A 57,671-nucleotide genomic window follows, 5' to 3' on the forward strand; every position below is an offset into this window, starting at 1 on the left:
TTCAAGACACGAACAGACCTGATTGCATTCAGGACGGACAGAGATTTCATTAAGCTCACCATTACTGCTAGTGATGTTCACGGCGCAGAAAGCCAGCCCCTGGATCGGGGAAGTCGACAAGATAAATCTGGCGTACGCCGTGAACCGGCCATGGGTGACCGAGCCGAGTGTCATCCTTACGATGAAACTTTCCGGCACTCAGTCCTGAGCTGTGGAAAGTATTTGCCAGCGCGAACAGCCGCTGGCGATAGCAACAGACAATCTAAAAAATTGCCCTGCCAGGCGGGTGTGATACAGCGGTACACCGCTGCTTACTTACACCCGGGATGCCAATACCTGATGGCGAAATACCGCTGGAGCTCGCGTGGTGAGCAGCTTCAAGTGTTGAGAAAGCTGTCAGTTTTCCAGCGTCGATCTTTACTATTCAATGTCCATGCCAAACACTGCAATTTAGCCTGAGGCACTGCCTTATCAACGGTCGAAAAATACTTGGGCTGAAGAATCGAGCCCATAAAAAACGGGGACTTAAACGTCCCCGCTCTGTGTTCCCGGATCGGTTACTGGCTAACTACCGTCAGCGCGTTTGGATAACCAACGGCGGAACCGTTGAGAAGCGTCGGGGTGTCCAGGAAGACGCTCATGTTGCTACCCACCATCTGTACTGATTTGATCTTGTAGACCTGACCATTGGCCAAGCGTACCGAGGCACCGGTCTTGAAGGCTGACGTGTTGGCTGCCGTTGCCGGAAGCGAAATCGCAGCCGCCTTGCGCATGACACCGTTCAGCCAATCAGTATTGGTGAAATTGTTCATCGTACTGGTCGCAACAACGGCCGGAGCGGTTGGCGCAGGCGTCGGTGCAGTCGGGGCTGGCGTCGGCGCAGGGGTAGTCGCCCCCGTACCTGCCGCGTCCGCCACGGTCAGCTTGTTCGGGTAACCCACAACGGCGCCATCCAATGCCGAGCTGTTTACCCAGACGCTCATGTTGCTACCCACTACCTGAACGGACGAGATTTTGGTTACGAGGCCATTCGCCAGACGTACCGAAGTACCTACCTTGAATGCTGCCGTGTTGCCTGATGTCGCCGCTACGGAGAAGCCTGCTGCCTTTCTGTATACACCGTTGAGCCAGTCTGCATTGGTGAAGTTGTTGATAGCGCTCGAATAGCCTGTGCTGGTTGAAGGCACGGTGGGTGTCGGAGCCGGAGTAGGCGTCGTCGCAACCGGTGCCGTGAACGGGCCAATCGCTGTACAGGTAGTGTTATCGATGTACTTCTTCAGGGTCGGCCACTGAGGACGATCCTGCCCATTGATCGGCTCGACCGACAGGAAGTAGCTGCCCCAGCCTGGACCTGCAGCCCAGTACGTAGCAGGAATACAGTTCTGCTTCAAATAAGCCAGCATGTTGTCCATGAGCAGATTCCAGCGCGGATTGTTATCCGGTACACCGAACTCGCCGATCATGCCCCTCTTGCCATTTTTCTTCAGCCACTCCACAAACGGCTTCACACGCTCGACGCCGTAGTTGGCGTCCAGCTTGTTCACGTCAATGGCGGTGTAGTTACCACCGGCATCCTCGTCAAAATACGAATGCGCCTGGAAGATCAGGTTGTTGGACGGATCCTTCAGGTTCAGCAGGGAATCGTTCCACCATGGCCAACGGGTCGCTTCGGACCAGCCGTTACCTTCGATCATGATCGGCTTGACCTTGTCCACCGAACGAACGCCATTGATGCCGTACTGAGCCATGATGGGCCACTGGGTCATCGAATCATGCGGCTCGTTCATGATGTCATAGGCATACAGGGACGGCTGGCCGCTCCAGCGCTGGGCGATCAGGGTCATGATCTGCTGGTAGTGGTTGTAGCTCACGTTACCCGTACCAATGATGGTGCCGCGATACATGGTGTAGTTATGCAGGTCCAGGATGATCTTCATACCGTATTTGTTGGCATAGCCGAACGTACGGTCGATCAGCGCGGTATAGGTAGGGTCCAGTGCGCCACCCAGGGTCGGCTGCAGGCGCTCCCAGATGATGGGAAAGCGGATCAGCTTGATACCCTTGGCGTTCCACTGCTGGAAATAGGATTCAACCGGGAAGATGTAGTTGGTACCGTCGATACCCGGCAATACCTGGGCAGCAAAGCCTGCACCTGACAGGTTTAAACCTACCAGATCAACCTGTTCTGCATGAACAGCAGGGCTGACCAAGACTACGGCAGCAGCCAACGGAAGAACTTTCTTAAAAAAACGGGTGGAACTGATTTTATTTAAAACAAAAGAAGCAGAAGTTTTCATCTATTCACCAAACTGCTAGTGTTTTTTAGCACGAGCGTTTCCATAGCCCATTATTGAAGGGCTGACGCAACAGTCGCGTTTCACGTTGAGTTGTATCTAGGCCGAGCCAATAAGTGGCACGGGATTAACTTCATCCTTACGAATGAACTTCCCTGCACTCAACCCTGAGCTATGGAAAGTATTTGCCGGTCAAAACCAGCAGCAACAATAAACAGCGTATTAAACCGTTATTGTCGGGCATTGCACTCTTATGAACTTTCTACAAAATGTGAAAAGTTCAGTCGGCAATGAAATGCCAATACTAGGAATGGCGATGAAAACATTCTTCTTTAAACTAATTAACCGTGCCTTATTAATAACTCTTAAACTTAATAAGGCTTCAAAAGTTGAATGTTCCCGGTGACCCTAACGCGGCGTCACGTCAGTACTTATTCAAGGGGCGTGCCAATTACCAAGAAACAGGCCAGCCAAAGCGATGACCGTTCGTCGCCCGTTTAATTGAGCGCCTCAAGGAAGGGGTTTAGCGAGGAGATGAGAGAAAAGAAGATAACTGGTTACTAAGGCCATTGAGCCGCAACCCATGATGGCATTATGGTTATTCCTGACGCCATTACTGCGTCATCATTCTGGCGTTCTGTTCCTATGTGTCAGAATGCTGACTTCTTGCCAGCATGAGGCGAAAAGCTCTTTCAAGAAGACTTTGAGCGTATAAGCTCTCAAGCATGGGACACGCCAATAAGCGGCGCTATATCGTTTCAGCTGTATCGACAGCTACCGTAGACGGCAGAGATATACTCTGCCGTCATTATGCTGTCACTCGCTTCGATGAATGTTGAACCCGTTCCAGGCTTGGCAGGTCGCCATAAGCTCGATCCGATTGATATTGACATGCTTGGGCTGGTTCAAAGCCCAATGGATCGACTCGGCGATATCATCCGGTGTCAGTGGGTCAGTTCCGGCATATACGGCGTCGGCCTTGCTCTTGTCGCCACCAAAGCGCACCACGGAGAACTCAGTCTCGGAAAGCCCCGGCTCGATGTTGGTCACACGGACGCCTGTGCCCTGCAGATCGCAGCGCAGGTTCAAGGTAAACTGTTTGACGAACGCCTTGGTAGCGCCATAGACATGGCTACCCGGGTACGGCCAGTTACCGGCAACCGAGCCCAGATTGACGATGCCAGCGCCCGCACCGTAAGCAATCAGTCTGGGTAATAACAAGCGCGTGCAATACAGGACACCCTTGATATTGGTATCGACCATGGTGTCCCAATCATCCAGATCGCACTGCTGAGCAGGTGTAGTACCTAAGGCCAGCCCCGCATTGTTGACCAGACCACGCAGGGTCGAAAACTCTTCGGGCAACCCGTTGACTGCCGCCTCGACAGCTGCACGATCCCGAACGTCCAGCACAATCGGATGCACCTTGGTGTGCGCGGAAAGCTCTTCTGCTAACGCGCTCAGGCGATCCTCGCGACGGCCAGTAATGATCAGGGACCACCCATCCTTGGCAAAGCGGCGCGCAGTAGCCGCGCCAAAGCCGGATGTTGCGCCGGTAATGAACAAAGTCGAAGTCATCGATGCAGCTCCTTGAGGTCGAAAGGAAATACCCGGAGAGTAACGCACTCTTTGTCGCTTGAGGCGGTACAGTTATAGCGAAACAGCTCTAAAATCAGCTATTGGCATCCTGGTTGTTTTTTGATCAACCTTTCAAGAGCCAGACAGTATAAGGGCTGTGTACAACCATTCAGATGTTATTCACAGGCTTGCTCGCGTTAACCGTGCATAACGTTGAACCCAGCGATTTCTGCATGAAAAGCCTGGCGTAGCGACCCTAGGAGCGTGGATAAACGGACGTACTCCAGCGTTGATCATTTTTTGAGCATGCCTCTAGAGAGTCGGTGGTACATGGCGTCTGGCCAAGTACCCCAAGGTTATACACAACCTTGCTCGCCGAAAACGTGTATAAAACCAGCATCCTGCATTTAAAAATAACTGCTCATTTTTTAACCAATTCTCGCCAGGCCTTGCCACATGCGGCTTGCGTGGAGTCTTCCAAGTGTTATCAACAGGCTTGCTCATATTATTAGTGGGTATGTTGATAACTATCTGAGGTTGGTTACTACTACCCTCTGTACGATTGATCAAAAAGTAACCATTTATCTGTAAGCCTTATATTTTAAGGGCAGCAGACAGGTATCCTAGGGTTATCCACAAGGTGCTCCACGTGTAACGTGGGTAAGTCAGGACCTTGGCCCAATAGAGCAGACTTTAACTGCTAAAACATGGCGCTAAAGGGTGTTGTTCACAGGTCACATGTTATGCAGTAGGTACTGCGCAGCTAGCAGATCTTCTACCGCATAGCCTACGGATTTGAACAAGGTAATTTCCTGGTCATCGCTGCGTACGCCATCCCCTTGCAGAACGTGCCTCAATTCTGTGTTGAGATCGCTTTCCTGGATCACGCCATCACCAAGCGCGAACAGTAAATCGCCTGCCTCCTCCAAAGCACCCTCGCGGGTATCCACTACGATGCGTGCCCGCGCAACGGCTGCTGAATCGGTCTCACGCATAGAGGGAAGAAAGGCACCGACCAGGTCCAGGTGGCAGCCGGGGTTGAGCCACTCGCCCAACACCAGCGGCTCTCGAGAGGTGGTAACACACGTAACCACATCGGCATGCCCTACGCTCTGCGCCAGGTTATCGCTTGCTGAAACCGGATAGCCCTCCCCCTGCAGGCGCTCAGCAAGGGCTTTGGCCTTGCTGTAATCACGCCCCCAGATTTCGATCCGGCTGTAATCACGCACAGCCGTATGGGCACGCACCATGTGGGCAGCTAGCGTTCCCGTACCTACGATGGTCAGGCTCAACGCATCCCGCCGGGCCAGATAGTCAGCCGCCAACGCTGATGTGCAGGCGGTACGCCGAGCCGTCAGTTCCGAGGCTTCCATCAAGGCCAGGGGCTGGCCTGTCACATCATCAAACAAGGCAAACACCGCCGCAACCGAAGGCAGATCGCGTTGACTGTTTTCCGGAAACACAGTCACCAGCTTGACGCCAATGCCCTGCCCTTTCTGCCAGACCGGCATGTTCAACAGCGATGCCTGTCCCTCGGGTAGCGCGTAAGCCTGCCGGTTGGGTGCAGTGCCAGGGTGAGCCAAGCCACTGCGAAGCGCATCGATCAGCCCGGCATAATCCAGAACAGCGGCCACCTCGGCATTGGTGAAAAAGCGGATGGATGACATGGGAACTCCCCTGTTGGAAACACATACTCGACGGCACGCGGCAACGGCCTGCGTCAGTACCATGGAGCCTGACGCAGGCTGAACGGCGGCTTAATGGCCGCCCAGGTAGGCTTCGCGCACCTGAGGATCAGCCAGCAGTTCCTGGCCGCTGCCCGTCATGCGGATCTCTCCCGTCACCATGACATAGGCCCGGTTCGATAACCGGAGCGCATGGTTGGCATTCTGCTCGACCAGAAAGATCGTCATGCCGGCCTGCGCAAGCTCACGCAGGATCTGGAAGATCTGCTTCACCACGATAGGCGCAAGCCCCAGGCTCGGCTCATCGAGCAGCAGCAGCTTGGGTCGGCTCATGAGCGCCCGGGCGATAGCCAGCATCTGCTGTTCGCCTCCAGACATGGTCATGGCTCGCTGGTTACGCCGCTCCTTGAGGCGCGGAAACAGCTCGAACATACGCTGCATGTCCTCGTCCACATGCTTGGTACCGATGGGGATGGTGCCCATCAGCAGGTTCTCTTCCACACTCATGTCAGGAAAGACGTGTCGCCCTTCCGGTGATTGCGCGATACCGTTGGAAGCAACGAAATGGGCGCTTTTCTGGGTAATTTCCTCGCCTCGGTAGATGATCTGTCCGTTACGCGCCCGCGGCTGTCCAAAGATGGACATGAGTAAGGTGGATTTTCCCGCCCCGTTGGCACCGATCAGGCTGACCGTCTCGCCCTCATTGATGTGCAGCGAAACGCCCTTGAGCGCCTGGATCGGCCCATAAAATACGTCGACGTTTTTGAATTCCAGCAAGGGTGTAGTCATGCCACCTCCTCCTCATCCGCGCCAAGGTAGGCGGCAATGACCTTCGGATTGTTCTTGATCTCGTCCGGCAGGCCCTGGGCGATCACGTTACCGTGGTCCAGCACGACGATATGATCGGAGATGCTCATGACCATGCCCATGTCGTGCTCGATCAGCAGTACGGTGATGTTGTGCTCGTCACGCAGGTGCCTGATGATGGCTGACAGTGACTCGGTTTCTGCGGGGTTGAGGCCGGCAGCGGGCTCGTCCAGGCAGATCAGCTCCGGCCGGGTGCACATGGCACGCGCAATCTCCAGACGGCGCTGCTGACCGTAGGACATTTCCCCAGCAAGGCGGTTGGCGCACTCGGTCAGCCCCACCACCTCCAGCCAGTAAAGGGCTACATCGAGTGCCTTTTCCTCTGCCCGACGAAAACCTGGCGTATTGAAGACGCCCGCCAGCAGGTTGCGGTTGATCCACATGTGCTGGGCTACCAGCAGATTCTCGACCACGGACATTTCCTTGAACAGGCGAATATTCTGGAACGTCCGCGCAAGGCCGGCACGGTTCACCAGGTGCGTCCCGCCAAACATCTTGTACCAGAGACGACTGCCGAACTGGGCAGGGTTGACGAAATCGGTGGGCTGAAACGGCTCCCCCATGATTCTGCCCACGTCCGTTTCGCGCCCGTCAGCGTTGCTTAACACGATACGGCCATCGGTGGCCTTGTAGAATCCGGTCAGGCAGTTGAAGACTGTAGTTTTGCCCGCCCCGTTGGGGCCGATCAGAGCAGTGATGGAATGGCGGCGAATGCTGAAGGCCACATCGGAAAGCGCCTTGATCCCGCCGAAACGCATGCCCAATCCGTCAACGGTAAGAATGTTGTCGCTCATGGCGCTACTCCCTTGCGAATCGCGAATCCACTGCGGCTGATGCGGATCAACCCGCGAGGACGCCACATCATCATCACGACCATCAACACACCAAACACGAGCATGCGGATGTCGCCGAACTCACGCAGCACCTCGAACAGCAGCGTCATGACAAAGGCCGAAATGACCACCCCGACGGTCGAGCCCAGGCCGCCGAGCACCACGATGGCCAGCACCAGAACGGACTCGAAAAAGTTGAACGAGGCCGGGTTGATAAAGCCTTGGTAGGTAGCGAAAAACACCCCGGCAATCCCGGCGGTGGACGCACCGATCATGAAGGCGGAAAGCTTGACCAGAACATGGTTAAGGCCCATGGCGCGGCAGGCGATCTCATCCTCGCGCAGCGCTTCCCAGGCACGACCAATAGGCATGCGCGTGAGACGATGCTTGATATAGAGTACCAGTAGCACGATGAGAAACAGTACGCTGTAGATGAAGATCATCGTGGCGTTGGGGTTGTAGGAGATTCCCAGCAGCTCATGGAGAGGCACGCCGCCCTCCTTGGCCCGCCGACCGAACTCAATACCAAAGAACGTAGGGGACGGTGCTGAAATTCCATTAGGGCCGTTGGTGAACTCCAGCCAGTTGTTGAGCACCAGACGAATGATTTCACCAAAGCCCAGGGTCACGATGGCGAGGTAGTCGCCGTGCATCCTGAGCACCGGAAAGCCAAGAATCGCCCCGGCCACCGCAGCCATGACTGCAGCAAGAGGAATCATCGTCCAGAAGCCCAACCCCAGGTATTGGTAACCCAGCGCCAGCCCATAGGCACCGATGGCATAAAAGCCGACATAGCCCAGGTCCAGAAGACCGGCGAGCCCGACCACGATGTTCAGCCCCAGGCCAAGCAGCACGTAGATCATGCACAGGATGACCACGGTCAGCCAGTACTTGGTGGCCAGGAAGGGAAAGATCAGCGCGACCAGAATCACGATAGGCAGGATGTACCGCAGATTCGACTTGTGTCCGGGCGGCAGCACATGCACGCCTCCGTCGTTGCGCTTGAACGACTCGATCCAGGTACGTCCCCTGGACGTCTGGCCGAACAGGCTGAGCAGAAAACGCCCCGCCATCACCACCGCCACCATGATGCCGACGCGCTGAGGCTCCAGATTGAATCCATAACCGTCGAGCACAATACCTACGATGGGCCCGAACAGGATGAGCGAGACCAGCCCGACCATGAAGGTATCACGCAGGATGACCTTGAAATCGAAGGAAGAAGTCTGGGTCATAGCATCACACCTTCGCCACGTGCGGCTTTCCAAGCAGCCCCTGGGGCCTGAAGATCAGGATCAGCACCAGCAGTGAGAAGCTGAAGACATCCTTGTAATCGCTGTTCACAAGACCCGCGAATTGCGCCTCCGACACGCCCAGAATGATGCCGCCCAGCATGGCGCCCGGCAGCGAGCCGATGCCGCCTAACACCGCCGCAGTAAACGCCTTGATACCAATGATGAAGCCGGCATAGAAGTCGAACGTGCCGTAGTTCATGGTAATCAGTACACCGGCCAACGCCGCCATCGCAGCACCGATGATGAACACGTACGAGATCACCCGGTCGGTGTTGATGCCCAGAATCTGCGCCATCTTGCGATCCTGCTGGGTCGCGCGACACATGCGGCCCAATGTGGTCTTCTGGATCACATAGGTCAAAAGGCCCATGCCCACAATGGACGCAACGATGATGAAGATCTTGGTATAGGTGATGATGACGAAGCCTTCACCGATATGCAGGCGCAGCGCCCCATCGAGCAGTGTTGGTACCCCTTGTTGGCGGGCGCCCTGTGCCAACTGCACATAGTTCTGCAGGATCAGCGACATGCCGATGGCCGAGATCAGCGGCGCAAGGCGGGTAGAGTTACGCAGCGGTTTGTAGGCGATTCGTTCGATTGCCCAACCATAAAGGCTGGTCACCACTACACAGAAGATAAGCGTGCCCAGGATCAGCACAGGAAAGGAGTGCAGGCCGAAAAAGCTCAACAGGGCAATACCGATGGCTGCCAGATAGGCAGACACCATGTACACATCGCCGTGAGCGAAGTTGATCATGCCAATGATGCCGTACACCATCGTGTAACCGATGGCGATCAGCCCGTATACCGAGCCCAGGGTCAGGCCGTTGATGAGTTGTTGCAGGAAGATACCGTCCACGATGTCATTCTCGCGCAAGCGGTTGAGTAAAGACGCGCCAGGACATCACCTCCGGCTTGGTCAGCCGGAGGTGAAAGACGCATGAACGCAGAAAGGGAATCAGGGCAACTGGTTGTATTTGCCTTTGTCGTCCCACTCGTACATTACGTAGTCGGAGACTTTGAGGTCGCCCTTGCCATCCCAGGACTTTTCACCCAGAACGGTAGGAACGGTATGGCTCTTGAGCCATTCGGAGGCGGCTTCGCCATCCGTGCTGCCGGCGCCCTTGAAGGCAGCCGCCACGGCTTGCAAAGAGGCATAGGAATACAGCGTGTAGCCTTCCGGCTCATAACCCGAGGCGCGCAGCTTATCGACTACGCTTTTACCGGCCGGGCTTTTCAGCGGATCGGCACCAAAGGTCATCAACACCCCCTTGGTATATTGCGGGCCACCGGCGGTCGTTACCATGTCAGCCGAGACGATACCATCACCTGAAACAAACTTGGCGTTTACGCCCTGCTCTCGCATCTGGCGGACCAGCGGGCCAGCTTCGGGGTGCAGACCGCCAAAGTAGACGACCTCGGCCCCAGAGGAGCGAATCTTGGTTACCAGGGAGTTGAAGTCCTTCTCACCGCGCGTCAGGCCTTCATAAAGCACTTCCTTCACGCCGCGCTTGGCCAGCTGAGCTTTCATGGCATCTGCCAGGCCCTGGCCATAAGCATCCTTGTCATGGATAACGGCCACTTTTTTTGCCTTTAGCGTATCCACAATGTAGTTGGCTGCCACGACTCCCTGCTGGTCATCACGGCCACACATACGGAATACGCCTGCCAGACCGCGCTCGGTGATCTGTGGATTGGTTGATCCAGGCGTGATGGAGATTATTCCTGCCTCATCGTAAATCTCTGACGCTGGCAGCGTATTGGAGGAGCAGAAGTGGCCGATCACCGCCTTGACTCCCTCGGAATCGACCAAACGGTTAGCCACCGCTACCGCTTGTTTGGGCTCACAGGCATCGTCGCCCTGTACCAGTTTGATCTTTTCACCATTGATACCACCCGTGGCGTTAATGTCCTCAGCCGCCAGTGTTGCACCTTTCCAGAACTGCTCTCCGTAAGCGGCGTTAGCGCCAGTAAAGGGACCTGCAACACCGATGATGATATCGGCCTGAGCCAAAGCGGAAAACGAAAGAGCTGAGCCAATTGCGAGAGCCAGAATGCCTTTTCTGTAAATCGTCGACATGGGAGGTTTGCTCCAGAGGGTTAGGTTGGCCCTCTCCAGACAGCAATCCACATGCCAGCGCTCTGATATCGTTAAAAATCTTCAAAATCATAGGTTTTGTAAAAAATCAGAGAATTTTGCAAGAAATCGGCGAAATGCTCCGCCAGCCTGCGACTAAAGCAGCGCTTGCCTATGTGTAAGGTCACTCACGAAACATCGTTCAGGACAGCGAAACGGCCTAGATGCACTGTCCTGATCTTGTCATCCTCACCTCTTGCACCAATAAGTAACACTACGAGTTACACCACAATTCGCAAACACTGCCCCGCGTGGTAAAGACTAAAACCTGCTTCGTAGAGCGGGCTTCGCCATTGCCCTACCGGGTTGTGATCCCAGGGGACAAAGGGCATCGGTAGCACTTCGCTGTCACCGCTGCACAAGTAATGGGCAAAGGCCTTGCCTACAACGGTACCGGTCGTTACACCGCGCCCGTTATAACCGGTCATGGCGAGCAAACCGGGTGCCGGTTCGAACAGGCGCATCAGATGATCAGGCGTAAACGCGATGCATCCTGTCCAGGTGCATTCCCACTCGACCTTGCCAAGCGCAGGGAAATAATGCTGCTGAATGCGATCAGCCCAGGCCTCGATGAACCAGCCCGGACGGCTCGCCATATTGCCCAGGCTGCCTAGCAGCAAGCGTCCCGCTGCATCGCGCCGGATACTGCTGAGCACCGTGCGGGTATCCCAGGAGCCCTGCGCGCCGGGCAGGATAAAATCGGCTTCAGGCCCCAGCGGCCTGGAGGCGACCTGATAGTAATACCCCGGAAAGAATTGATTGCGCAGGGTAGTCCACTCGCCTTCGGTATAGGCGTTGGAAGCGATAAGCACCTGCTCGGCCAGCACGGCCCCCTGCCTCGTCACGACGCACCACTGTGAGCCCTGACGCTCAAGGCGAGTAACCGGTGACTGCTGATGGAGCTGAACGCCCTGCGCTAATGCCGCGCGGGCCAGCCCAAGGCTGTAGCCCATCGGGTTGATCGTGCCGGCACGGCGATCCAGCAGCGCGCCGGAGACATGGGCGGTGCCACAGGCCTCGATGCAGGCAGTACCGGTCAGCAATTCAACCGGTGCGCCTCGCCGTTGCCACTGCTCGGCGCGGCGTTGCAGGTCAGCAAGGCCCTTGCCGTTATGCGCCATGTGCAGTGTGCCCTGGTGCTGCGCCTGGCAATCGATGCCGTGGCGCTCGATCAGGGAGAAGACCTCATAGGGTGCGTTCCCCATGACCTTGAGCAGCTTTTCCCCTACCGTGGGCCCAAGCGTAGCGACCGCCTCGTCCGGTGGAATCCACATACCGGCATTCACCAGCCCGACGTTACGGCCGGAACCGCCATGCCCCACTTCATAGGCTTCCACCACCACCACACGCCTGCCCTGCTCCGCCAGATGCAGGGCCGCCGAAAGCCCGGTAATGCCTGCACCGATGATGCAGACATCAGCCCTGGATTCGCCTTTCAAGGGTGGTGCATTAAGGGTATTAGGTGACAGGGTTTCCCACAGACATTGCTGGCGGAGCGGCATAGGTATTCCTTCACACAATGACGATATGAACCGTTGACCTTGAGGGTGAGGGTTTCGATGGGTATCGCCAGAGCCCAACCCATCCTACGAGACCGTACCGGCAGTCCCGCATCAACACCCTACAAAACTACCCGGTAGGGTGGATTGAGCGCAGCGATACCCATCACTTATAAATCCCACCTCAATCAAACACGATCCCTTGCGCCAATGGCAGCTCGCGAGAGTAGTTCACCGTGTTGGTCTGGCGACGCATGTAGCTCTTCCAGGCATCGGAGCCGGACTCGCGGCCGCCGCCGGTTTCCTTCTCTCCGCCAAAGGCCCCTCCAATCTCGGCGCCGCTCGGGCCGATATTCACGTTGGCGATGCCGCAATCACTGCCCACCGCAGACAGGAAGGACTCAGCCTCGCGGATGTCCGTTGTGAAGATGCAGGACGACAAGCCTTGTGGCACCGCATTGTTCATGGCAATGGCCTCGTTGAACTCACGGTAAGTCATCACGTACAGGATCGGCGCAAAGGTTTCAGTCTGAACCGACTCGCTCTGCTCGGGCATCTCGACGATAGCCGGAGAGACGTAGTAACCGTTCGGGTACTGATCCGCCAACTGACGCTCGCCACCAAAGACCACACCGCCCTCACCCTTGGCCTGCTCCAGGATGCCCTGCATGGCCTGAAAGCTCTGTGCATCGATCAGCGGGCCGACCAAGTTACCTTCTAGCGGATGGCCAATGCGTACCTTGGCATAAGCAGATTTCAAGCGAGTCACCAGCTCATCTTTGATCGACTCATGGGCAATCAGGCGGCGCAGTGTGGTGCACCGTTGACCGGCCGTACCCACAGCGCTGAACAGGATGGCGCGAACTGCCATGTCCAGATCGGCACTGGGCCCAACGATCATGGCATTGTTGCCGCCCAGCTCCAGCAGCGAACGGCCAAAGCGAGCCGCCACACGTGGCCCCACTTCACGACCCATACGGGTGCTGCCGGTGGCGCTGACCAAGGCCACGCGTGGATCATCCACCAGCGCTTCACCGCTGGCTCGGTCCCCTACGATGACCTGGCTCAGGTAGTCCGGTGCATCGCCAAAGACTTTGACGGCGCGTTCAAACAGCGCCTGACAGGCCAATGCCGTCAGCGGCGTTTTTTCCGAAGGTTTCCATACCACAGAGTTACCGCAGACGATGGCCAGGGCGGTGTTCCATGACCAGACCGCCACCGGAAAATTGAACGCACTGATCACGCCCACGACGCCCAGCGGGTGCCAAGTTTCACGCATGTGGTGACCGGGACGCTCAGAGGCGATCGTCAGGCCATACAGCTGGCGGGACAGGCCGACGGCGAAGTCGCAGATATCGATCATTTCCTGCACTTCACCCAGCCCCTCCTGCGTGATCTTGCCCGCTTCCCAGGACACCAGCTCGCCCAGGTCGGCCTTGTGCTTGCGCAGCTCTTCGCCCAGCAGGCGGACCAGCTCACCGCGACGTGGCGCCGGTACGGCGCGCCAGGCCTGGAAAGCCTTGTCGGCCCGGGTGATCTTTTGCTCCACCTCGGCGGCGCTTTCCAGCGTGACAGCGCCAAGCTGGCTGCCGTCGATAGGCGTGAACACGGCATGGTTGCCGTTCTGGTAAAGGCTTGGGTCAACGCCGAGACGGCTGAGCAATGCATCAATCATGGCTGGCTCCTTAGGTCATTATGGGTTCAGTATTAGCCGGAAAGACGCCGCTCAACAAACGACCTTTGCTCGGTTTATCATTCCTTTTTTTCATGAACGTTCTGCACGCAGCCTTAAACCTGCGCGCCGACTCAGGTTGGAGCTGTCATGTCCCGTCGCCACATACCCTCGATCACCGCCATGCAATGTTTCGAGGCCGTGGCACGGCACCTGAGCTTTACCCGTGCCGCCGAGGAGCTGAACCTGACTCAGAGCGCGGTGAGCAAGCAGGTGGCTCAGCTCGAAGAACAGCTGGGCCATCCGCTTTTTCGACGCGTACGCCAGCGGTTGCAGATGACCCCAGCCGGCTCGCTGTACCTGTCTGAAGTCAGCAAGATTCTCACGCAGATCGAGATGTCGACCCATTACATGCGCTCCTATGGAGGTGAAACCGAGGTGCTGCGTGTAGCAACCCCTCCGACCTTTGGCGAGCGCTGGCTAATCCCACGCCTCAAGGGCTGGCGGCTACAGCATCCGATGATCCACCTGGACGTGCGTCATGAAGTCAAGAATATGGATGTCAACGAGCCGGCCTGTGACGTGGCACTGTTCGCCGGCCAGGGACGCTGGCCCGGTGCTGAATGTATTCCGTTGATGACTGAGGATATGGTGCCGGTCTGCGCACCCGGTCTCTGGCCCGAAGGGCACCTGAGCGATCCGACGCAGCTGGCCGATTACATTCTGCTCCAGAATGCAGCTCGCCCCGAGGCGTGGCACGAATGGTTCCAGAGCCAGGGCCTTCACACTGAACACAGCTACCACGGGCCGCGCTTCGATACCTTTACCATGTGCATCCGCGCGGCGCAGGTGGGCTGCGGTGTCGCCCTGGTACCACGCTTTCTGATCGACGAGGAGCTGGCCGAGGGTAAGCTGGTCATTGCCTGGCCGCACAGCATGACCAGCCCACATACGTATTATCTCGGCTATCCCGAGCATGCAGCGGAAGTCCCCAAGATCCGAAAGTTCGTCGCCTGGATACGCGAGCGGATCGATACGCCTACCGTTTGAGTAATGCCGTTATTGGCACGGAGGTGTTGTGAAGGCCTTGAATGAGGCCGGGACAGAATGGGCCCAACGCACATCACCCCCGGCTCAGAAACCACTCCAGGTCCACCGGGTCGCCCGGCTTGAGCTGCAGGCGCCGGCGCAGATCGTCGAACAACGGATCGTAGTCGTTATGCCATGAAAAGACGCAGGCGGTGCGCGGCGCCAGTCCATAGCCCCGCAGGCGGCGGCTGATCACTGACAGAAAATTGCAGGCCACATCGCGGCGCAACTCGAACGTTTCGCGGACGGTCTGCTCACCTACTGTACCGTTGAGGTCGAACCTTACGACCTGTTCGCGCGACGGAGGCGTCACCTCATAGGTCAGGCTCAGGCGAAAGGCTGGCTGTTGCGGGTTACCCAGCCGCTGCACGTCAAGACGACCCGGCTCGTACATGATTTTCACTCCTCCCGCCGCTTGGCAGATTGCGTTCACATCAGACCGTTTGGCGGTCTTCTGGCTAGCGTAATGGATCTGCACGGCCAAAATATGCGCCGCAGAGCACTTCATTGCTTCAGGTCAATCCACAACGATCTATTGAGGCATTGATCTCCAATAGCGCGTGTTCAAACAATCGTTCGTCTCCTTGATCCAGGTCATTGGCCATTTTTCCTGCAGGTTCCTAATAGGCTCAAACCCGTAAGGAAATGCCGTCATGACCACAGCACAAACACAACAGTTAAGGCTGGGCGCGCTGACTGCCCTCGTCGTGGGATCGATGATCGGGGGCGGCATTTTTTCACTGCCGCAAAACATGGCCCAAAGTGCCGGCGCGGGCGCCGTACTGATCGGCTGGGCCATTACCGCTGTCGGTATGCTGACCCTGGCCTTCGTTTTCCAGACCCTCGCCAACCGCAAGCCCGAACTGGATGCCGGTGTCTACGCCTACGCCAAGGCAGGGTTCGGTGACTACATGGGCTTCTCCTCCGCCTGGGGTTACTGGATCAGCGCCTGGCTCGGCAATGTCAGTTACTTCGTGCTCCTGTTCAGTACGCTGGGCCTTTTCGTTCCGGCGTTTGGCGAGGGCAACACGCCGCTGGCCATCCTGTGTGCCTCGACCGTCCTGTGGGGCGTACATTTCCTGGTCCTGCGCGGCGTACATGAAGCCGCCTTCATCAACCTCGTCACCACAATCGCCAAGATCGTTCCGCTGGTGCTGTTCATCGTGCTCGCGGGCGTAGCGTTCCGCCTGGATGTCTTCACAGCGGACTTCTGGGGCACACCGGATTCAGGCAGCGTCATGAACCAGGTGCGAAACATGATGCTGGTGACTGTGTGGGTCTTCATCGGGATCGAAGGCGCCAGCGTGTATTCCGCACGTGCCGAGAAACGCCGTGATGTGGGCAAGGCAACCGTGATCGGCTTTCTTGGCACGCTGCTGCTGCTCGTGCTGGTCAACGTCCTGTCGCTGGGCGTCATGAGCCAACCGGAACTGGCCGGACTCAAGAACCCCTCCATGGCGGGCGTACTGGAGCATGTCGTCGGTCATTGGGGTGCGGTATTGATCAGCGTAGGGCTGGTGATCTCGTTAGCCGGGGCCTTGCTCTCCTGGACATTGCTTTGCGCCGAGATTCTCTATGCCGCCGCCCGCGACAACACCATGCCGCGTTTCCTGCGCAAGGAGAACGCCAACCAGGCGCCCAGCAATGCGCTGTGGCTGTCCAATGGGCTGATTCAGCTATTCCTGGTGATCACCCTGTTTGCCGCCAGCACTTACACCAGCCTGCTGTACCTGGCCACTTCCATGATTCTGGTGCCTTACTTCTGGTCGGCAGCCTATGCCCTGTTGATCGGCGTACGAGGCGAGTCCTACGAGGCTGCCTCCCATGAACGCAGCAAGGACCTGATCATTGCCGTCATTGCCACCCTCTACAGCGCCTGGCTGCTCTATGCCGGCGGCATGAAATACCTGCTGCTTTCCGCCCTGCTCTACGCCCCTGGCGCAATCCTGTTCGCCAAGGCCAAACACGAGCTGGGCCAGCCCGTTTTCACCGCTGTTGAAAAACTGATCTTCGCCGTCGTCGTGCTGGGCGCTGCCATAGCAGCCTACGGTCTGTACGCCGGCTTCCTGACCCTGTGACAAGGAGAACAGACATGACCGTTAACTCAACCCCGCTCGGCGTGCATTCGGAAGTCGGCAAACTGCGCAAAGTACTGGTCTGCTCGCCCGGACTGGCCCATCAGCGCCTGACCCCCAGCAATTGTGACGACCTGCTGTTCGACGATGTGATCTGGGTAAATCAGGCCAAGCGCGATCACTTCGACTTTGTCACCAAAATGCGTGAGCGTGGGGTGGAGGTGCTGGAGATGCACAATCTGCTCACCGAGACCGTGAAGAATCCCGAAGCGCTGAAGTGGATTCTGGACCGCAAGATCGTACCTAATCAGGTCGGCATAGGCTTGGTCAACGAAACCCGCGCCTGGCTCGAAAGCCAGGAGCCCCGCCATCTGGCCGAATTCCTGATTGGCGGTGTGTCCGGTTCGGACCTTCCCGACACCAGCGGCAGTGAGATGGTCAAGATGTTCCGGGATTACCTGGGCCACTCCAGTTTTGTGTTACCGCCCTTGCCCAACACCCAGTTCACCCGTGATACCACCTGCTGGATCTACGGCGGCGTCACGCTGAATCCGATGTTCTGGCCAGCCCGTCGCCAGGAAACACTGCTGACAGCGGCCATCTACAAGTTTGCTCCGGAATTCGCCGATCAGCACTTCAACATCTGGTATGGAGACCCAGATGTGGACCACGGCCTTGCCACCCTGGAGGGCGGCGACGTCATGCCTATCGGAAAAGGCATATTGCTGATTGGCATGGGCGAGCGCACCTCGCGGCAAGCCATTGGCCAACTGGCGCAAAACCTGTTCAAGGCAGGCGCAGTGGAGCGGATCATCGTGGCCGGCCTCCCCAAATCACGTGCGGCCATGCACCTGGATACCGTGTTCAGCTTTTGCGACCGCGATCTGGTCACTGTCTACCCGGAAGTCGCTAATGCCATTATGCCGTTCAGCCTGAGGCCGGATGAAAGCAAGCCGGGCGGTATCGACATCCGCCGCGAACCCAAACCCTTCCTCGATACCGTGGCCGAAGCGCTGGGCCTCAAGGCGTTGCGCGTCGTGCTGACCGGTGGTGACAGCTACGAAGCTGAACGCGAGCAATGGGATGACGGCAATAATGTGGTCGCCCTGGAGCCCGGCGTTGTGGTCGGCTATGACCGCAATACTTACACCAACACCCAGCTACGCAAGGCAGGGGTCGAAGTCATCACCATCAGCGCCAGTGAGCTTGGCCGGGGCCGAGGCGGCGGCCACTGCATGACCTGCCCGATCGTACGTGACCCTGTCGATTACTAGTCCCACCCGCCCCTACCGGAACCTCAGGAGAACTCACATGGCTTTCAACATTCGCAACCGCAACCTGCTCAGCCTGGCCCACCATACTCCGCGGGAGATCCGCTACCTGCTGGACCTCGCCCGCGACCTCAAGCGCGCCAAGTACACCGGCAACGAGCAGCAGCACCTCAAGGGCAACAACATTGCCCTTATCTTCGAAAAGACCTCGACCCGCACCCGCTGCGCCTTCGAAGTAGCCGCCCATGACCAGGGCGCGCACGTCACTTACATCGACCCGACCTCCTCCCAGATCGGCCACAAGGAGACCATGAAGGACACCGCCCGTGTGCTTGGCCGCATGTATGACGCCATTGAGTACCGCGGCTTCAGCCAGGAGACGGTGGAAGAGCTGGCCAAATATGCAGGCGTGCCGGTGTACAACGGCCTGACCGATGAATACCACCCCACCCAGATGCTGGCCGACGTGCTGACTATGCAGGAAAACAGCGACAAACCGCTGCATGACATCAGCTACGCCTACCTGGGCGATGCACGCAACAACATGGGCAACTCACTGCTACTGATTGGTTGCAAGCTGGGCATGGACGTACGCATCGGCGCGCCAAAGGCGTTGTGGCCACACGAAGACTGGATCAAGGAGTGCAAGGCCATCGCCGAGGAGACTGGCGCACGCGTTACATTGACTGAAGACCCCAGGGAAGCGGTTCAGGGCGTCGACTTTGTGCATACCGATGTCTGGGTGTCCATGGGCGAACCCGTGGAAGCCTGGGGTGAGCGCATTCAGCTGCTCCTGCCTTACCAGGTCAACAGCGAGCTGATGAAGGCGACCGGCAGTCCACGGACCAAGTTCATGCATTGCCTGCCTGCGTTCCATAATGCTGAAACCAAGGTTGGCAAGCAGATTGCCGAAAAATACCCGCACCTTGCCAATGGTATCGAAGTGACCGATGACGTATTCGAGTCGCCCGCCTCCATAGTGTTCGAGCAGGCAGAAAACCGGATGCATACCATCAAGGCCGTTCTGGTCGCTACTCTCGCTGACCTGTAAGGAGTCGCACCATGCGTATCGTCGTCGCTCTAGGGGGTAATGCCCTGCTTCGTCGAGGCGAACCCCTTACCGCTGAGAACCAGCGGGAGAACGTCAGGATCGCCACCGGGCAACTGGCCAAGATCGTGGACGGCAACGAGCTGGTCATTGCCCATGGCAATGGTCCCCAGGTCGGGCTGTTGGCCCTGCAAGGTGCAGCCTATACGGATGTAACCCCCTACCCTCTGGATGTGCTGGGCGCGCAGACCGAAGGCTCCATTGGCTACATGATCGAGCAGGAGCTGGGCAACCTGCTTCCGTATGAGGTGCCGTTCGCCACGCTGTTGACCCAGGTAGAAGTGGATGCTGCCGACCCGGCGTTTCAGCACCCCACCAAACCTATCGGCCCGGTCTATAGTCGGGAGCAGGCCGAACAGCTCAAGGCGGAAAAGGGTTGGGCCATTGCCGCAGATGGCGACAAATTCCGCCGCGTGGTAGCCAGCCCCCAACCCAAACGCATCTTCGAGATTCGCCCGATTAAGTGGCTCCTGGAAAAAGGCACCATTGTCATCTGCGCAGGCGGCGGCGGGATTCCCACCTGCTATGACCACCACGGCCGCCTGAAAGGTATCGAGGCGGTCATCGACAAGGATCTCTGCTCATCCTTGCTGGCGCAGGAGCTGGACGCGGACCTGCTAGTGATTGCCACTGACGTGGACGCAGCCTATATCGAATGGGGCAAGCCCGACCAGAAAGCGATTGCCCAAGCCCACCCCGAGGCCTTGGAAGCGCTCGGGTTTGCGGCAGGCTCCATGGGACCCAAGGTCCAGGCGGCCTGTGAGTTTGCCCGCAAGACCGGAAAGACGGCTGTCATCGGCTCGCTGTCGGACATCGAGGCCATTACACAGGGTCGCGCCGGAACACGGGTCACAGTGGAGGCGGAGGGCATCCTGTATCGATAAACCCTGCAGAAACGAAAAGGCCCGGATCAACCGGGCCTTTTCATGAGCGGAGCAATCAGCTGATGGTCATCAGGCTGGCGTTACCACCGGCTGCTGCGGTGTTGACGCTTACCGCACGTTCGATGAGCAGACGCTCCAGCGGAATCGCGGTTTCGCCCTGGGACAATCCCTGAACGCCCACGATCGGACCGCTACGCTGGGCTGCCTGCTGACAGACCTGACGCAGCTGATCGGAGTCACCGTGATGCAGGATGGCATCGAAGTGTTCCTCGTCCTTAGTCCAGTCGGACGTCGTCTGGATACGAGCCTGAACAGCCTTGGGCAAACGACCACGCAACGCACGGGACAAATCGTTCTGCACCCACAGCGCGGTGCTGCCGACTGCCAGTACCGCTGCCAGCTGGACCATCAGATCCGCCTCGTCATCCGCCAGACAGAGTACGCGCTCACGTGGCAGCAGGCTGTAGGTGTTGCGCTCACCCGTCGGACCGGCCAGCAGGCGAGTCACACCGCTGACAGTCTGCTTGGCGAATGCCTGGCACAGCTCGGCCAAATCGGTGTTGTTCTGCTCGCTTGCCCACTTCTGCAACGCTTCGAGCGGCTTGCCCTGGCGCTGTTCCATTTGGGCACGCAGGGACAGGTCAGACGGACTTTCCTGATTGTCACGGGCAAACGCCTGGGCCACTCCGTCTACCGGACGGGTAGACAGGAGGCGGTACAGGTACACCGGACCACCGGCCTTCGGACCTGTACCGGACAAGCCTTCGCCACCGAAAGGCTGCACGCCGACCACTGCGCCTACCATGTTGCGGTTGACGTAGAGGTTGCCCGCCTGGGCCTTTTCCACAACCTGGGCAATGGTTTCGTCGATGCGGGTATGCACACCCAGCGTCAGACCATAACCCGTAGCGTTGATCTGATCCATCAGGCGGTTCAGGTCCTGACGGGCATAACGCACCACGTGCAGCACCGGACCGAAGATTTCACGCTCCAGCTCGTCCAGGCTTTCCAGCTCGATCAGCGTTGGCATTACAAAGGTGCCGCGATGGGTCGCGCCATCGTTGTTGCGTGCAATCTGGTAAACCGTACGGCCTTTGGCGCGCATGCCCTGGATGTGCTTGTCGATGTTGGCCTTGGCTTCGGCATCGATCACCGGGCCAATGTCTACCGGCAGGTTATCCGGATTGCCGATGCGACACTCAGCCATCGCCCCTTTGAGCATTTCAAGAATGCGATCCGCCACGTCTTCCTGCACACACAGGACGCGCAAGGCGGAGCAGCGCTGACCGGCGCTGTCGAACGCTGATGCCACGACGTCGGTTACCACCTGCTCGGCCAGTGCCGAGGAATCCACGATCATTGCGTTCTGGCCACCGGTTTCGGCGATCAGCGGAATCGGACGGCCATGGGCATCTAGGCGACCGGCAATGTTGCGGGAAATAATGTTGGCGACTTCGGTCGAACCGGTGAACATCACGCCTTTCACACGCTCATCGCTGACCAGTGCCGAACCTACGGTATGGCCCTGGCCTGGCAGCAATTGCACCACGCCTTCCGGCACACCGGCTTCCAGCAGCAGGCGAACGGCCTGAGCCGCAATCAGTGGCGTCTGCTCGGCAGGCTTGGCCAGAACGGTATTACCCGCTGCCAGTGCAGCTGCAACTTGACCAGTGAAGATCGCCAGCGGGAAGTTCCACGGGCTAATGCACACTACCGGGCCTAACGGGCGGTGAGTATCGTTAGCGAAATCACGGCGCACCTGGGCAGCGTAATACCGCAGGAAGTCGACCGCCTCGCGTACTTCGGCAATGGCGTTGGCAAAGGTCTTGCCGGCTTCACGAACCAGCAGGCCCATGAGTGGCTGAATTTGCGCTTCCATCAGGTTGGCCGCGGTTTCAAGCACGGCGGCACGCTGGTCCGGCGGTGTGGACTGCCAGATCGGTGCAGCGGTCAATGCACTGTTCAACGCATTGTCTACGTCCTGGACGCTGGCGTTCTGCACATAACCCACCACATCACGGTGATCGGCCGGATTCTGGATGGCCTGGGGAATGCCTACTTCAGCCGGGCAGCCCAGCATGGGCGCTACACGCCATTCGGTATTGTTACTGTGTAACAACGCACCCGACAACGAGCCCAGTCGATGCTCATTGGCCAAGTCAATACCGCTGGAATTCAAGCGGCCTTCGCCATACAGCTGGCTGGGCAGCGGAATGCGTGGATGTGGCAGGCCTAATTTGCCCTCTTGTGCTGCGATCTGCTCGATCGTCACGACCGGATCGGCCACCAGCTCTTTCAGGGAGATGGAGTGGTCGGCAATACGGTTGACGAACGAGGTGTTCGCGCCATTTTCCAGCAGGCGACGCACGAGGTAGGCCAGCAGGGTTTCATGTGTTCCCACCGGTGCATAGATGCGGCACGGGCGGTTCAGCTTGCCATCGGCCACCTTACCGACGACCTGCTCGTACAGCGGCTCGCCCATGCCATGCAAGCACTGGAACTCGTACTGGCCGGGATAATAGTTCTGACCTGCGATCTGGTAGATCGCCGCCAGGGTGTGGGCATTGTGGGTCGCAAACTGCGGGTAGATTGCTTCCGGCACGGCCAGCAGCTTGCGCGCACACGCCATGTAGGACACATCGGTATACACCTTGCGGGTGTAAACCGGATAACCTTCCAGACCTTCAACCTGGGCACGCTTGATCTCACTGTCCCAGTACGCGCCCTTCACCAGACGGATCATCAGACGGTGACGGCTGCGGCGCGCCAGATCGATCACATAGTCGATCACGAACGGGCAACGCTTCTGGTAGGCCTGGATGACAAAACCAATCCCGTTCCAGCCAGCCAGGCTGGACTCGAAGCACAGGCGCTCCAGCAGATCGAGGGAAATTTCCAGGCGATCGGCTTCTTCGGCATCGATGTTGATACCGATGTCGTACTGCTTAGCCAGCAAGGTCAGATTCAGCAGGCGCGGGTACAGCTCGTCCATGACGCGCTCGTACTGCGCACGGCTGTAGCGCGGATGCAGGGCGGACAGCTTGATGGAGATGCCCGGGCCCTCATAGATGCCACGGCCATGGGAGGCTTTGCCGATGGAGTGAATGGCCTGCTCGTAGGACGCCAGATAACGCTGGGCGTCTTCTTCAGTCAGCGCCGCTTCACCCAGCATGTCATAGGAGTAACGGAAGCCCTTGGCTTCAAGCGCGCTGGCATTGGCCAGGGCTTCGGCAATGGTTTCGCCGGTGACGAACTGCTCGCCCATCAGGCGCATCGCCATGTCCACACCCTTGCGGATGACCGGCTCGCCGCTCTTGCCGATGAGGCGATTGAGCGAGCTGGAAAGACCCGCCTCGTTGTGGGTGGAGACCAGCTTGCCCGTTAGCAACAGCCCCCAAGTCGCTGCGTTGACGAATAGCGACGGGCTGTTGCCCAGGTGTGGCTGCCAGTTGCCCTTGCTGATCTTGTCGCGGATCAGGGCATCACGGGTGCCCTTGTCCGGGATACGCAGCAGCGCTTCGGCCAGACACATCAGCGCCACGCCTTCCTGGGAAGACAGAGAGAATTCGCGCAGCAGGCTCTGGACCATGCCGGAGCGGCCACCAGCGCCCTTCTGGTTACGTAGCTTTTCAGCGATGCTGTAGGCCAGCTTGTACGCGGCATCGGCAGTAGTTGCGGGGAGACGCGCCTGCTCAAGCAGCATGGGCACCATCTCTTCTTCCGGACGGCGATAGGCGGCCGTCACGGCAGAGCGCAGTGCAGACTGCGGCAGAATGCTTTCGGCAAATTCAAGGAATGGCTGATAGACCGGATCAGCCAGGGCTTCTACTACTTCATTGTCACCTTCGCCCAGTCGTGCTGCAATATTCTGCAACTCGTCGACACTTACACCTTTTTCCAATGTTTCCAGGTACGTGTAGATTGCCTGTTTGATCAACCAATGGGGTGTACGGTCGATAAGGCGAGCGGCCTCTTTCAAACGTTCACGGGTGGCTTCGTCGAGTTTCACGCCTAGCGTAGTAGTAGTTGCCATTGAACAGCCTTTTTTAATTGGAAGTGCTACACGGTGGCGGCAAGCATAGAGGCTACCTCTGCATGGTGCAACCAGGTGCAACCCAGGAAACCGACAAAGGCGCAACCGTCCGTCTCTTGACCGCCGGAAGACGCCGCCCCATCTTGTTAGAACCTGTCTACATCAAGGCTTCAAGCCTGCCAGTACAAAATAGCCTGCTCACTCTTGCGTTGTGTTGATTTGCCGCTTTTATGCTGATTCGGACGAGCCGCAAAGGCCGGGTTGCACCTAAGCCTGCTTTGACCTTCTGAAAAGCACTGGTGGTAGCGACAATACCCCTACGATGTATAAGAAAATACGTGACTTGTATATTATCTGCCCGCATTATTCGATGATCATGACGAAACCGTTTCTCATTCAATGAATAAAAAACAGCAGGTTGCAGTCGATACGACCGATATGGAAGAAAGCAGCGAAATCAACTCGCCATTTCTGGACGAGGTGATCGGCTATGCCCTGCGTCGGGCTCAGCTGAAAGTCTTCCAGCATCTGATCAATGAGCTGGAAGCCTATGATCTTCGCCCCGCCCAGTTCACCGCCCTTACGCTGATCGAGCAGAACCCGGGCCTCATGCAGGCCGAGCTGGCGCGTGCATTGGCCATCGAGCCACCGCAGATGGTTATCATGCTGAACAAGCTGGAAGCGCTGGGCCTTGCGCTACGTATACGCTGCAAGGCCGACAAGCGCTCCTATGGCATCTTTCTGAGCAAAACCGGCGAGACCCTGCTCAAGCAGCTTAAAGAAGTGGCTATCCGCAGTGATAACGAGGCTACCGCCGCCCTGAGTACCGAGGAGCGGCAGCAACTGCTGCACTTGTTGCACAAGGTCTACCGGTAGCCCGGCGCATTACATTTACGCGGGCTGCTTGTGGGTGCGATGGGGCAGGAAGGAACCGGCCTTCAGTGACCGCTCGATGTCTTCCAGGCTTCGTCCACCCGTTTCCGGGACCAGGAAGAAGATGAAGACCCAGCCCAGGACATTGAGTCCGGCGTAAACCCACATCGCACCGCCTACACCCAGCCATTGCGTCATGGTCAAGGCAGTCCCGGTCAGCAATAGATTGGACCCCCAGAGCATGGCGGCATGAGCACCGGTCGCCTGATCCCGAATAGCCAGCGGATAGATTTCTGATCCGGTCAGCCAGCCCACCACCTGGATGCCGCCTGCGTTGAAGATCATGAAGACGATCAGGCACCCCACTACCCACCAGCCCTGCGAATCGCCCGCCAAATTGAAGTGCAGCACGACGCCCAATACCAGAAGCGCCACCACTGCCCCCGGAATCATCGCCAGGCTCAGCGTTCGCCGTCCGACCTTGTCGACAATCAACTTGCCGATTACCGTCATGACCAGATAAGTGATTGCCACGCCAAGGGCTGACCACAGCGCAGCGGACGCGCCAAAGCCGGCATCCCTCAGAAACGTCGGCGTGTAATAGATCATCATCTCGATACCGCTGAGCTGGGTAAACGCCGCTACGCCCAGGCCGGCCACAAGCGCCGGTCGTAACCACGGTTGGCGCATGGCCCGCCAGCCTGTTACCGAATGCTCCTCCTTCTTGTCCACAACTTCCTGGATATCCGCAATCTCTTCGCGCACCTCCCCCGTGGTATCCCGTAACTTGGACAGCTCATGCCTGGCCTCTTTCGGACGGTCCTGCTCGACCAGCCACCGCGGACTTCTCGGCATTCGGGTCATGCCAAACAACAGTACCAGCGAAGGTACAAGCGCAACCCCAATCATCCAGCGCCAGGTAAAGAGGTTCTGGCCAGCCACACCCACAATTGCAGCCAGGAGAATCCCTACACCAATGGAAACGTTGAAATAGGTCACCAGGCGACCCCGCTTTTCGGGAGGTGCCAGTTCAGCGATGTAGGTGGGGACAATTTGCGTCGAGCCGCCGACTGCAAAGCCCAGCACCAGGCGAGACAGCCCTAGGCACCAGACATTGGGAGAGATGGCAGCAGCAACCACCCCCACACAATAGATACCCGCCACGATCACGATGGTCAGCCGACGCCCAAGCCTTGCCGACATACGTGTCGAACTCAGGGCACCGATTACCGCACCCAGCAAGATGGCAGCCGTGACAAGCTCCTGGGCGCGGTGATTAAGCTCGAAGTCCTGGGCAATTTGTGGAAGGGCACCGGAGATGATGCCCGTATCATAGCCGTACAACCCTCCGGCGATGGCTGCAACGGTAGCCACCATTGCCATATAGGCCTTGGGCTTGATATGGCTCTCGGTTGCGGAGCTAACAGCGTCTGCCATGAAGTTACCTGTCATATGGGAGGGATATGAAGGTATGGAGAGAGCCGTTACCCATGTGGTTCCGCCTGCCGCATGACGCTTGCGGTCAGCCTTGACTCGATCAAGGTCTTACAACCGCTCAGACATGGCGCTTTCAGCGCTCAAGGGCCATAAAACGATAAACAACCCCTACAAAGAAAAGCTGACGAAATGCCTGCCATCACCCCATTATGCCTGCCGTTTTCACACCAATTACTGCCAGATCCCGACCGTTTCGCCACTATCTCCTATAAAGCAGGTAAAGGTGCCCGACTCACCTTGATAGCGTCCGCGGTCTGCGCAACATTGAGCAGCAGATAGTCAAACGCGAAGCGGGCCGTTTCGCTTTTGGTTCTATAAAATGCATCTTCCTGACGGGACTCGGTCAGCCGAGCCGTACGTGCCCAGACAAATGCCAACCCTAACCAGCCCTGCAAGCGCAGATAATCCAACGCAGCGCGGTAGGGCCATTCCGAATCGCTGGAACTCATCAAGTCCGCTGTCACCTGCCAAGTCTGGTCGCAGGCCTGTCTTAACGCCGCACCATAAGACTTGCACGAAGGCGTTGCCAAACACCGCTCGGCTTCTGCCTGATAGTGCTCCAGAAGCCTGCCCAGTGCTGCTCCCCTGTCGCCGATGACCTTGCGCACGAGCAGGTCATTGGCCTGAATTTCGTTGGTGCCCTCATAGATCATGGCGATCCGGCTGTCGCGCAGGGTCTGCTCAATGCCAAAGTCTGTCACGTAGCCATAACCACCCAGCACCTGCAGCGCCGCACTGGCCTGCTGAAACCCCTGCTCGGTAAAGAATGCCTTGATGACCGGTGTCAGCAGCGATGCCAGTTGATGGGCGCGGGCGCGCTCATCGGCCTCTGTCGCATGCTCGGCCAGATCCAGCAGATGCGCTCCCCAATACCCCAGCGCCCGCATCCCTTCACTACAAGCCCGTAGTTCCAGCAGAACGCGTCGCATGGCCGGATGATGGACAAGCAGATCGGCTGCTTCAGCCGTCTCTTCAGGGCGCTTCGGCGCGCGCATTTGCCTTCTTTCCGAGGCATAGGCAAGTGCCTGTTGATAGGCCGACTCGACATGTCCCAACCCTTGCAACCCTACATGCAGGCGTGCCGAATTCATCATGACAAACATTGCCGCCAATCCCCGATGGGGCTCGCCAATCAACCAGCCGCAGGCCCCCTCGAAACGCAAGGCACAGGTTGCACTGCCCTTGATACCCATCTTGTGCTCCAGGCTCTCGCAGTACACGCCATTAGCCGTGCCCTTAAGCACCTTGGGCACCAGGAACAGGGACAACCCGCGGCTACCGACAGGCGCATCAGGAAGGCGAGCCAGTACGAGATGCACGATGTTGGATGTCAGATCATGTTCGCCACCCGAGATGAACAGCTTGCTGCCGTCGAGCAGATAGCGTCCCCTCTCTATCGGCTCTGCCCGGGTGCGAATCAGGCCAACGTCACTGCCAGCCTGGGGCTCGGTGATGCACATGGTGGCAAGCCACTCGCCACTTACAAGCTTGCCAAGGTAGGCATCCTTGAGCGCTTCTGAGGCATGGGCGCGTAGGCATTCGTATGCACCATGGGCAATACCGGGATACATGGCCCAGGCATGGTTGGCGGAAACCAGCATTTCCTGAAGCGCCGCGTCCAGTAACTGTGGCAGGCCCTGCCCTCCCCAGGCCGGGTCACAAGCCAAGGCGGGCCAGCCACCCTCGACATAGGCCTGATAGGCCTCGGCAAACCCGGACGGCGTCGTCACCTGTCCATCCTGCAGCTGGCAGCCCTGACGATCGCCCGAGGCGTTAAGCGGCGCCAACCTGTCGGCACTAAAACGCCCCGCTTCCTCCAGGATCTGCATGGATAGATCAGTGTCTACTTCGCTAAAGGCTGGTATTACAGACCAAGTCGAAGGAGCATCGAGCCATTCATCAATAACGAACCGCATATCGCGCAGCGGAGGGTGATAGGTCATGGCATCCTCTTAACGATAGTTCGGGTTTTCAATCAGCACCGCCATGCCTTGCCCGCCGCCCACACACGCGGCGGCGATGCCATAGCGTTCGTGGTTGGCCTGTAGCTGTCGCGCCAAGGTAAGCGTCAGGCGCAGGCCGGTTGCGGCCAGAGGATGTCCCAGCGCAATCGCACCGCCACAGGTATTCAGTCTTTCCGGATCGATATCCAGTTCACGCTGAACAGCCAACACCTGAGCGCCCTGCGCCTCGTTGATCTCGAAGCGAGCGATCTCCGCCAGCGTCAGCCCACTGCGCTCGAGCAGCAGGCGGATGGCCGATGCCGGACCGATGCCCATTACTTCTGGAGCAACCCCGACCGCGGTAGCGGCCAACAGGTTGGCTAGCAGTGGCTTGTCTGTCCGGTTTGATCTTCTGGCCACGACCATCGCCGCAGCACCGTCAACCACTGCACAGCTGTTGCCTGCCGTCTGCACACCGCCCTCGTGAATCGCGGCGAGCCGGGCCAGTGCGTCAAGTGACGTGGGCCGCGGATGACTGTCGACAGCGACAGAAGCGATACGACGTGGCAGTTGAATACCCCGCGTGCGATACCCTTCCAGCCGGAATTCTTCTGTTTGCACAGGGACAATTTCATCCGCAAACCAACCGGCCCCCTGTGCTGCCAGCGCCCGATTGAAGCTTGCCAATGCATAAGTATCAACCTCGGCACGCGTAAGGCTGTAGCGACGGGCCAGATTTTCAGCGGTACCAATCATGTCGATACCCGGTGCCGGGTCCATCAGGGCCTCCCAGAGAAAGTCCTTGAACTCCACCGAGGCTCCCAGGCGAAAACCGCTCCGGTGCGTATAGGCCGCAATGGGATTGCGAGACATGGACTCGCTGGCGACGCACAAGGCGATCTCGGCCTGACCCAAGCCAATCTGTTCACCTGCCTGACGCAGCAACTCGAAACCGGTGCCACAGATACGCTGGACCTGCAGGGCCGGCACCTCTAAGGGAACGCCTGCATAAAGGCCGATGTGTCGGGGTAACAGGTAAGCATCGAAACTGGCCTGAGCGACAGACCCTGCCAGAACGCTATCAACCTGATCCGGCGCCACGCCACTGCGCGCCAGTACCTCGCGCGCGACCTTGATGCCCAGGTCAATCGGTGAAACCTGCCCCAGCGCGCCGCAGTAATCTACCCAAGGTGTACGGACACCCCCAAGCAGCACCACGTCGTCGAATGCAGAATACAAGCCCTGTTGTCGCGCCATGGCAGTTCCCTATTTGAGACGGTACACGCGAATCAGTACGGCATTGCGCTGCAATGGTGCCCTTTCGACGGTTCCGGCATAAACGTAGCGATTCAACCAGCCGTAAGGGCCGTCCGGAGCGGTAATGGTCAGTGTCGAGAAGGCATAGGGCTTGGTATCCAGCTCGTGGATCAGGGCCTGATTGTGGATCGTCAGGATCGCGCCATCATGGGTGCGCATCTCATACAAGGCATCGAGCTGCTGGACGCCATCGGTACGGACCAGCTGCCGATCCGCCCCGCCCGGCAAGACCTTGCCACGCAGCCTGGGACCGACGAAACGCCCGCCGGTAATCGGTACGATACGACGCTCCCCCAGGGGGCCTTTGCCCAGGGACACGGTATCGGCAATCTCCACGGTCGCCTCGTAAACCAGCTCAGTCTGGGGAGCCACACCGGTGGCCGCTTGGGCAGTGGTCATCATCGATAAAAGCATCCATCCAGTGACGAGTCCCATCACAGTACGCGCCTTGGTCCCCACAGAGTTGTTCATCGCGCTGCCTCCATCGCCTCGAAACGAACAACCGAGGCGTCATTGCCCTGGCAGATTGTCTTGATCCGATCCGCTCGCCACTGCAACACGGCGCGCTGGTTGATCGAACCCTTGTCCGTGATTTCACCTCGATCGATAGAGGGCGGCTCATCGAGCAGGCAGGCCCACTCCACCCGGCTGGCACTGCCGGTTGCCTCCCGATTGAGCCGCCTGAGCAGCCCGGCAAGCCAGGCGCGTACTGAAGGTGAGGCCAGCACATCGGCGGACGAGGCATCATCACTCAGGCCGGACAAGGCTCGGCACTCAGGCAGACGGGGAAAGATCAGCAGGCCAAGGCAGTCGTGGTCCGGGCCGACAATGACCGCATCCTGGACATAGGGCGCGCCTTCCAGCACCACGCGTGTGCGTAACGGCCCCACACTGACGAACACACCGGACGATAGCTTGAAGTCTTCGGCGATCCGCCCATCGAACATCAGCCCCAGGTGCGGCTGCTGCGGGTCCGCGAACTTGAGCGCATCGCCGGTACAGTAGAAGCCCTCTTCGTCAAAGGCCTGGGCGTTGTGCTCTGGTGAGCGCCAATAGCCCGGCATCACGTGCGGTCCACGAAAGCGTGCCTCGAGCTTGCCATCCACCGGCACCAGCTTAACCTCACAACCCGGCGCCGGTAGCCCGACATAGCCCGCCATGGACAGTGGTCCAGTGGTAAAGGTGCAGGACGGCGCCGTTTCGGTCATGCCAAGCCCGGCCATCATGCGGATACGTTCGCCGCAATGCCGCTCCGCCACACGATCCAGACGGTCCCAGACACTTTGGGAAAGCCCCGCGGCGGCAAAGAAGAACAACTTTATCTTGGCGAAAAATCGCTCACGCAACTCAGGATCACTTTCCAGCGCAGTAACCAACTCCTCCCAGCCCTTGGGTACGGTCAGGTACGCGGTAGGTGAAATCTCCCGCAGATTGCGCAAGGTTTCAGCCATGCCCTGCGGCGTAGGCTTGCCCTCATCCAAGTAGAAGCTGCCGCCGTTGTACAGCACGATGCCGATGTTGTGGCTGCCGCCAAAGGTATGATTCCACGGCAACCAGTCCACCAGCACAGGCGGTTCCTCGCCAAAGGTGGGAAAGGTTTGCAGCAGCATCTGCTGATTGGCGCAGAGCATTTGCTGAGTAGTGACTACCGCCTTTGGCAGCTTGGTAGAGCCAGAGGTGAAGAGAAACTTGGCAATGCTGTCCGGCCCTGTGGCCTCAAAAGCCGCATCCGCCTCGGCGCCGCCGGGCTGGGCGAGCAACTCCTCGAACGCAATACAGAGCCGCCCATCAAGATCGCCCCGCGTCAGGATCACGGGCACCTCCGCTGGCACACGCGCCTCGATGGCGCGGCGGTACAGCTCACCGTCACAGGCGAACACCATGCCAGGATCAAGCAGATCGATTACATGCTTGAGCTTGCCCAGATCCTGGGAAAGCAGCGAATACCCTGGTGAGACCGGGCAATAGGGAATACCTGCATAGAGCGCGCCCATGCACAGCTGAAAATGTTCAAGATCGTTCCCGGACAGGATGACCAATGGGCGCTCGGCAGAAAGCCCAAACCCCAGCAGGGTCTGTGCGATGGCACGTGCGCGCTGGAGCATGTCGGCGTAGGTGATGCGCCGCCACTCCCCGCCCTGTTCACGTGCCGCTACAAAGGTTTGATCGGGCCGTACCTTGGCCCAATGGACCAGGCGATCAAGCAAGCGCTGCGGTAACGGCGCCAGGGGTTCCAGAGCCTGCATGCGGATAGTGCCATTCTGCTCATGGCGGATGTCTACGGCCGGATGGCCGATCGACACCGAACGGTATCGGGGCTTGGCCGCACCGACCTTTTCAATGCACAGCTCGGACTCGCAGTTCACGTCGCATACCTCCTGTTGGCACGCAGGGGGCCGAGCACGACTGAATTCGCGCATCAAGCCCCATGCATGGCCAGCCTGTTTCAGGCCGGTGTTGTCATTGTTGTTGCCAGGAATAGCGTGGGTTCAGATGGGGTAATGTCGGGGCGTTGTCTGGAGCGTAATCCAGCGCAGCTGGGTAAAATGCTCGACCGAAGCCGCCGAGCCAAAACTGCCATAGCCGCTGCCTTTCACACCGCCGAACGGCATCTGGGCTTCGTCATGCACTGTCGGCCCATTGATGTGGCAGATGCCGGACTCGATCCGCTGAGCCAGCCCCAGAGCGCGGTTCACGTCGCGGCTGAACACGGCGGCAGACAGGCCGTACTCGGAGTCGTTGGCCACGTGCAGCGCCTCTTCGTCGTCCTTTACCCGAATGACTGACACCATCGGGCCAAAGGACTCTTCGCGGTAGAGCTTCATGTCGGGCGTTACGCCATCGATCACAGTGGCCTGCATCAGGCAGCCATTGATCTCTCCGCCTGCCGCCAGACGCGCGCCCTTGGTCAGGGCGTCATCCATCAGGGTTTGCAGGCGCTCGGCCGGGGCCCGGTCGATCAACGCCCCCAGGACCGAGGTGCTGGCCTGCGGGTCGCCTGCAAGCAGCGTTCTGGCCTTGTCGGCCAGCTTGCTCACGAACGTATCGGCAATGGACTCGTGCACGATTAGCCGCTCGGTCGACATACAGATTTGACCTTGGTTGAAGAAAGCACCAAAGGCAGCAGCCTCTACCGCAGCATCCAGGTCCGCATCGTCCAGCACCAGAAGCGGCGCCTTGCCGCCCAGCTCCAGCACAGCCGGGGTGAGATGGCGCGCAGCCAGCTCCCCGATGATCTTGCCTACTCTTGTGGAGCCCGTGAAATTGACGCGGCGTACCGCCGGGTTTGCAATCAGCCGCTCGACGATAGCCGGCGCATCCTCTGGTGCGTTGTGGATAACGTTAATCACTCCGTCACCCAGCCCGGCTTCATGAAGCACATCACCGATCAGGGCATGCACGGCCGGGCACAGTTCGGAGGCTTTTAGCACTACGGTATTGCCGCAGGCCAGCGGCATGGCAATCGCACGGGTCGCCAGGATGACCGGCGCATTCCACGGTGCGATGCCGACGACCACGCCACAGGGCTGGCGCACCGCCATGGCCATCGAGCCCGGCAGATCGGAAGGAATGATCTGTCCGGTGATCTGGGTTGTCATGCAGGCCGCCTCACGCAGGATGCCTGCGGCCAGATGGACATTGAAGCCATACCAGTTGGGCATGGCGCCCGTCTCGCCTTGTCCAGCCGCCACGAACTGATCTGCGCGACTGGCCATGAGTTCAGCAGCCTTGAGCAAGCGTGTCCGGCGCTCATTAGGGCCCAGCGCCGCCCAGGCCGGGAACGCTGCCTGGGCCGCCGCGACAGCAGCATCAGCGTCTTCAAGGCTGGCTGCGGCTGCGCGAGTGACGGCTTGCTCGGTCAGCGGATTGCGACGCTCGAACTGACGCCCATTGGAAGCCTGCACGTGACGGCCACCAATCAGCAGGGAAACCTCGTACATGATGCGATCCTCGTTTTTGTAATTGTCAGGAACTGCACATAACAGCATACGTTCGAACGCCCGCCTGGGCAGCTCAGTGGCTACACAGGCGCAAGGGTATCCGGCGTTTTAACGACGGTAGGTTTGCAGACCCGGCTTGATGCTTTTCTCATCGAGGAACTGCTTCATGCCTTCTTCACGGCCATGCTCGGGATCGCGCAGGCGAGCCTGGTCAAGCTTGGCGTACAGGTAGTCTTCGTTCTGCTCCCAGTTGAGTTCACGGCAGCGCTTGAAGCCGATCTTGGCCGCCCGCAGCACCACCGGATTCTTTTCAAGCAGCTCACGCGCCAGGGTGACGGTTTCCTCGCGCAACTGCGCCAGCGGGACACTCTTGTTGACCAGCCCCATCTGGGCAGCCTTGACCCCATCGAAGGTACGCCCTGTCATGATGTAATAGAGCGACTCACGATGGCCGACTGTATCCGCCATCGCCTTGCTCACCAGATTGCCAGGCGGAATACCCCAGTTGACTTCGGAGAGACCAAACGTGGCCTCATCGGCGGCAATGGCCAGATCACAGGCCACCAGTGGACTGAAGCCTCCGCCAAAACACCAGCCGTTGACCATGGCAATGGTCGGCTTGCTGTACATTCGCAGCAGCTTCCACTGCCATTCGGAGGCCTCACGGCGGATTTTTTCCTGAAGAATCTCAGGGCCTGCATCCACCTCGCGGAAGTACTCCTTGAGGTCCATGCCTGCCGTCCAGGCATCGCCGGCCCCGGTCAGTACCACTACCCCGGCATCGGCATCCTGCTCCAGCGTTTCCAGAATCTCGCGCATTTCCCGGTTCAGCGTCGGGCTCATGGCGTTGCGCTTTTCGGGACGATTAAGGGTCACCCAGGCAATGCCCTCTTCGACCTTCACCTCTACTGTTTTCCAGCGACCTTCGTAATTGCTCATGGCGGAACCCTTGTTGTTGTGCTTCTTGTGAGTCCAAGCTAAGGCAGAAAAATAGTTATGTCAATTAACTATTTTTAGCTTTTTACAATTATTTATGTCCCTCCTATACCGCCAAGACCCGGCCTCCTTTTGGCATGTTTCGAGGTGTCACCCAAATAGTTAGTCCAATCAATCATTTAAGAAGATAGGCGTCATACACCACAGCCTTGCCCAGGCGCATGGCACTGCCAACACCAATGGCCCGATTGAGCCAGTCATACTTCTCGGCACTGGTTTCAAATGTCATCGTGACCTTGAAAAAGTATTTGCTCGGATCGACAGGCTTTCCGGCGGCCACATCCTTCATCACCTCTGGCGGACCGTAGCGGTACCCCTTGGTTTGCAGGTAAACAAGCGCGCCGTCATCGGTCTTGAGCAGATAGCGTGTATCGATGATGGCCAGCCCATCGTCGGTCACGACCTGCCAATCTGCGCCGTTGTTAAGAATTTCTCCCTTGAACGATGGCCCCTCAAAGCGGCCACCGGTAATCGGGATGATTCGGCGTTTGCCCAGCTCGCTCGTCTTGCCAAGCTCCCAGACAGGCGCCGTCAGATCGACCTCAAACCGGGCCAATCTTTCCAACCCAAGCGGCGGCGGATCAAAGGCAGGTTTTTCCCGCGCATCCTCTGCCAGCGATACGCCTGACAGTAACGTGCTAGCCGTCAACAAGGCGGCTACCCATAGAGATCTGAACATGGTTTCTCCTTAATGAGCCGGTTCACCTGCCAGCACACCTGTGCTGACCGGCTTGGCGGCCTGTCGGTTGAGCAGGCAGAGCACAGACGCCGCAGCGATCAGCACGCCGGGGGCTGTTGCGATGACCAGGGTCGATGCCGCGCCGCCCATGGCCAGTACCTGACCGGCCAGGAGCGGACCGGCCATGGCGCCTAATCGTCCTATCGCCACGGCTGAACCCACCCCGGTCGCTCGTACGGCCGCCGGATACACCAGAGGCGCCAGCGCATACAGCACCAATTGGCCGCCCACTACAAAGAGGCCCGCTAAAAATCCCGCCATGATGACCCCGGCAAAGCTGCTCGAAAGCCCAAGCCCCGCGAGTCCGGCCAAGATACCGGCGTAGATGGCGACCACGACGATTCGAGGTTTCCAGCGGTCCATCAGCAGACCGAACAGGACCGAGCCGATGCCGCCGCCGATATTGAACAGGATCTGCACCGTCACGGCCTGGCTGCGGGTGAACCCCTGCCCGACCAGCAGCGATGGCAGCCAGTTGAGCAGCATGTACATCACCGTCAGGGTAAAAAAGTAGCTGACCCACAGCATCAGCGTGGTGGATGCCCTTACCTGATGAAAGAGGCCATCCCAGGTGCGAATGGACTGCTCGGTTGCCCGGGCCGCCTGCCGGCTTTTGACGAACGCCGATGACTCCATCAGATACACGCCCAGCAGGGGCGCCACCAGAAGCGGCGCAAAGCCTCCTACATAAAAGACCGTCCGCCAGCCCAGCCCGGTCTCCAGCAGACCAACAATGGCCGCCAGCGCACCACCCAGTGGCACACCGCAATACATCAGGCTTACCGCTGTATTGCGGGCACGCTCGCCAGCCGACTCGGAGGATAGGGCAATCAGGTTGGGTAACGCCCCACCCAGCCCAATGCCGGTCATGAAGCGTGCGATCAACAGGCTCTGCATATCCCAGACATGGGCGCTGGCCAGCGAAAAGAGACCAAACAGCACAACCGAGGCAATCAGCACCTTTTTGCGCCCGATCCGATCGGCGCACCAACCTCCTAAAAAGGCCCCCGGCAGCAAGCCTAGAATGCTGGCACTGAAGACCAGCCCCATCTGCGCCGGCTTGAAGCCAAACGCGGCAGCCATACTGGGCGCTGCGATGCCCATGGCCTGCAGATCCATTCCCTCCAGCAGAGCCACTACAAAGCACAACCCTATGGTCAGGCGTGTACGGGCATCAGCCATCCCGAGCGTAGTCATAGCGAAACCTCCTCATGGGTCAGGCGCATCAGAAACGGAACGTTGTTGAAACCATGCCGAAGTGGGTATCCGAGCCATCGGCCTGCCGCACGGCCTTACCCGCCTGGAAATAGCTGTATTCCAGGTCCACGGTCAGGTTGGCGGTTGGTAGCCAGCGCAGATTGTTGCGAAACAGGTTGCCTGTCTTGGGCGATGAGCTGTTGGGCGTTCCCGGTACATAGGACATGCCCGGCAGATAAACGCCATCGCGGGTGCTTTCACGCCAGACGGCAAAGGCACCGGCCTCCAGCTGCAGGTACTCGCGTGGGGCGAATGTCAGCAGCGGGCCGATCAGATACATGTTCGAAAGGGTGGTCAGTCCCGAATCTCCATAAAAACCATTCTTGGGAAACAGCGGGTCGAACGTGCCAACCTTGTCATCACCAAAGCGGTCATCACCGCTGGCGGCATCGAAACGCACCGCCAATCGTGGCTTCCAGGGCTGCCTGAAGGTATATCCCGTCTCGCTGCTGATACCCCAGGCACGAATACGCGCCCCTTCCAGATGACCACCCTGGTAGGCCAGATCCCACGACCAGTCCCAACCGGCCTGCTTGCCAAACAGCCGCACGCCTCCGGTGTAGCGCTTTTCGCTTCCGGTCAGCCCATCCAGGGTGCGCTCGTTGGTTTCCAGGCCAAATCCGTATACATCCATTTTCAGGATGGCTGTCAGCGGTAGCGTGCCGTACAACCCATAAAACTTGACGTTATTGTTGGAGCCATCATCAAAGCTGTCTTCGCCTGTCTCGACGGGACGCAAGCCAAAGGCATCGAGCTTGTAGCCGCCGGGACGGGAATAGCTCAGGCGTACCCCATCGAAATTGAGCCGGATATTGCGTGCATCACGGTAGGTAACAAACGCCTGGTTGCCGTAACCCAGCTCCTGGCGCCCTACCCGCGTCATCAGCCGCCCGCCCAGGGTATTGGTATTGATGTCGATAAAAGCCTGATGCAGCTCCGTCCTGCTCTGGTCATACGGCCCGTAAAGCGCTTTGTTCCAGGCACGGGTGTTTTCCAGCTGGACGAACGCACGGACCTGGTCATCCAAGAGATGCAGATCACCATGGACCTGAAGCCGCTGCTGAGTGTAGGAATCCTTGTTCACACCACGCAGCCCAAAGACGGGGTTATTGATGGTATCCGCCCGGTAGCGTGCTTCCGCACCAAACTGGACCCAGGCTGAATCGGACAGCCGCTGATAACGGAGCGGATCAAAAAAGTCGCTCCGCTTGGACGCGTCGTCCAGAAACCGATAGTCCTCCGCCCAGCGAGGCGGCCCGGGTGGTAGAGGACGTGCTTTTTCCAGAGCATTATCGAGCGGCGCAGGACGTGACTGCTCCAGTACCACCGAAGGGGCAGCCTGAGCCGCCAGGGAAACTCCAGATAACGCAACAGCAAGGCATGAGGGCGCCAGCGCGCCGGCACGCCAGGAAAGCGATAAGGACATGACCGATACCTGTTTATTGTTGTTGTGGATCAGTGCTGGAAAACGAAAGGTCTTGGTCAGCCGGAGAGCAGCGACACGTCGTTAACGTGCCGAGGTAGCCGAAAAACGGTATGAAAACAGAAGGTGAATAACGCAGGGTAAGCGGGTGAATCGGTACGAATGAACATAGACTAGCCCCATATTGTTTTTATTATTAACTTTTGGATGAATGCCGTTGGCTTCATCTCTATGTGCTTGCCTTTTGGATACTTGACGTCAGCCTGCCTACCGTCAAGACATTAACGGACTTAACGATCGATTATCGAACGTTATAATTATTAACTATTTAGATGGCTAAGCATGCAAATGGATGTATCGCGCGCAAAGCAGCATGCCAGACAGGAAGGGATAGAAAAGGCGAGAAGATAGGCAAAAAACCGCCACCCCCTTAAAGGCAGATGGCGGTCAGACGGGTCAGAAACTGATCTTGCCTGCGCCAGCCTCGGAAGGCACCTTGGAGGCCACGAGGGAAGCCGCCATCTTGGTGTATTTGTAAGGAGGCGTCCAACCGATATTGGAATTCCATGAGCATTTCATGGAAACGCCATTGATCAGCGAGCCGGCGTCCTTGTAGACAGAGCCGCCATTCTTGGCGGTGATCTTGTCACAACTGCTAATGCCGCTGATGTTGAAGGCATTGGCCTCGGACAGGATAGCCGATGACTTGCCTACTCCATGGGCGGAATAGAACGGATAGACCGCGTCCTTTGTGTTACCTGTGTGCAGGTTGTTGTACAGGTGAACCTGACCAAACCGTACACGCGGCGCACGCTGCGTAACGTTCTCGAAGACCGAGTTATGGATAGTGACCTTCAACTTGCCCTTGTCGGTCGAGCTGGCACTGTCGCTGGAGCCAATCAGGATGTTCTTGTCGTGCAGCTTGAACACGGTGTTGGAGATGGTGACGTAGTTGGCGCCCTTCTTCACGTCCAGCGCCCCGTCATGATGCTGCACATGGCGACCCTTCTTGATCTCGCTCGGATCATCAGGGCGGCTACCGTCGGTAAACGTCATATGGTCGATCCAGACGTTACTCGCGCCCTGCACCGTGACGCCGTCGTACTCGGAGTTCCAGTTACCGGCATCGCCATCATCCGGGTCGAAAACCGGTGTGGGGTCCCATGGATTTTCGATGGTCAGGTTACGCATGATCACGTTGTTTTCCTTGATCATGAAAAACCCGTTGACGATCTGCGCAGTAGAGCCCAGACCCACAATTGTGGTGTTACCAGGCACAACCAGCTCAGCGCGCTTTTTCATCTCACTGGTACTGGTATAGGCCTTGCCTTCACTGATATCGATCTTGCCAGAGACCTTGATGATGCGGCTGCTGGCCGAGGCCTTCAACGCATTCTTCAGGTCATTGGCGGTGCGTACGGTATAGATATTGGCGGAGGCTGCAGCTGCGCCACCCTTGGTTCCCCCGTTTTGCGTAGCCCAGCCTGTACTGGCCGCCTCACGCATATCCGCTGCAAAGGTACTGGCGGCCGCGGTCAACAGCACCACGCCTGCGCCCAGTAAAGCCGGCTTCTTGAGCGAGCCTGATTTCATGGTCATGTACACGTCCTTACTGTTTAGTGTCTGTAACGCGCACGCAGGCTCAACGCAAATGAGTTTCACTGCAATAATGTCATATTGGAATTTTTAGATTTCTAAAGATAGCTCTCAACCAAAATGAGTAGCGTCTCTGCTTTCGTCTGTCGACGCGTCGAGGTTCCATGACATGCAGGCCGATAAACGACGCACAACGGCCTGTGTGGTAGACAAGAAACCCCTCTAGCAAAAGCACCAGAGGGGCCAGAATCGTCAGCAGTCAATCAGAAACTGATTCTGCCTGCGCCAGCAGAAGACTGAACGCTGGAAGCTACCAGCGAAGCGGCCATCTTGGTGTACTTATAAGGGGGCGTCCAACCAATATTGGCGTCCCAGGAACAGCTCATCGTGGCGCCGTTGATCAATGAACCAACGTCCTTGTAGACAGAGCCGCCGTTCTGTGCAGTGACCTTGTCGCAGCTGCTGATACCACTGATGTTAAAGGCATTGGCCTCGGACAGAATCGCTGAAGACTTGCCGACACCATGGGCCGAGTAGAACGGGTAGACGGGATCCTTCGTATTGCCGGCATGCAGGTTGTTGTACAGATGTACCTGCCCGAAACGCACACGTGGGGCACGCTGAGAAACGTTTTCGAAGATCGAGTTATGAATGGTGACTTTGAGCTTTCCGCTGTCCGTCGAGCTTGCGCTATCACTGGAGCCGATCAGGATATTCTTGTCGTGCAGCTTGAAGATGGTATGGGAGATGGTCACGTAGTTGGCGCCCTTCTTTACGTCCAGCGCACCGTCGTGATGCTGTACATGTCGCCCGTTCTTGATCTCGTTTGGATCATCCGGACGGCTGCCATCAGTAAAGGTCAGATGATCAATCCAGACATTATTGGCCCCTTCGATGGTGACGCCATCGAACTCCGAGTTCCAGTTACCCAGACTACCATCATCCGGATCCCAGACCGGCACTGGGTCCCATGGGTTCTCGATAGTCAGGTTGCGCATGATCACGTTATTTTCCTTGATCATGAAAAACCCGTTAACGATCTGCGCAGTAGAGCCCAGGCCCACAATGGTCGTGTTAGCCGGTACGTTCAGTTGTGCGCGGCTTTTCATGTCGCTGGTCGTGGTGTAGGCCTTGCCGTCACTGATATCAATCTTGCCGGAGACCTTGATGATACGGCTGCTGGCGGAGGCTTTCAGCGCATTCTTGAGTTCTGTTGCATTGCGTACGGTGTAGACATTGACCGACGACGCCGCCGCGCCGCCTTTCGTACCGCCATTCTGCGTAGCCCAGCCGGTACTGGCGGCTTCTAGTACGTCGGCGGCAAAGCAGCTCGAGGCCATGACAGACATCAACAGACCCGCGCTCAACGTTAATACCTTGAGTTGCCCACACTTCATCTTCATCTTGTTTTTCCTACGTTGGGTTCACTGCCACTCATTTATAAATCTAACAATCTAAATACCGGCATATTGGTATTAGGCTGAACAAAAACATCTTCGAGAAACACCTGAGCCATAACGCTCAGGCATTTAATGTTCAAAAGGATGTTTAAAGCCAACCGAGACGAACGCTGGCTCGCTAGAAGTTGATCCTGCCTGCACCGGCTCTCACGGGTACGGCAAGCGGTACGAGTGAAGCTGGTAACTTGGTGTATCGATACGGCGGAGCCCAACCGATATTCGGATCCCACGAGCAGGTCATTTTCCGACCATTGATGAGCGAACCGACATCCTTGTAAACCGTGCCACCCCAATTGGCCGTTACCTGTTCACACCCGCTGATACCGGAAATCGCGAAGACATTAGCTTCCGAGAGAATGGCGGAGGACTTACCTACTCCGTGAGCGTAAACAAAGGGATAAACAGCGTCCTTGGTGCTACCAAGATGAAGGTTGTTGTACAGATGCACCTGCCCGAACCGTACCCGTGGCGCGCGCTGGCCTACATCCTGAAAAACCGAATTGTGAATAGTGACTTTCAGCTTGCCGCTATCAGTAGTGCCGCGGCTATCGCTGTTACCGATCAGGATGTTCTTGTCGTGCAGTTTGAATACGGTATTGGATACAGTGACGTAGTTCGCACCCAACACTACATCAAGAGCGCCGTCATGATGCTGGATATGAACACCATTGCCGATCTCATTCGGATCGTCCAGGCGCCCGCCGTCCGTAAAGGTCAGATGATCGAGCCAGACGTTACTGGCACCGCTGATCGTGACGCCATCGAATTCCGAATTCCAGTTACCCAGATCACCGTCATCCGGATCCCAGGTAGGCGAAGGGTCCCAGGCATTTTCGATCGTGAGATTACGCATGATCACGTTGTTCTGCTTGATCATAAAGAACCCATCCACAATACCGGCCTGCTTGCCCAAACCAATAATGGTCGTATTGCCCGGAACATTCAGCAGGCCGCGTTCGGCCATGTCGCTCGTACTGGTAAAGGGTTTTCCGTCACTGATATCGATCGTTCCGACAATCTTGATGATGCGCCCACTGCTTGCAGCGTTTGCACTTAGCGCCTGTTTGAGCTCGGTGGCAGAACGTACAGTATAGATATCGGTTCCCATGGCGGCAGAGCCTCCACGTGTACCGCCGTTCTGGGTTGCCCAGCCGGACGTCGCCACTTCGCGCATATGGGCTGCCAGACTGCTCGTGCTGACTGCCAGCAACAACACGCCTGTCACCCATTTAGATCTAGCCTGCAGAATAGACTTAGTTGTCATACCAGCTTCCTGTTTTTATTAGTATGGAATTGCCGCTTACAACAAAACTACGCAATAAAACCTTAAATGTGACTCTAGACGATAGCTATATGCTGTATGTCGTCATACCACAATAGTCCATCTTAATTTCTTGTAAAGCAACTGCCCAAGATAAGTTTTACCGACAGCTGGTCGGCTGATGAACGAACAGAGGCGTCATCTCAAGATGCCGGATGACTAAATCATGAGACGTAAGATAGAGGGAAGCCATGGCTATATAAATTTATAAGGTGATAGATAAAAATATCGTAAATCAGAAGAGACCAAGCAGTCCCCTCTAAAAAAATTTCACTAAAAATCTTAAATTTCAATAACTTAAAGTTAAAGATAAGCGTTTTTAAAACAATGGCACGCCCTCTGCTATATCCAGGGATATGAAGGTTGCAGCGTGTTTGCCTGCATCTCACAGACAACCCATGGAGTAGCGTAGAAATGGACAAGCAGAACTATCAGCTTCTTGAAGTAGCCAACGGCAAGCCTATCAAGATGTGGACCGAAGGCGTCCCGGTCGAAGGCGATGCCAAACAGCAACTGATGAACACAGCCAAGATGCCGTTCATCTTCAAACATCTGGCAGTAATGCCGGATGTCCACTTGGGTAAAGGCTCCACTATCGGTAGCGTTATCCCAACTGTAGGTGCCATCATCCCTGCGGCGGTGGGCGTCGACATCGGCTGCGGAATGATCGCGGCGCGTACGTCACTGATGGCTTCAGACCTGCCTGACAACCTGCAACCGCTACGCAGCGCCATCGAAAAGGCCGTTCCCCACGGCAAAACTTTTGGCCGCCGCGACCAAGGTGCCTGGCAGAACGTACCTGATATGGCCGATCATGCCTGGTCCAGCCTGGCCAAGCGTTTTAAGGCCATTACCGATAAATACCCGAAACTGGAAAAGACCAACAACCGCAACCACCTGGGTACTTTGGGTACCGGGAACCATTTTATCGAGGTCTGTCTGGACGAAGCCCAGCGGGTCTGGTTCATGCTGCACAGCGGCTCGCGTGGGGTAGGTAATGCCATCGGGAATCTGTTCATTGAGCTGGCAAAAAAAGACATGCGACAGCACATTGCCAATCTTCCCGATAAAGACTTGGCGTACTTCGAGGAGGGCAGCAAGCACTACAACGATTATGTCGAGGCTGTCGCCTGGGCGCAGGATTTTGCCAAACAGAACCGCGCCCTGATGATGCACGCAGTGATCGATGCGGCCCGAAAGGTCATCACCAAGCCGTTTGAGGCAAACCTGGAAGCGGTCAACTGCCACCATAACTACGTGCAGAAAGAACAGCATTTCGGTCAGGAGGTACTGATTACCCGCAAAGGGGCGGTATCAGCCAAGAAGGGCGAATTGGGCATCATTCCCGGCTCCATGGGTGCCAAGAGCTTTATCGTTCGCGGCCTGGGCAATGAGGAGTCATTCTGTTCCTGCAGCCATGGCGCCGGACGAACCATGAGCCGGACCAAGGCCAAGAACCTGTTTACGGTCGAGGACCAGGTACGCGCTACCGCACATGTGGAATGCCGAAAGGATGCCAACGTCATCGATGAAATCCCGATGGCCTATAAAGACATCGACCGTGTAATGGAAGCCCAGCGCAGCCTGGTGGAAGTGGTGCACACCCTGCGTCAGGTGGTATGCGTCAAAGGCTGATCAGCTTCACTGGACGAATGAAAGCAGATTGAACTGCACGACAAAAAAGGTTTTAACCATGGAAGAACTACAATTGGACGGGTCGATCGGCGGTGGTCAGATCCTGCGTAGCGCCTTGAGCCTGTCCATGATCACTGGACAGCCGTTCAGTATCACCAATATTCGTGCGAAGCGGAGCCGTTCTGGCCTGCTTCGCCAGCACCTGACGGCCGTGCAAGCGGCCGCCGCGATATGCGATGCAACGCTTGAGGGTGCGGAGCTGGGCTCGCTGAGCCTGCGTTTTCAGCCTGGCGCAATCAAGGGTGGTAATTATGAATTTGCCATCAGCACGGCAGGCAGCTGTGTACTTGTCCTACAGACCGTGTTGCCCGCCCTGCTCAAGGCACCTGCTCCCAGTCGCCTGAGACTGAAAGGCGGAACGCACAATCCTGCTGCACCACCAGTCGACTTCCTGCAAAAAGCATGGCTACCGTTACTGAAACGGATGGGCGCCCATATAGAGCTGGTCCTCATCCGTCATGGCTTTGCTCCTGCGGGTGGAGGTGAGATGACGGTAGTGATCCAACCCAGCAGGTTGAGTCCGCTGATATTGGAGGACCGTGGTCAATTGGTCAGCCAGCAGGCGCAAGCGCTTCTGGCAGGCCTGCCCGAGTCGATAGGCACGCGCGAGCTGAACCAAGTAACACAACGTTTGGGCTGGTCTCAGGACAACCTGCATACCGTTCAGCTACAGAAGGCGCAGGGGCCTGGAAATGTAGTGCTAATCGAGCAACAGTACGAGGCGGTTACCGAGGTGTTCGCTGCGTTCGGGCAAAGCCGCGTCAGGGCAGAACAAGTCGCCAATCACGCCATTGATGAACTGCTCGCCTTTGAGCACAGCGGTGCTGCCGTAGGCGAACATCTCGCAGACCAGCTCTTGCTCCCTCTAGTGTTGGCGGGCAGCGGCCGCTTTACCTGCCTGCATGCGTCTGAGCATTTGCTTAGCAACGCCGAAGTCATCCAGCGGTTCTGCCCGGTCCGCATCGTGATCGAGCCATTGAGCGGTGACTGCTATCAGGTACGGTTAGAATCATAGGCCAGAAACCAAAAAAGGCGCCTGACAGGCGCCTTTTTCATAAACAGGCTGCCTACTTTTGCAGCTCTTGAATTCGTTCCAGCAACGCAACCGTTTCAGGCGCGCCCATACGTTGTGCAGCTGCAAGAGGCGTTACACCGTTAGCATCCTGGGCGTTAATATTGGCGCCTTTTTCGATCAGGTATTCGGCGATTTCGGCCCGATTGAACATCGCAGCCATCATCAATGCGGTCTTGCCATCCGGGGACACGCCTTCCACATCGGCACCCTGCTCAACCAACAGCTTTACCATTGGCAGATTGCCCTTGAAGGCTGCACCCGCAATAGGACTCTGGCCGTTATCGTTGCAGATATTCGGGTCAGCGCCATGATCGAGCAATGTACGTACCGCATCAAGCTGCCCATGGTAGCTGGCCAGCATTAGCAGTGTGTCACCTTTGCTGGTGCGTAAGTTGGGGGGCAGCCCCTTATCCAGCAGCTTGCCCAATGTGACTGCATCGCCACTGCGCGCCAAATCGAGTACTTGATGGGCGAACTCAATCGCCTGGTCTTCAGAAAGTTGTGCGTCGCGGTTTTCTTCAGTCATCTCGCTTCCTTGATATGCGGTAATAACAGTGCCGTTTATTGCGACTGCGTTCCGCCATTTTAATTCGTCCTGATGAGTGCCGGGGTGAAGAACGTATCTATCGGCTCACGCAAGGTTTTACATAAGAACCCTGCATGGCAGGGTGTGGTGTCAGACCACAGCCAAGCCATGCACGGGTAATCATCTAGCAGAAAAGCGTCAGACTTCTTTCTTCTGCGTAGCCATGCCAGAGCCCAGATCAGCCCCAGTCAGAGGGTTGCTGGCCGGATCGGACGCTGTGCGCTTGACCATCTGCTCGACCACTTTCATGTCTTTGGCAGGCAGATTGACAGTAGCCAAGCCATCACCGCCATCAACAGCAGGTTGCGGGCTTTCTACGTATTCCCACTCGCCACCCTGGTTCCAAGGACCACGCATATCGCCTTCGCCCTGGGACATACTGAAGTACACGTTGGCGAACTCCGGCTTGCCTGGCAGCTTGCCCTGCGGGAAGTTGGGCTGCATGGAGTGTAGAGCTTTCTCAAAGGACTTCTGGTGAGCGATTTCGCGCGTCATCAGGAACTGTAAGGCATCTTTCACGCCTACGTCGTCAGTGAGGTTGATCAGGCGCTCATACACAATCTTCGCACGCGCTTCGGCGGCGATATTGGAGCGCAGGTCAGCAGTCGGCTCAGTGATGGTATCGATATAAGCTGCTGTCCACGGTACACCTGCAGAGTTGGTGAGCGGTGCGCCGCCACCGTACAGAACAGATGTAATGTGAGAATCGTTACCCGCTCCGGTGATGCTACGGTACAACTCGGCTTCTTCTTCGATGCCTTCGGCCAGTTGGCCTTTGTTGCCCTTGTTCAACATACCGACGATGGAGCCAATAATTTCCAGGTGGCTAAGCTCTTCGGTCGCGATATCCATCAGCATATCTTTACGACCTGCATCGTCTTCGGCCAGACCCTGGGTGAAATAGCGCATCGCAGCCGCGAGTTCGCCTTGAGGACCGCCAAACTGCTCAAGCATTAGATTGGCCAGGCCCGGGTTGGGACCAGCTACACGAACGGTATACTGAAGTCGTTTGTTATGAACGAACATACAGCTCTCCTATCCAGATTTAATCACGCTGTCCTTATCCCACTACTTCCTTTTTGATTTTGATAACACCAATGGTGTAGGAGCCTGCTTAACGACGTCATGTACAGGCTCTGTAGAAGTGGAGGCAGTTTGGCTCCAGATAGTTCAGAGTAGGCGACCATTAGCCTGAATGCTTTTATCTATCAAGCTAATTAGAAAGTCTTATTGAGTAAACGCAGCGAAGCGGCTTTAGGCCAGTATTTTCGGAGCCTGCAAGGCGTTTCCGTGTCATGATAAGCAGGCTTTAAATGGCGCTTTTTATCCTTTAATTCTCTCTGCCGCTGGTCGGCTGAAAATCTTTCCCTACCTCGTGACTTACTTGTTCGAAAACAGACCTATCAGTCACTGATTGAGACAAATCTTTCACGGCTTCTCCTATTGCTGCTCCGTCTATGACGTCATCTGCTCCATTCGTCGAAGCACAACCTAACATGATTTAAGAAGGTTGATAGACTTCACAAATTCCCTTCTCTAGCAGGATGCTAATCAGCCAAGGATTGGTCAGGTTTTTTGATTCTCGATTGCCGCTTTTCTCTGGGCAATTCCAGCGAATACATCCCTACCTCTCTTTCTTCGTTGCATACGGCAAACGCTAGAGCAGTGTGATCTGCTCGCCTACGGTTATTACTACGCACAGACGGAGTGACGGTAATAGCCTCAACTTCAGTAAAGAGAAGTACATGAAAAAGAAGGTTTTGATTGCAAGCGCCATTAGCTTGTCGGCTCTAATGTCTGGCTGCGCAACCGAAGAATCCCGAACCCTGGAAGTTGCCAAGGTGACCTCCGCTCAAAGTGTCTACCAAGGCATACGCCAGCCTGTTTCCGTAGGTAAATTCGACAACCGTTCAAGCTATATGCGGGGCTTGTTTTCAGATGGTGTCGATCGTCTCGGCGGTCAAGCTAAAACCATTCTGGTGACTCACCTTCAGCAGTCCAACCGGTTCAATGTACTGGACCGTGACAACATGAGTGAAATAGCGCAGGAAAGTGCCCTCTCGAAAAAGGGCCAACAACTGCGTGGTGCTGATTATGTGGTTACCGGTGACGTAACAGAATTTGGCCGCAAGGAAGTAGGCGACCAACAGCTCTTTGGCATTCTTGGTCGCGCCAAATCACAAATTGCCTATGCCAAGGTCAACCTCAATATCGTCAATGTTCGTACGTCCGAAGTGGTTTACTCAACCCAGGGTGCCGGTGAGTACAGCCTGTCCAACCGGGAAGTGGTTGGCTTTGGCGGGACAGCCAGTTACGACTCGACGCTGAACGGCAAGGTACTGGACCTGGCCATTCGCGAAGCAGTCAACCGCCTGGTTGAAGGGATTGATAGCGGTGCCTGGAAGCCCGTGCAATAAGCTTTACGTTCTAAGGAATGGATATGAAAAGCGTTTTACAGCCCTGCGCTGCATTGTTGTCGCTTACCTTGATCGCGCTGTTGAGCGGTTGTGCTGAACAGCCCAAATCGCTTTATTACTGGCCTGGCTATCAGGATCAGGTGTATCAGCACTTCACCAAAGAAACCGGCCCTGAACAGCAAATCATCGCGATGGAGGCCGGTTTGCAACAAGCCCGCTCCAAAGGCCTAACGCCTGCGCCTGGTTATCACGCACAGCTAGGGATGCTCTACGCCGAAGTAGGCAAAATGGATCAGGTCCGCCAGCAATTTGAAACTGAAAAGACCTTGTTTCCAGAGTCTACTGCGTACATGGACTTCCTGATGCGCAACTTCAAGAAGTAGGAGCTATCCCATGCGCAGTTTTTATCTCAAAGCGTTGTTTATCCTGTCTGCTTTCGGCTTGCTGGCAGGTTGCGCTAACCAGCAGCAGCCTTATGACTACACGGCCTTTAAGGAAAGCAAACCGGCTTCCATTGTCATTCTGCCGCCAGTCAACAAGTCGCCCGATGTGAAGGCGACATACAGTGTACTCTCACAGCTGACCTACCCTCTGGCCGAAGCCGGTTATTACGTTTTACCTGTCGCCCTCGTGGATGAAACCTTCAAGGAAAACGGCCTGCTAACCCCTGATGAAATGCAGGCGGCGCCGCCTGCCAAGCTTCGCGAAATCTTTGGCGCAGATGCTGCCATGTATGTGGAGGTCAGCCGCTATGGCAGTACATATGCCATCATCAGCAGTGAGACGGTTGTAACGGCTTCCGCCAAACTCGTCGATTTGCGCAGCGGCAAATTGCTTTGGCAAGGTGCGGCAAGCGCAAGTACAGCTGAGCAGCAGCAAAATAGCGGTGGCGGTCTGATTGGCTTACTGATCACAGCCGCTATAAACCAGATTGCGAACTCGATCAGCGATAAAGGCCATGAAATTGCCGGAATCACTAGCCTTCGTTTGCTGTCGGCAGGCCGTCCCAACGGCATCCTGGTAGGCCCGCACTCGCCCAGCTACGGCCATGAGCCCATTGCAGGACGCTAGTCAGAGCCTCTTATTGGGCGGATTGCCAAGCAATACCGCCCAATGCCTGTATTACCCCGCCTACGCTGAAATACACGCAGCTGAATGGAGGACTCGATGAGCAATCAGAGGCTTATCGAAACGAGCAAATTTCTGAGTTACGTCCTCAGGCATGAGCCTCAGGCAATCGGCATAGCGCTCGATAGCGAAGGTTGGGTTGAGATCACCACGTTGATCGCAGGCGCAGCCAGACATGGCCGAGAACTCAACGAGCACCTGATACGAGAAGTTGTAGTTGGCAACGATAAAAAGCGCTTCAGCTTATCGCCCGACGGAACGCGTATACGGGCGGCTCAAGGTCACTCCACCTCACAGGTCACTCTTCAGCACATCCAAAAAGTACCGCCCGAACGCTTGTACCATGGTACAGCTGTCCGTTTTCTGGAATCGATACGAAAGAAAGGTTTGATTCCAGGCTCACGCCACCACGTTCATCTTTCTGATAATACCGATACTGCCATCAATGTCGGCAAACGTTATGGCCAGCCGGTAGTGCTGGTTATCAGAGCCCTGGATATGGATCAACAGGGCCATCGATTCTTTCAGGCTGACAATGGCGTCTGGCTGGTAGAGCATGTGCCTGCTGATTTTATTTCAGAGCCATGAGCACAGCTGGCTGATAACACGCCTCACGGCTCATTTTGGGAAATACATGTCCGCTTCACGTCCCCTTTTTTACCTGCCCCCACTCCAAGCCGAACTTCGCCAGATATTTGCGTAACCGATCGGCATCGTTCGGCTGGGCCTTGGCCTGTCGTGAGACGCCGAACAGTCGACGCCCCGCGTCAGACAGGCTATCTGCCTGCTGGCAGATGCGGATGACAGACGCGAGCTGCAGACGATCAAAGAGGTCCATTTCCTCGGCCCGCTCGCCCAGAAGCAGATCCAGCCCATCGCTTGACGACTGAAGCCCCCAGGCACGGCGCAGCCGGTCGATCTCCTCCTGCACGTTTGCCTCATCGATTCGTCCGCTGTCCGCCAGAGTCGCCATGCGTGTAATGGAGGCGGATAGCTCGCGGAAGTTGCCGCTCCATGCAGCCTCGCTGGAAATGGCAAAATTCAGGTAACGACGCCGCGCCTCCAGATTGAAGCGCACCAAGCGTCCTTGCTCCCGAGCGTGACGCTCCAGCTCAAAGTCAATGTTAGGCTCAATGTCCTCTCGCCGCCCCGCCAACCCGGGTAAGTCGAACGTCCAGAGATTGATGCGGGCAAACAGATCTTCACGGAACAGCCCTTCCGCTACGCGGCTGCGCAAGTCCCGATGCGTGCCCGCCATCAGTAGAAAATCACTGGTCACTTCTCTATCCGAGCCCAGCGGAAAGAAGCGCTTTTCCTCGACCGCCTTGAGCAACATGGCCTGTTCATCAAGGCCCAGCTCACCAATTTCATCCAGAAACAATACACCGCCGTCAGCCGCACGAAGCAGCCCCTCGCGCGCGCTCTGTGCGCCAGTAAAGGCCCCCCTTGCATGACCAAACAAGGTAGACATCGCACCGTCGCCCCTGAGCGTGGCACAGTTGACCTCGACAAAGCGTCCATCCACCTGATGTCGGCTGCGCTTGAGCTCATAAATGCGGCGCGCCAGAAAAGATTTGCCAGCCCCTGTAGGCCCTATTAGCAACAGAGGTGCCTTGGAACGTAAGGCGACGCGCTCGATCTGCTCGATGGTCCGGTTAAAGGCCATATTCCGTGTTGCAATGCCTGACTTGAGAAAGGCCAGACCCTCCAAGCGCTCATGCTGAAACCGGGTAGCGATACGGTCATAGCGAGACAGGTCAAGGTCGATCAGCGCATGGGTTCCTGATACCTCATTGCCTTCATCACGACGCCTGGCGGGTGACGTTTGAATGAGTCTTGCAGGCAAGTAGCGGGCCTCGGTCAACAGAAACCAGCAGATCTGCGCGACATGTGTGCCCGTCGTGATATGCACGAGATAGTCCTCATGCTCGGTATCAAAGGCATAGCCCACCGCAAAGTCATGCAGTGCGCCATACACCTCTTCGAAATCCCAGGGATTACGTAGCGACAAGGCATGCAGGCGCACCTCGGTTTCCGGCGATACCTGATGGATATCTTCTCTCAGCCGCTCAGCAAGGTTCACATCTCGCGCATCAGTGCCATGAATCAGCTCAAGCCTGTGGACAAGCAGATCCTGCTGCTGGCATAGCCCAACCGTTGGACGCCATTTACTCCAGCGATTGGCGCCCTGGCCTACCCGATCCAGCGTCGAGCCGATAAAACCAATGGCAACTGTTCTTTTGCCTGACATCCCTATCTCGTCTATTAAGCGAAGTGACCAATGCTAAACAGGTTCCGGCCCTGGCGTCTCAATGGATCAATCGGCCGGGCTTAGCAGAACTGACTCCAAGCCTATCAGGCACCCGTCGCTTCTGCGCAAAACAGGGCCATAACCCCCTGTCTCTCTTACTGCCGCGAAGCAGAGAAACCTGAAAATGCTTCCTGCCGAATGCCACTCTCGTATTACTTGCATCAAGGCACTATCGCTCCGGCGCTAGCGGTATAGAAGCACCGACATTCAGCCAGCTAATCAATAACCAACTATCAGTTAGCCAGCTACCAATTATTGTCATTAACCTCAATCTGAATTAAAGCGAGCTTACCAAGTAACATTATAGCGTTATGTTCAGGAGTATTTTATGGCTATCAAAGCACGCAATCGCTGGATTCATTCTTCTATTTTTTCTGTATTGGCTGCCTTTTCTTTTCACGCTATGGCAGACACCAGCGGCCCTATTTCTACAGCCGGGATCACTGGCAGCTATGATCAGTACAAGCTGAAGTCCAACCTGGGCTCGCAAAATGGACATCTGCCTAAAGCTGGCGTGTTCTATAACTACGGCAACAAGATGACTGGCGGCGAAGGCCTTATCTATCAGGCAGGCGTTAAAGCCAAGTTTGGCGAGAAGCACAGCAACCGCCTCAAGGAAGGTCGTGGCCAGGCTGATCTAGGTTGGAGAATGGCAATCGATAATCAGAATTATGTCGATGCGCTTGTCGGTGCAGGTTACGACTGGTCTCGCTATGAACCTGATACCAGCGGCAATGATCTACGCCTGACCGCAAAAGGGCCTTTCGCCAAGGCAGCCCTGGGTTATAACCATGCCTTCGACAACAACACCACCCTGCGTCTGGAAGGCGGTGTGCGTCGTCAGCTGAATGAGCGCGCCCGTTTGCATGTCCAGCATGAAGGCAGCGAAAGTGTAGATATCCATGACCGCACCAATCCTTATGCGGAGATGGACATGCTGTTCAACCAGAATGGCAAAGGTCTGCCGATTACAGCAGGTCTGTACTACGAGCACCACAAGGACAAGTTGAAGGATCGCCTGGCCTTGGCCGATAACGTCAAGCTCAAGCATGACGAATACGGTGCAAAAGTCGGCGTAGCGTTCTAACGCTTCAGTCCTCTTCTGGATGCTGACCATAGCGGTGGCATCCAAAAGGAAACGATACCGATCAACCACGTACTCTTTCTGTTCAACCTCAGCTTTCTTCACCCCCGGTATTCCGCTTCTCTCCGTTAGCCTCTCGCGCCATTCGTCGCGCGATTACCTTTAGTTAACGTTTTGCCGCTTGTGTTTGCACTTAAATGAACTGTCCGGTTCATGGCTAATATTCATTAATTATGTTGCTTTTTATAAGCCGCTTATAAGCGGCACTCTACTTGATTTTAATGTGTATGCAGCCATGCATGTAACTGTACAGAGCAAATCATTTTGACATCAAAATAAATAGCAGAAACCTATTTAACCATACCACAAGTTAAATATTAACTATATTACCTTGATTATTAGCGCATATCGTCTAGTTTTTTGAACTTATAGAAACACCGCTATTCGTAACACGCGCCTGTTGCGATTTACTGTTTTATCTAGGAGAGTTGATCATGTTTCCTTTCTTCGGAGCCCGCTGGGTCCAGACTTCTGCCGTAGCTGCCCTTACCATTGCTTCATCCTATGCAATGGCCGCTGATACCGGCCCTATTTCCAATTTGGGTGTATTAGGTAGCTACAGCAAATATAAACTTGAGTCTGACGTAGGCTCCGATAAAACCCATATGGGCAAAGGGGGCGTCTTCTATAATTTTGGCAACAAGATGACCGGCGAGGAAGGCTTCATTTATCAAGGCGAAGCCAAGGTCAAGTTTGGTGAAAGACACAGCAATAAACTCAAGGAAGCTCAAGGCGATGTCGATCTTGGCTGGCGCATGGCCATCGACAACACCAACTACCTTGATGCTCTGGTAGGCGGCGGCTATGGCTGGACACGCTATGAGCCTGATACCAGTGGCGAAGATGTCAAGCTGACCACCAAAGGTGCATTTGCCAAGGCTGCACTGGGCTATAACCATCAGTTTGATGAGGCGACAACCTTCCGCCTGGAAGCCGGTGCACGCCGCACGCTCAACGCCCGGGCTCGCCTCAAAGTTGAAGATGTAGGCAGCGACCGCGTTGATCTTCGCGACCGCACCAATCCATACGCCGAAATGAGTGTACTGTTTAACCAGGGCGCAAACTCCATGCCTGTCATGGTCGGCGTTTACTATGTTCATAACGAGTACAAACTCAAGAACAACCTCGACGTCGCCGACGATGTCAAACTCAAGGCCAATGAATACGGTGCAAAAGTAGCACTGGCCTTCTAACGTTTGGCTATACGCCTATCGTATTCGACGAAACCCGAGGAAACTCGGGTTTCGTTCTTAATGAGATATCGCTTATTCTGCTGGAAGGCTTCAATCAACAATTAATTGAATCACCATTTTACAAACAAAATTATACAACCTTTACATCACTGATACACGCCGATCTAATTGATATCGATTGGCCAACCTTTATAAACAGCGTGCTGGCTTACCGAGGCCACAATTGCTTGTCAAATGATTCCTATACTGGCTAACTCAAGACCATTATTCATTCAGTGTTAAGCCAGAAGTCCATGCCTTTAGCTTTTCAGTCAGGTAAGTTTCTTAATGTTTTTTCAATAACACCCCTTACCTTCCTAACGTATAGGTAATGGCCTTTGGTCAGCCTTGCTCATACACACGCTCCGTTCGGTCTTTACATTTTTATTTCCGTTGGATTTGATGGAGCATTCACTCGAGCATAAAGCTCCCATCTGAAGGACTCATGCCATGGAAAGCACTGAACGTCACCCACTATCCACTGAAATGCGTACTCGCGTTCTACAAGAGCTTGATCGGCTGGAACAAGAACGCAACGTTACCGTTTTGTATGCCTGTGAATCAGGCAGCCGGGCCTGGGGTTTTGCCTCGCGCGATAGCGACTACGATGTACGCTTTATCTACGTGGAAAAACCCGACTGGTTCATACAAGTTGACGCCCCGCGGGACGTTATTGAACGCCCCTTGAGCGATGAGTTGGATATCAGTGGCTGGGAGCTGCGCAAGGCACTTGGTCTTCTGCGCAAGTCCAATCCAACACTGCTTGAATGGCTCGACTCACCACTGGTATATCGCAGCGAGCCAGCGGAAACAGAGCGGCTCAACACATTAGCCGAAGCGTTCTACAGCCCACCGGCAGCTCGTAACCATTACCTTTCAATGGCCAAGAAAAACTTTCGAGGCTATCTGCAGGATGAAACGGTCCGCTTCAAAAAATACTTCTATGTACTGCGTCCTCTACTGGCCGTACGCTGGATCGATCGGGGTCTCGGACGACCGCCTATGACGTTTCATGAGCTGTTATGTACGGTGGATGACCGTGCCCTGCTTGCTGAAATAGATGAGCTGCTTGCACTGAAGCGAAACGCCGACGAGGCTACTTACGGCCCTCGCCGCCCCGCTCTGCATGCTTTCATCGAAGAGCAACTGGAACGTCCTGTGCCCGTCCTGGAGCGAACCGCAGAAGATAGTCGCCTGCTGGATGACTACCTCCGGGAGGTCGTGAGGCGCCATGCATAACACTTGGTGGCGCAGCTCTTGAACCACCCATGCAGGCGGCCCATTGGCCGCTTCATTCAAGATGCCAGATACGCTCGATCTCCCCTACCGCTCTACCTTATTTTAAGCACATGGACGTCTAGCTTTGACGCCATGCTTACCGACAGGAATCGGTCCTAATCGGTAGGTATACAACCAAGTCATTCAGAAGTCCTATGACAAGGAAGCGGCTTTCCTTCCCAGGCTCGCCAGGCCGCTTCCCAGCCCTCATTATGATTAGCCGCAACGGTAATAATGGAGATACACGCTTGATCTCCAAACTTGCCAGCAAACGCTTTCGACAACTGCCAGGGCACAACAGTATCGCGACTACCTACCAAATGCCGCTGCGGAATGCTGCGTAATCGCGCTTTATAACTCAATGGATCAAGTGAGCCGGACATAGGGCTTAATTGGTGCCACTCAGTCCAGGCGACAGGGTCCAGATTGCCCGCCAATGTCTGAACACTTACAACATCGTTACGCTGCCCAGCCAGTAACAATGCAATAGCAGCGCCGCCTGAATACCCTACCAACTCTACCTTCGTTGCTTGCGTACGCACCTTCAACGCATCCAGCGCCACGCTCATGCTACTGATAACCGCCTGGCTGAACCGCTGGTTCGTCCAGACTGCAGTAGAGCAGCCATTAGACATTATGAACTGACACGGCCGCGCCAAATAAACTGCGCCACCGGGATCTGACATCGCCAAGCGCGCCACCAACAACCCATGGGGGGTGGGGTCAAGACTAGGTTGAGAGGCGGTAGCCCAGGCATGCCCGTCTCCCTCAAGGTAAACACGCAAAACGGATCTGGGATTGAAATGTGCAGGCAAGACTGCCTGCAAAGGGAATGCTTGAATGGAGAGTGTCTCAAGTCGATAGCCTGCTTGTTCAGCTAGGCCGCCAAGCTGCTCTCGTGGACTTGTGCAGCCGCCTAGCAGAGCGATAACAAGCAATACGCCCAAAGTGCGGTAAAAAGACGCCAACATGAAACTACCTATCAGGCGGCCTGCTGGATCAGCAGGCCGCCTGTACTCATTAGAATGCGTAGCGCGCCTTCAAGAGAAAGGTATCAGACTGGTAGCCTGTCTTTGCCGTGTAGTTGTAATTCGCACCCACACTGACGGCTCCCAGCTGATAATTAACCCCTACACCAGCCTCATAGGTATCACGAACAGGAGAAGCTCCCGTCGTAACGAAAGGCGTACCACCGAGCAGGAACGATGAAGTACCACTGACACGATCACCAATGAAATCGTGGTAGGCCATCAGTGTGGCTTCAGGTTGAAGGTTGCCTTGCGCTAGCGGGAAATCAGCCGCTACACGCAGACCTGCACCTAGCTCACCTACTTCATAACGCTGTGCGTTATTACGCAGCGCTGCTGAAGAGCCCTTTTCACTATAGCCATCAATTTTGACGTTGCTATAGCGTGCAGCCACGCGCGGTTCGAGCAACCACTGCTCGGCAAACGTATAGGAATAACCTGCAAGCGCATTCAGTCCGAACAGTTCACTGTCGTAGCTACCCTTGGCAACCGTATCGGCGATATAGCGCTTGCCATCGTTATCGTTACGACCATAAGTCAAACTGCCGTCAACGAACCAGTTCTGCCAGTCATAGCTGCCGTACAACGTAAAGGCATTCCCCTTCACATCCGTTTTATTACCCGTATCGGACGTTACGTTAGAGTTGAGGTAGCTATAGGCAACACCTACCGTTGTACGCTCATTGAGCTTACCGTCAGCCCCAACAGCAATGCCGGAACTGTTAGCCGAGTAACCCGCAACGCCATCACGCTGATCCTGATCGGACGTATTGCTCAAGCCTTGAACCCAAACACCTGTCTCGGTCAGCACATCTCCGGACGAAAGCCCCGAGCGCATACCCCTGACTCGACTGCCAATAGCGCTATTGACCAAGTTCTGGCCTGCAACCGCCGCCTGGACAGAGCCACGGTTAACCTCCGGGCTCAACCGCTCAGCCAGGCGTGCTAGCGCCTCCTCGGACCCTGCATTGGCAAACGCCTTGAACACCGGATCGCTTGCCGTCAACCCGCCGATAGTGCTGTTCTTGAAGTTATTGACGGCGTCACGCGCGTTCTGCGATGCGCCCACATTGGCCAGATCAGCGTCGACCTGC

The 57,671-nt window shown here is 56.6% G+C and carries 45 protein-coding genes and 1 pseudogene (2 of these 46 running past the window's edge); 15 read left to right on the top strand and 31 right to left on the bottom strand.

What is annotated here, in order from left to right; all coding sequences use genetic code 11:
* From JQR90_RS17075 to amaB, 11 genes and pseudogenes are all read right to left on the bottom strand, one after another.
* Positions 1-50: pseudogene (locus tag JQR90_RS17075) on the bottom strand (glycoside hydrolase family 5 protein) (its annotated part extends 1,009 nt beyond the left edge of the window); the annotation flags it as partial.
* Between the two features lie 507 nt (positions 51-557).
* Positions 558-2,297, bottom strand: a complete 1,740-nt coding sequence (locus JQR90_RS17080; RefSeq protein WP_434140162.1) for a glycoside hydrolase family 5 protein — start codon at positions 2,295-2,297, stop codon at positions 558-560.
* Between the two features lie 813 nt (positions 2,298-3,110).
* A complete protein-coding gene (locus JQR90_RS17085) occupies positions 3,111-3,872 on the bottom strand; it encodes an SDR family oxidoreductase (protein WP_122041551.1) in 762 nt (253 codons plus the stop codon).
* 734 nt (positions 3,873-4,606) lie between these two features.
* Positions 4,607-5,539: an ornithine cyclodeaminase family protein gene (locus tag JQR90_RS17090; RefSeq protein WP_219650996.1), complete on the bottom strand. Its 933-nt coding sequence runs from the start codon at positions 5,537-5,539 to the stop codon at positions 4,607-4,609.
* Between the two features lie 90 nt (positions 5,540-5,629).
* Entirely contained in the window at positions 5,630-6,346 is a 717-nt protein-coding gene (locus tag JQR90_RS17095) for an ABC transporter ATP-binding protein (protein WP_122041549.1), read from the bottom strand.
* Positions 6,343-7,218, bottom strand: a complete 876-nt coding sequence (locus JQR90_RS17100) for an ATP-binding cassette domain-containing protein (RefSeq protein WP_434140163.1) — start codon at positions 7,216-7,218, stop codon at positions 6,343-6,345. Before JQR90_RS17100 ends, JQR90_RS17095 begins: the two co-directional genes overlap by 4 nt.
* Positions 7,215-8,492, bottom strand: coding sequence for a high-affinity branched-chain amino acid ABC transporter permease LivM (livM, locus tag JQR90_RS17105; RefSeq protein ID WP_010795893.1), 1,278 nt, complete (start codon positions 8,490-8,492; stop codon positions 7,215-7,217). Before livM ends, JQR90_RS17100 begins: the two co-directional genes overlap by 4 nt.
* Positions 8,493-8,496: 4 nt before the next feature.
* Positions 8,497-9,411: an ABC transporter permease subunit gene (locus tag JQR90_RS17110; RefSeq protein WP_010795894.1), complete on the bottom strand. Its 915-nt coding sequence runs from the start codon at positions 9,409-9,411 to the stop codon at positions 8,497-8,499.
* Positions 9,412-9,510: 99 nt separating this feature from the next.
* A complete protein-coding gene (locus tag JQR90_RS17115; RefSeq protein WP_010795895.1) occupies positions 9,511-10,632 on the bottom strand; it encodes a branched-chain amino acid ABC transporter substrate-binding protein in 1,122 nt (373 codons plus the stop codon).
* A gap of 278 nt (positions 10,633-10,910) precedes the next feature.
* Positions 10,911-12,191: an L-pipecolate oxidase gene (gene amaA, locus JQR90_RS17120; protein WP_286790632.1), complete on the bottom strand. Its 1,281-nt coding sequence runs from the start codon at positions 12,189-12,191 to the stop codon at positions 10,911-10,913.
* 181 nt (positions 12,192-12,372) lie between these two features.
* Positions 12,373-13,863: an L-piperidine-6-carboxylate dehydrogenase gene (gene amaB / locus JQR90_RS17125; RefSeq protein WP_286790633.1), complete on the bottom strand. Its 1,491-nt coding sequence runs from the start codon at positions 13,861-13,863 to the stop codon at positions 12,373-12,375.
* A gap of 147 nt (positions 13,864-14,010) precedes the next feature.
* Between amaB and JQR90_RS17130 the strand changes: the two genes are divergently transcribed.
* On the top strand, positions 14,011-14,910 hold the full coding sequence (locus JQR90_RS17130; protein ID WP_122041544.1) for a LysR substrate-binding domain-containing protein: 900 nt from the start codon (positions 14,011-14,013) through the stop codon (positions 14,908-14,910).
* 73 nt (positions 14,911-14,983) lie between these two features.
* Here JQR90_RS17130 and JQR90_RS17135 read toward each other — a convergent pair whose 3' ends face one another.
* On the bottom strand, positions 14,984-15,343 hold the full coding sequence (locus JQR90_RS17135; protein ID WP_074821864.1) for a DUF5064 family protein: 360 nt from the start codon (positions 15,341-15,343) through the stop codon (positions 14,984-14,986).
* A gap of 259 nt (positions 15,344-15,602) precedes the next feature.
* Between JQR90_RS17135 and arcD the strand changes: the two genes are divergently transcribed.
* The 4 genes from arcD to arcC are packed head-to-tail and all read left to right on the top strand — an operon-like array spanning position 15,603 to position 20,287.
* Positions 15,603-17,027 carry an arginine-ornithine antiporter gene (arcD, locus tag JQR90_RS17140; protein ID WP_286790635.1) on the top strand — a complete coding sequence of 475 codons (1,425 nt, stop codon included), beginning with the start codon at positions 15,603-15,605 and terminating at the stop codon, positions 17,025-17,027.
* Between the two features lie 14 nt (positions 17,028-17,041).
* Positions 17,042-18,298 carry an arginine deiminase gene (arcA, locus tag JQR90_RS17145; RefSeq protein WP_010795901.1) on the top strand — a complete coding sequence of 419 codons (1,257 nt, stop codon included), beginning with the start codon at positions 17,042-17,044 and terminating at the stop codon, positions 18,296-18,298.
* Between the two features lie 37 nt (positions 18,299-18,335).
* Entirely contained in the window at positions 18,336-19,346 is a 1,011-nt protein-coding gene (locus tag JQR90_RS17150) for an ornithine carbamoyltransferase (protein WP_010795902.1), read from the top strand.
* Positions 19,347-19,357: 11 nt separating this feature from the next.
* The gene (gene arcC, locus JQR90_RS17155) at positions 19,358-20,287 is read left to right on the top strand and encodes a carbamate kinase (protein WP_434140164.1); all 930 of its coding nucleotides are present in this window, start codon (positions 19,358-19,360) and stop codon (positions 20,285-20,287) included.
* Positions 20,288-20,342: 55 nt separating this feature from the next.
* Here the strand turns inward: arcC and putA are convergent, their stop codons facing one another.
* Positions 20,343-24,320 carry a trifunctional transcriptional regulator/proline dehydrogenase/L-glutamate gamma-semialdehyde dehydrogenase gene (gene putA / locus JQR90_RS17160; RefSeq protein WP_434140165.1) on the bottom strand — a complete coding sequence of 1,326 codons (3,978 nt, stop codon included), beginning with the start codon at positions 24,318-24,320 and terminating at the stop codon, positions 20,343-20,345.
* Positions 24,321-24,758: 438 nt separating this feature from the next.
* On the opposite strand from putA, the gene JQR90_RS17165 reads away from it, so the two are divergent.
* Positions 24,759-25,196 carry a MarR family winged helix-turn-helix transcriptional regulator gene (locus JQR90_RS17165; RefSeq protein ID WP_230382266.1) on the top strand — a complete coding sequence of 146 codons (438 nt, stop codon included), beginning with the start codon at positions 24,759-24,761 and terminating at the stop codon, positions 25,194-25,196.
* Between the two features lie 15 nt (positions 25,197-25,211).
* On the opposite strand, the gene JQR90_RS17170 is transcribed toward JQR90_RS17165, so the two are convergent.
* From JQR90_RS17170 to JQR90_RS17230, 13 genes are all read right to left on the bottom strand, one after another.
* Complete coding sequence (locus JQR90_RS17170; RefSeq protein ID WP_434140166.1) at positions 25,212-26,630, bottom strand: sugar porter family MFS transporter; 1,419 nt, start codon at positions 26,628-26,630, stop codon at positions 25,212-25,214.
* Between the two features lie 266 nt (positions 26,631-26,896).
* Positions 26,897-28,633: an acyl-CoA dehydrogenase family protein gene (locus JQR90_RS17175; protein WP_434140167.1), complete on the bottom strand. Its 1,737-nt coding sequence runs from the start codon at positions 28,631-28,633 to the stop codon at positions 26,897-26,899.
* A gap of 9 nt (positions 28,634-28,642) precedes the next feature.
* The gene (locus JQR90_RS17180) at positions 28,643-29,890 is read right to left on the bottom strand and encodes a thiolase family protein (RefSeq protein ID WP_434140168.1); all 1,248 of its coding nucleotides are present in this window, start codon (positions 29,888-29,890) and stop codon (positions 28,643-28,645) included.
* 9 nt (positions 29,891-29,899) lie between these two features.
* Positions 29,900-30,421, bottom strand: a complete 522-nt coding sequence (locus JQR90_RS17185) for a DUF3237 domain-containing protein (RefSeq protein WP_434140169.1) — start codon at positions 30,419-30,421, stop codon at positions 29,900-29,902.
* Positions 30,418-32,316: a feruloyl-CoA synthase gene (locus tag JQR90_RS17190; RefSeq protein WP_434140170.1), complete on the bottom strand. Its 1,899-nt coding sequence runs from the start codon at positions 32,314-32,316 to the stop codon at positions 30,418-30,420. The genes JQR90_RS17185 and JQR90_RS17190 overlap by 4 nt, the downstream gene beginning before the upstream one ends.
* A gap of 123 nt (positions 32,317-32,439) precedes the next feature.
* Complete coding sequence (locus JQR90_RS17195; protein ID WP_150346526.1) at positions 32,440-33,891, bottom strand: aldehyde dehydrogenase; 1,452 nt, start codon at positions 33,889-33,891, stop codon at positions 32,440-32,442.
* A 108-nt stretch (positions 33,892-33,999) separates the two neighbouring features.
* Complete coding sequence (locus JQR90_RS17200) at positions 34,000-34,830, bottom strand: p-hydroxycinnamoyl CoA hydratase/lyase (RefSeq protein WP_010795913.1); 831 nt, start codon at positions 34,828-34,830, stop codon at positions 34,000-34,002.
* A gap of 172 nt (positions 34,831-35,002) precedes the next feature.
* Positions 35,003-35,566, bottom strand: coding sequence for a DUF3237 domain-containing protein (locus tag JQR90_RS17205; RefSeq protein ID WP_434140171.1), 564 nt, complete (start codon positions 35,564-35,566; stop codon positions 35,003-35,005).
* Between the two features lie 9 nt (positions 35,567-35,575).
* Positions 35,576-36,823 (bottom strand): 3-(3-hydroxy-phenyl)propionate transporter MhpT, encoded by a 1,248-nt coding sequence (mhpT, locus tag JQR90_RS17210; protein ID WP_010795915.1) that lies wholly within the window; start codon positions 36,821-36,823, stop codon positions 35,576-35,578.
* Between the two features lie 28 nt (positions 36,824-36,851).
* Positions 36,852-38,309, bottom strand: a complete 1,458-nt coding sequence (locus JQR90_RS17215; protein WP_434140172.1) for an alginate export family protein — start codon at positions 38,307-38,309, stop codon at positions 36,852-36,854.
* A 453-nt stretch (positions 38,310-38,762) separates the two neighbouring features.
* A complete protein-coding gene (locus tag JQR90_RS17220; protein WP_010795917.1) occupies positions 38,763-39,905 on the bottom strand; it encodes a pectate lyase family protein in 1,143 nt (380 codons plus the stop codon).
* 260 nt (positions 39,906-40,165) lie between these two features.
* Positions 40,166-41,305, bottom strand: a complete 1,140-nt coding sequence (locus JQR90_RS17225; RefSeq protein WP_286790636.1) for a pectate lyase family protein — start codon at positions 41,303-41,305, stop codon at positions 40,166-40,168.
* Positions 41,306-41,480: 175 nt separating this feature from the next.
* A complete protein-coding gene (locus JQR90_RS17230) occupies positions 41,481-42,626 on the bottom strand; it encodes a pectate lyase family protein (RefSeq protein WP_286790637.1) in 1,146 nt (381 codons plus the stop codon).
* Between the two features lie 471 nt (positions 42,627-43,097).
* Here JQR90_RS17230 and JQR90_RS17235 point away from each other — a divergent pair, with 471 nt between their 5' ends.
* Together JQR90_RS17235 and rtcA are read left to right on the top strand one after the other, a co-directional pair.
* Positions 43,098-44,318: an RtcB family protein gene (locus JQR90_RS17235; RefSeq protein WP_286790638.1), complete on the top strand. Its 1,221-nt coding sequence runs from the start codon at positions 43,098-43,100 to the stop codon at positions 44,316-44,318.
* Positions 44,319-44,376: 58 nt separating this feature from the next.
* Positions 44,377-45,393 (top strand): RNA 3'-terminal phosphate cyclase, encoded by a 1,017-nt coding sequence (rtcA, locus tag JQR90_RS17240; RefSeq protein ID WP_434140173.1) that lies wholly within the window; start codon positions 44,377-44,379, stop codon positions 45,391-45,393.
* 52 nt (positions 45,394-45,445) lie between these two features.
* On the opposite strand, the gene JQR90_RS17245 is transcribed toward rtcA, so the two are convergent.
* Both JQR90_RS17245 and JQR90_RS17250 read right to left on the bottom strand, forming a co-directional pair.
* Positions 45,446-45,979 carry an ankyrin repeat domain-containing protein gene (locus JQR90_RS17245; protein WP_010795922.1) on the bottom strand — a complete coding sequence of 178 codons (534 nt, stop codon included), beginning with the start codon at positions 45,977-45,979 and terminating at the stop codon, positions 45,446-45,448.
* A gap of 198 nt (positions 45,980-46,177) precedes the next feature.
* The gene (locus tag JQR90_RS17250) at positions 46,178-47,065 is read right to left on the bottom strand and encodes a manganese catalase family protein (RefSeq protein WP_010795923.1); all 888 of its coding nucleotides are present in this window, start codon (positions 47,063-47,065) and stop codon (positions 46,178-46,180) included.
* A gap of 719 nt (positions 47,066-47,784) precedes the next feature.
* Here JQR90_RS17250 and JQR90_RS17255 point away from each other — a divergent pair.
* The 4 genes from JQR90_RS17255 (at position 47,785) to JQR90_RS17270 (ending at position 50,172) form a co-directional block, all read left to right on the top strand.
* Positions 47,785-48,456, top strand: a complete 672-nt coding sequence (locus JQR90_RS17255) for a CsgG/HfaB family protein (RefSeq protein ID WP_219650977.1) — start codon at positions 47,785-47,787, stop codon at positions 48,454-48,456.
* A 23-nt stretch (positions 48,457-48,479) separates the two neighbouring features.
* Complete coding sequence (locus JQR90_RS17260; RefSeq protein ID WP_074821817.1) at positions 48,480-48,839, top strand: DUF4810 domain-containing protein; 360 nt, start codon at positions 48,480-48,482, stop codon at positions 48,837-48,839.
* Positions 48,840-48,849: 10 nt separating this feature from the next.
* Entirely contained in the window at positions 48,850-49,527 is a 678-nt protein-coding gene (locus JQR90_RS17265) for a DUF799 domain-containing protein (RefSeq protein ID WP_286790641.1), read from the top strand.
* 96 nt (positions 49,528-49,623) lie between these two features.
* Positions 49,624-50,172 (top strand): RNA 2'-phosphotransferase, encoded by a 549-nt coding sequence (locus tag JQR90_RS17270; RefSeq protein WP_150346520.1) that lies wholly within the window; start codon positions 49,624-49,626, stop codon positions 50,170-50,172.
* Between the two features lie 55 nt (positions 50,173-50,227).
* Here the strand turns inward: JQR90_RS17270 and rtcR are convergent, their stop codons facing one another.
* Positions 50,228-51,835, bottom strand: a complete 1,608-nt coding sequence (rtcR, locus tag JQR90_RS17275) for an RNA repair transcriptional activator RtcR (protein WP_286790642.1) — start codon at positions 51,833-51,835, stop codon at positions 50,228-50,230.
* Between the two features lie 388 nt (positions 51,836-52,223).
* Between rtcR and JQR90_RS17280 the strand changes: the two genes are divergently transcribed.
* From JQR90_RS17280 to JQR90_RS17290, 3 genes are all read left to right on the top strand, one after another.
* Complete coding sequence (locus JQR90_RS17280) at positions 52,224-52,982, top strand: outer membrane beta-barrel protein (RefSeq protein ID WP_286790643.1); 759 nt, start codon at positions 52,224-52,226, stop codon at positions 52,980-52,982.
* 491 nt (positions 52,983-53,473) lie between these two features.
* On the top strand, positions 53,474-54,232 hold the full coding sequence (locus tag JQR90_RS17285; RefSeq protein WP_286790644.1) for an outer membrane beta-barrel protein: 759 nt from the start codon (positions 53,474-53,476) through the stop codon (positions 54,230-54,232).
* Between the two features lie 489 nt (positions 54,233-54,721).
* Positions 54,722-55,510: a nucleotidyltransferase domain-containing protein gene (locus tag JQR90_RS17290; protein ID WP_286790645.1), complete on the top strand. Its 789-nt coding sequence runs from the start codon at positions 54,722-54,724 to the stop codon at positions 55,508-55,510.
* Positions 55,511-55,689: 179 nt separating this feature from the next.
* On the opposite strand, the gene JQR90_RS17295 is transcribed toward JQR90_RS17290, so the two are convergent.
* The gene (locus JQR90_RS17295) at positions 55,690-56,520 is read right to left on the bottom strand and encodes an alpha/beta fold hydrolase (protein ID WP_434140174.1); all 831 of its coding nucleotides are present in this window, start codon (positions 56,518-56,520) and stop codon (positions 55,690-55,692) included.
* 49 nt (positions 56,521-56,569) lie between these two features.
* Positions 56,570-57,671, bottom strand: partial view of an autotransporter outer membrane beta-barrel domain-containing protein gene (locus JQR90_RS17300; RefSeq protein WP_312483271.1) — the 3' end only. Its footprint extends 1,187 nt past the window's final position; the window shows 1,102 of its 2,289 coding nt (coding positions 1,188-2,289); its start codon lies off the right edge, out of view — the gene reads right to left on this strand; it ends in the stop codon at positions 56,570-56,572.

This window comes from Pseudomonas sp. JZ114 (assembly GCF_051027705.1).
Lineage (GTDB): Bacteria > Pseudomonadota > Gammaproteobacteria > Pseudomonadales > Pseudomonadaceae > Chryseomonas > Chryseomonas luteola.

What these genes read in the sequence shown, in the direction of transcription:
- JQR90_RS17270 (WP_150346520.1), top strand. Translation starts at nt 49,624, where the DNA reads ATGAGCAATCAGAGGCTTATCGAAACGAGCAAATTTCTGAGTTACGTC.
- arcA (WP_010795901.1), top strand. Translation starts at nt 17,042, where the DNA reads ATGACCGTTAACTCAACCCCGCTCGGCGTGCATTCGGAAGTCGGCAAA.
- arcD (WP_286790635.1), top strand. Translation starts at nt 15,603, where the DNA reads ATGACCACAGCACAAACACAACAGTTAAGGCTGGGCGCGCTGACTGCC.
- amaB (WP_286790633.1), bottom strand. Translation starts at nt 13,863, where the DNA reads ATGATTGATGCATTGCTCAGCCGTCTCGGCGTTGACCCAAGCCTTTAC.
- JQR90_RS17185 (WP_434140169.1), bottom strand. Translation starts at nt 30,421, where the DNA reads ATGAACAACTCTGTGGGGACCAAGGCGCGTACTGTGATGGGACTCGTC.
- JQR90_RS17100 (WP_434140163.1), bottom strand. Translation starts at nt 7,218, where the DNA reads ATGAGCGACAACATTCTTACCGTTGACGGATTGGGCATGCGTTTCGGC.
- rtcA (WP_434140173.1), top strand. Translation starts at nt 44,377, where the DNA reads ATGGAAGAACTACAATTGGACGGGTCGATCGGCGGTGGTCAGATCCTG.
- JQR90_RS17090 (WP_219650996.1), bottom strand. Translation starts at nt 5,539, where the DNA reads ATGTCATCCATCCGCTTTTTCACCAATGCCGAGGTGGCCGCTGTTCTG.
- putA (WP_434140165.1), bottom strand. Translation starts at nt 24,320, where the DNA reads ATGGCAACTACTACTACGCTAGGCGTGAAACTCGACGAAGCCACCCGT.
- JQR90_RS17095 (WP_122041549.1), bottom strand. Translation starts at nt 6,346, where the DNA reads ATGACTACACCCTTGCTGGAATTCAAAAACGTCGACGTATTTTATGGG.
- JQR90_RS17290 (WP_286790645.1), top strand. Translation starts at nt 54,722, where the DNA reads ATGGAAAGCACTGAACGTCACCCACTATCCACTGAAATGCGTACTCGC.
- JQR90_RS17130 (WP_122041544.1), top strand. Translation starts at nt 14,011, where the DNA reads ATGTCCCGTCGCCACATACCCTCGATCACCGCCATGCAATGTTTCGAG.
- amaA (WP_286790632.1), bottom strand. Translation starts at nt 12,191, where the DNA reads ATGCCGCTCCGCCAGCAATGTCTGTGGGAAACCCTGTCACCTAATACC.
- mhpT (WP_010795915.1), bottom strand. Translation starts at nt 36,823, where the DNA reads ATGACTACGCTCGGGATGGCTGATGCCCGTACACGCCTGACCATAGGG.
- JQR90_RS17265 (WP_286790641.1), top strand. Translation starts at nt 48,850, where the DNA reads ATGCGCAGTTTTTATCTCAAAGCGTTGTTTATCCTGTCTGCTTTCGGC.
- JQR90_RS17115 (WP_010795895.1), bottom strand. Translation starts at nt 10,632, where the DNA reads ATGTCGACGATTTACAGAAAAGGCATTCTGGCTCTCGCAATTGGCTCA.
- JQR90_RS17135 (WP_074821864.1), bottom strand. Translation starts at nt 15,343, where the DNA reads ATGTACGAGCCGGGTCGTCTTGACGTGCAGCGGCTGGGTAACCCGCAA.
- JQR90_RS17220 (WP_010795917.1), bottom strand. Translation starts at nt 39,905, where the DNA reads ATGACCATGAAATCAGGCTCGCTCAAGAAGCCGGCTTTACTGGGCGCA.
- JQR90_RS17280 (WP_286790643.1), top strand. Translation starts at nt 52,224, where the DNA reads ATGGCTATCAAAGCACGCAATCGCTGGATTCATTCTTCTATTTTTTCT.
- JQR90_RS17245 (WP_010795922.1), bottom strand. Translation starts at nt 45,979, where the DNA reads ATGACTGAAGAAAACCGCGACGCACAACTTTCTGAAGACCAGGCGATT.
- JQR90_RS17170 (WP_434140166.1), bottom strand. Translation starts at nt 26,630, where the DNA reads ATGGCAGACGCTGTTAGCTCCGCAACCGAGAGCCATATCAAGCCCAAG.
- JQR90_RS17150 (WP_010795902.1), top strand. Translation starts at nt 18,336, where the DNA reads ATGGCTTTCAACATTCGCAACCGCAACCTGCTCAGCCTGGCCCACCAT.
- JQR90_RS17175 (WP_434140167.1), bottom strand. Translation starts at nt 28,633, where the DNA reads ATGACCTATCACCCTCCGCTGCGCGATATGCGGTTCGTTATTGATGAA.
- JQR90_RS17225 (WP_286790636.1), bottom strand. Translation starts at nt 41,305, where the DNA reads ATGAAGATGAAGTGTGGGCAACTCAAGGTATTAACGTTGAGCGCGGGT.
- JQR90_RS17205 (WP_434140171.1), bottom strand. Translation starts at nt 35,566, where the DNA reads ATGTTCAGATCTCTATGGGTAGCCGCCTTGTTGACGGCTAGCACGTTA.
- JQR90_RS17295 (WP_434140174.1), bottom strand. Translation starts at nt 56,520, where the DNA reads ATGTTGGCGTCTTTTTACCGCACTTTGGGCGTATTGCTTGTTATCGCT.
- JQR90_RS17085 (WP_122041551.1), bottom strand. Translation starts at nt 3,872, where the DNA reads ATGACTTCGACTTTGTTCATTACCGGCGCAACATCCGGCTTTGGCGCG.
- JQR90_RS17260 (WP_074821817.1), top strand. Translation starts at nt 48,480, where the DNA reads ATGAAAAGCGTTTTACAGCCCTGCGCTGCATTGTTGTCGCTTACCTTG.
- JQR90_RS17200 (WP_010795913.1), bottom strand. Translation starts at nt 34,830, where the DNA reads ATGAGCAATTACGAAGGTCGCTGGAAAACAGTAGAGGTGAAGGTCGAA.
- JQR90_RS17255 (WP_219650977.1), top strand. Translation starts at nt 47,785, where the DNA reads ATGAAAAAGAAGGTTTTGATTGCAAGCGCCATTAGCTTGTCGGCTCTA.
- arcC (WP_434140164.1), top strand. Translation starts at nt 19,358, where the DNA reads ATGCGTATCGTCGTCGCTCTAGGGGGTAATGCCCTGCTTCGTCGAGGC.
- JQR90_RS17215 (WP_434140172.1), bottom strand. Translation starts at nt 38,309, where the DNA reads ATGTCCTTATCGCTTTCCTGGCGTGCCGGCGCGCTGGCGCCCTCATGC.
- JQR90_RS17235 (WP_286790638.1), top strand. Translation starts at nt 43,098, where the DNA reads ATGGACAAGCAGAACTATCAGCTTCTTGAAGTAGCCAACGGCAAGCCT.
- livM (WP_010795893.1), bottom strand. Translation starts at nt 8,492, where the DNA reads ATGACCCAGACTTCTTCCTTCGATTTCAAGGTCATCCTGCGTGATACC.
- JQR90_RS17250 (WP_010795923.1), bottom strand. Translation starts at nt 47,065, where the DNA reads ATGTTCGTTCATAACAAACGACTTCAGTATACCGTTCGTGTAGCTGGT.
- rtcR (WP_286790642.1), bottom strand. Translation starts at nt 51,835, where the DNA reads ATGTCAGGCAAAAGAACAGTTGCCATTGGTTTTATCGGCTCGACGCTG.
- JQR90_RS17195 (WP_150346526.1), bottom strand. Translation starts at nt 33,891, where the DNA reads ATGTACGAGGTTTCCCTGCTGATTGGTGGCCGTCACGTGCAGGCTTCC.
- JQR90_RS17230 (WP_286790637.1), bottom strand. Translation starts at nt 42,626, where the DNA reads ATGACAACTAAGTCTATTCTGCAGGCTAGATCTAAATGGGTGACAGGC.
- JQR90_RS17165 (WP_230382266.1), top strand. Translation starts at nt 24,759, where the DNA reads ATGGAAGAAAGCAGCGAAATCAACTCGCCATTTCTGGACGAGGTGATC.
- JQR90_RS17080 (WP_434140162.1), bottom strand. Translation starts at nt 2,297, where the DNA reads ATGAAAACTTCTGCTTCTTTTGTTTTAAATAAAATCAGTTCCACCCGT.
- JQR90_RS17285 (WP_286790644.1), top strand. Translation starts at nt 53,474, where the DNA reads ATGTTTCCTTTCTTCGGAGCCCGCTGGGTCCAGACTTCTGCCGTAGCT.
- JQR90_RS17180 (WP_434140168.1), bottom strand. Translation starts at nt 29,890, where the DNA reads ATGGCGCGACAACAGGGCTTGTATTCTGCATTCGACGACGTGGTGCTG.